The organism is Brachybacterium sp. GCM10030252, assembly GCF_042666535.1.
Taxonomy (GTDB): domain Bacteria; phylum Actinomycetota; class Actinomycetes; order Actinomycetales; family Dermabacteraceae; genus Brachybacterium.
In genome coordinates this window covers 225,293-281,477 of sequence record NZ_JBHTDM010000009.1, presented here as the reverse complement: position 1 = coordinate 281,477, position 56,185 = coordinate 225,293, and the positions used below count along the sequence as shown (strand labels likewise).

The window sequence follows — 56,185 nt, the reverse complement described above, 5'->3', positions numbered from 1 at the left end:
CCGACCCCCGACCGCCCCCGACGAAGAGGACCCTTCTCGTGATCACCGACGGCCTACTCATGCTCGGCGTCCTGCTCGGACTCTCCGGCGTGCTGATCGTGCTCGAACGCACCACCGGCTGGAAGTCCTTCCGCTTCGTGCCCGGCATGGTGCTGATGTACCTGCTGTGCGCGACCCTCAACTCCCTCGGCGTCTTCGGCCAGGACGACGCCACCCGGGGGCCCATCGCCCAGGTCAAGGACGTCCTGCTGCCGGCGATGATCTTCCTGTTCCTCTTCGGCTGCGACCTGCGCAAGATCATCCGGCTCGGCCCGAAGCTGCTGCTGACCTACTTCGTGGCCGCGGCCTCGCTGTTCCTGGCGATGGTCCTCGTCTTCCTGGTCTTCCAGGCGGCGCTGCACGAGGAGTCGTGGAAGGCGCTCGGTGCTCTGCTGGGCTCGTGGACCGGCGGCAGCGCCAACATGGTCGCGATCCAGGACATCCTGCAGGCGCCGGAGAGCATCTTCGGCTACGCCCTGATCACCGACACGATCATGTACTCGCTGTGGCTGATGATCATGTTCGCCTCGGTCGCCGCCTCGCCGCGGTTCAACCGGTGGACCAAGGCCGACACCTCCCACCTCGACTCCCACATGGGCGTGCTGGAGGAGGAGAAGCGGCCGGTCACCGTGGTCTCGCTGGCCATCACGATCTTCGGCTCGATCCTGGTCTCGACCGTCGTGACCTGGATCGGCGGCCTGCTGCCCGAATGGGGCGACGTGGTCACCGGCACCACCTGGACGATCCTCATCGTCTCCGTCCTGGGCCTGATCGTCGCCGTCACCCCACTGGGGAAGACCGCGGGCACCCAGGAGGTCGCGACGCTGATGCTGTTCGTGGTGATCGGCCAGATCGCCTCCGGCTCGGACTTCTCGGCCCTCACCCAGGCGCCGCTGTACCTGCTGATCGGCCTGCTGGTGCTCGCCATCCACGCCGTGATCATGGTGGTCTACGCGAAGCTGACCAAGACCGAGCTGTTCTCGCTGGCGGTGGCCTCGACGGCGAACATCGGCGGGATCGCCTCGGCGCCCGTGGTCGCCAGCGCCTTCAACCGGCAGCTGGTCCCCGTCGGCATCCTCTACGCACTGATCGGATCGTTCGCGGGCACCTTCATCGGTCTCGCCGCGGCCCAGGTGATGTCGGCACTGTGAGCACCGCACCCGATCCCCGAGAACGCGAGCTCCACATCCTCGCGGTGCGTCAGCATCGCCACCGGGCTCCTCTGCGCCGTCCCTTCGTCACCGCCGCCCGCCGCACCGAGGCCGTCGAGTACGTCGTCGCCGAGGTCGAGCTGTCCGAGGGCATCGTCGGCCAGGGCTCCGCGGCGGAAACCGTCGCCGTCACCGGCGAATCGGCCGAGTCCATCGCCGAGGCCCTCTCCGGCCCCCTCCGGCAGGCGCTGGAGGGGGCCCGGGGCACCGTCGCGGAGCTGTCGGCCCGGATCGCCGGAGCCCTCGAAGGCGGCACCAGTGCCCGGGCGGCGTGCGACGTGGCCCTGCACGACGCCTGGGCCCGCGCGGCCGGCTCTACCCTGGTGGAGCTGCTCGGCGGCCGCGCCGACGACGGGCTGATGAACGACATGACCGTCTCGCTCGAGGAGCCCGAGGTGATGGCCGAGCGGGCTCGCGCCGCGGTGGCCGGCGGCGAGGAGATCCTCAAGATCAAGCTCGGCCACGACATCGATGAGGACCGACGCCGGCTGGCTGCGGTCATCGCGGCGGCCCCTTCGGCCCGTCTGCGACTGGATGCCAATCAGGGCTGGAGCCCCGAGCAGGCCATCGACATCATCACCGGCTTCGAGATCGACGCTCTGCCGATCGACCTGGTCGAGCAGCCCGTGGCGGCCGCCAACGTGGAGGGCATGGCACGGGTGGCCGCGGCAGTCGAGCTGCCGATCATGGCCGATGAGTCCGTGTGGTCCGTCGAGGACGCCCACCGGCTCGTCGAGGCCGGCGCCGCGGACCTGCTGAACATCAAGCTGGCCAAGACCGGCGGCATCCCGCAGGCCCTCGCCATCGCCGACGTCGCCCAGGCGGCCGGCATCGAGTGCATGATCGGCGCGATGATGGAGCCGCGCATCTCGATCACTGCGGCGGCGCACGTCGCGATCGCGCACCCGGCGATCACGATGATCGACCTGGATCCGCCCTTCTGGTTCGCCTCCGAAGCCCCCGCCGGCGGCTTCACCCAGAGCGGCGGCTGGCTGCGCCTGACCGGCGGTCCCGGCCTCGGCCTCCAGCGGCTGCGGGCCGATGAGGACGGGGGTGATACGTGAGCACCGTGCCCATGCCGGGTGTCGCGCCCGACCGCGCCCACCCGTCGCACCCTGGACCCACCATCTGCCGTCCTCGCCCTGCCGGGGACACCTCGAAGGAGAACCTGATGTCCACGCACTCCCCCGCTGTCCGTCTCACCCGCCGCGATGGTCTGCGTCTCGCCGCGACCGGTACCGCCGGTCTCGCCGTCGCAGGGCTGGCCTCCGTCGCGCCCGCCGCCGTCGCCGCTCCCGCCGACGCCGCCCCCGCGGGGCTCCCCGCCCCTGGTGAGGGCCTCTCTCCGGGCGGCCTCGCCCATGTCGCCGTCACGGCCACCACCCTGTGGGTGGATCCGCGCACGAACCGTCCCGGGATCGACGACCCCTCGCTGACCAACCCCGTCGACCTGGATGCCTGGAACGCGAACATGCAGGACACCGAGACCCGGCGCTGGCTGACCGGCGAGCTCGAGTCCCAGGCCGTGCTCGGCAGCGAGGTGATCGTCGACGAGATCGACGGCGACTGGGCGAAGATCGTGGTGACCGCGCAGCCCACCCCGCGCGACCCGCGCGGCTACCCCGGCTGGGTGCCCACCATCCATCTGGTGGCCGACGGCGACTTCGCCGCCCGCGCCGGCTCCGCGCCGACGGCGACCGTCACGGCGCTGACCAGCACGCTGACGGGGACCCCGTCGGGCAACCATCCGAGCATCCCGGTCTCCTTCGACACGATCCTGCCGGTGCTCGGCCGTACCGGGAAGGCGGTCAAGGTCGCGGTTCCCGGCGCCCGGGCGGCGTATCTGCCGGCCGACGACGTGGTGGTCCGCGAGCACGGCGAGCAGCCGCCGCTGCCCACCGTGGAGGACATCGTCGCCACCGGTGAGCGGTTCCTGGGGCTGCGATACCTGTGGGCGGGCGTGAGCGCCTACGGGTTCGACTGCTCCGGCTACACCTACACGCTGTTCCACCACCACGGGATCACCATCAACCGCGATGCCGGTGCCCAGATGAACAACTCCGGTCTCGAGCCGGTCGAGCGCGAGGACCTCCAGCGCGGCGACCTGGTGTTCTTCGCGACCGAGCCGGGCGGCGACTCGATCCGCCACGTCGCCCTCTACCTGGGCGAGGACATGATCATGCAGGCGCCCAACGCCTCGCGCAGCGTGGAGCAGATGTCGCTGACCGAGTACGACCCGACCGGCGAGTACGCCGGAGCGCGGCGCGTGGCCCTGGCCGGCTGAGCCAGCGGCGGGTCGCCGGGCCAGCGGGCCGGCGGGGCGACGGGCCAACGGTCCGGCGGGCCCCTTGCCCCGTGCAGCCCCACACCACGTTCGTGCCCCATCGGCACCTGACGGTGCGCTCCCTGCGAGCGCATCGGCAGGTGCCGATGTGTGTCTGGGGCGGTGTGCGACTCAGTGCCGGTGACGACGCCCGGGGCGGTGCTCGTGGGCCGTCCGAGCCGGTGCTCACGGCGACCCGATGTGCCTTTCCTCCACAATGACAGGTTTTCCACACCCATACTGTTGACGCCGCTCAGATGTGGTAAATCGCGTGGACGTAAACCACCATTCCTCCACAGTGGCAATTCGTCCACATTCGACGCCGCCATCGTTCCTCCACAGTGGCCATTCGTCCACATTCGACGCCTCGCCGTTCCTCCACAGTGGTCACTCATCCACAAATCTCTCCGGATCTCGCGAATCTCTTTCGGATTGGTGTTCGAGTCGATAAACTGGGGACAGTCGCAGGGGCCGGATATTTCCGGGGGTGCGGCACTGTCAGGGAAAGGGAGGGGGTCTGGTCGTGGGCGAGGAAGAACTACAACGCGACCACGCTGGCGACCCCTCCCGGGCACGGGCGCCGCTGACTCCGCGGATGCCCGCGAGGCGACCGCTCCTCCCGGCACGGGCGAAGGCCATGGCTCGGATGACGCTCCTGGCTCCGGTGAAGCTCCCGATCCGGCCGACGATGCCTGCCCCGATGACGCGTCCGGCCCTGCGGACACTGCGCCGGAGCACGAGCCCGAGGCGGAGATGCCGACAGTGCCGCCCCTGCGAGCCCGCAAGCCCTTGACTGAGGAGAGGATCCTCGAGGCCGCCGAAGCCGAGCCCGGCAGTGAGCAGGCCGATCGAGTGCAGGCGATCCATGCCGCCCTCCGTGCCCAGGCCACCGCCTACGCCCGCCAGCTCGAGCGGATCTGTGAGTTCTTCACCGCCGACGACGAGGCGGCAGGATCCGTGGAGGACTCCGACCTGGTCGCGTTGAAACTCGCCACTGCGATGCGCTGCTCCACCAGCCGCGCCGAGACCATGATCCGCCACGCCCACCGCGCGATCGACCAGCTCCCCGCCGTGTTCGCGTTCCTCAACGCCGGGGACCTCCCTGAGGACTGGCACCGCCACCTGCTACGCAAAACCGCGGCCCTGAACGACGAGAAGATCCACATCGTCGATACCCATGTCTCCTCGTGGGATCTGGCGAACATCTCCCGCGACCAGTTCGACCGCCGCCTGAGATACCTCATCGACCTCCTCACCGCCGACGCCCTCCCTGAACTACCCGAGACCAAACGCCAGGTGGCGGTGGAGATCGATGACGAGCGGTGCGGGACGGCGACCATGCTGATCACCGGGCCCATCCCCGAGATCATCGCGCTCATGCACCGCATCGACACCTCCGCCCTCACCGTCCAACAAGCACAGCGCCAAGCCCTCCGCGACGGCCAAGAAGGCCCACTGCCGTTCGACATCGACGAAGACCTCCGCGAACGCGGCCGCGCCAAATCCCTCGCCGAGCTGCGGTACGCGGTGCTGACCCACTCGATGCTGAGCATCGACCCCGTCCAAGAACGCGGCCAGCAGTTCACCCTCAACGTCACCGTCCCCGCCCTCACCCTCCTGGGTGCTTCGAACGCGCCCGGGCTGATCGAGGGCCAGACCCCGATCCCCGCCGAACAAGCACGAGTGCTGGCAGCGAACGAGGATGCGACCTGGCATCGGATCCTCACCGACCCCGCCACCGGAGCGTTCCTGCCCACCGCCGCCACCACCTACAAACCCAGCGCGCAGATGTGTCAGCAGCTGCGGCTGCGCCACCCCGTGTGCGCCGCCCCAGGGTGCCGGAAAGCCACCGCTCTCAGCGCCGAGAACGACCACATCCAAGAATTCAACCACCACCACCCCGAAGCCGGCGGCCTCACCGCCCTCGTCAATCTCCACCGATTATGTTGGCGCCACCACCAGTTGAAAACCAGCGGCCGAATAGACCCCGAACGCGACACCGGAAACACCCGCGCGCCCAGCGGCGGCAGCATGCCCGGTAATGATGGCGGCCCGGGAAATCCGGCACCCGACCCCAGGGGCCCCGGGGGCTTCAGTGGTACCGGTCGTGCCGCTGGCTCCGAAAACGACGACAGCAATACTGCCAAGGGGCACGACCGCGCCGATCCGTTCCACGGCAGTAGCGGCGGGCCGCTGGAGACCCGGTGGAGCATCGACCTCGCCGCCCGCGCCCGCACCCGCGAAGAGACCGACCTCGCCACCCCACACCTCGTCGCCGCCCTCACCACCGCCTGGAACCACCACGAACGCATCCAGGACCAGGCCACCCGGGCCCAAGAACAAGACGCCCAACGCTCCGAGACCGAACGAATCACCGAGAAGCGCCGCGAACGCGAACGCAGATTCCTCGGCAAACGCGCCGACCCCACACCCCCGCCGCCGCCCCGGCCGGAGGACGACGAACCGCCGCCGTTCTGACGGCTCTCACGGCAGTGCCCAGGAGCAGGGTTCAGGCTGCGCGGTCCGGGAGCAGTGTGCGAACCAGGTCGGCAATCTGTGCGTCGGCGTCGTCCTGGCCGATTCCGGCCGTCAAGACCGCCAGGAAACGCGTATCAGGTCCGGCGGGGCTGCTCACGTACGCGACGTCGTGGCGATAACCCTCGACCCAGCCGGACTTCGACCCCCACTCGACTCCATGCCGCAGAGCCTTTCCGATCACGGGAATGCGCTGAGCACGCAGCGCTTCCCGTGCCAGCTGCTGAGACGCTCGCGAAAGGCCCGACCCCGCTCCAACCAGTGCGCGCATCGTCACGGCAAGATCCCTGGCGCTGGTCTCGTTGGTCGCGCCGGCATCGATGGCGCCCTTGTCACCGATGAGCCGTTCGACGCGAGTGGCCGTAAGTCCCAGATCCTTGATCGCCGCGGCCACTGCGTCGAGGCCGATGAGTTCGACGAGATGGTTCGTCGCCTCATTGCTCGAGCGGTCGATCATCCGAACCGCCAGCTCGCGCACCGCGATTCGCTCGCCCTCGCCAGGATGGGTCGGATCGAGGTGGTCCCCGCCGAGGGTGAATGCCTGCCCGTCGGCGCCCGTGAAGGTCCGCGCCGACCCGACCGTGGCGTCGAGATCCAGCTCGCCGCGGTCGGCCGCGAACAGAGCAGCGCACAGGACGTGCAGCTTGATCGTGCTGGCGGCGTAGTACGGGTGCTCAGCACCGACGGCCGAAAGCTCCCGGCCGTGCGCGTCGAGCAGGCAGTGGGACACCGAAGCCTGGTCAGGGACGGGGGCGGTCGGGATCGACATTCTTCGAACCCTACCGACATCCGTCCCTGACCAGGTCGGCTCGTGCGAGCCGTCGTCCGGGCTCAGGCGCCCTGACGACCGCCGAACTCGCCCGGGTTGCCGCCGCGGCGACCTGCGTCGCCCTTGTGCAGAGCGGTGATCGCCTCGATCTCGTCGTCGGCGAGCTCGACCTCGAGGGAGGCGAAGTTCGACACGATGCGCTCGGGGGTCTCGGACTTCGGGATCACCACGTTGCCGAGGGCCAGGTTCCAGGCGATGACGACCTGCGCGGTGGAGGCGCCGTGCTTGTCGGCGATCTCCTGGACCACGGGGTCGGTGAGCTCGCCGCCGCCCTGGCCCAGCGGCGACCAGGACTCGGTGACGATGTTCTTGGAGGCGTGGAACTCGCGCAGCTCGGGCTGGTTGAAGTAGGGGTGGAGCTCGATCTGGTTCAGCACCGGCCGCACACCGGTCTCGGCCTCGACCTTCTCCAGGTCTTCGATGCGGAAGTTCGAGACGCCGATGGAGCGGATACGGCCCTGCTCCTGCAGCTCGATGAACGTCTTCCAGGTCTCGACCGCGAGACCGTTGGCGGGGGCCGGCCAGTGGATCAGGTAGAGATCGAGCTCCTCGAGCCCGAGATCCTCCATGGTGGCGTCGAAGGATCGCAGGGTGTTCTCGCGCCCCTGGTCCTGGTTGGGAACCTTCGAGGTCACGAACACGTCATCACGCGCGAGACCCGCCGACTTCAGGCCCTGGCCGACGCCGGCCTCGTTGTTGTAGCCGCGGGCGGTGTCGATGTGGCGGTAGCCGGCCTCGAGTGCCTGGGCGACGACGTCGGTGGCCACGGAGTTCTCCACCTGCCAGACGCCGAACCCGAGCTGCGGGATCGAACGGCCGTCGTGGAAGGGGATGGAGGGCGAGCTGGGCATGATTCTCCTCGTGATGAAACAGGTGAGTCGGCGACTCCCAGGCTAGCGTTTTCCTCCCGGCCCCGGGAGCTGGTCCGCCCGGCGTCAGGCCGCGCAGACCCCGAGCGAGACGGGCCGGCTGCTGGGATCGGACTCGAGCCAGCGGGCGAGTTCGACGGGATGGAAGCGGTACTCGGCGAGGCGATCCAGGGGAAGCCAGGCGGTGCCCACCTGCCCCGGATCCGGCTCGGTGCCGATACCCGGTTCCTCGCCCTCGGCCAGACCGGCCCAGTAGGCCACGCTGACCTGGTGGAACGGCGGGATGAGGAGCTCGTAGAGGCAGGCCAGCTGGTGAACCTCGACCAGTGCCCCGATCTCCTCGCGGCACTCGCGGATCAGCGCTGACACTTGGTCCTCGCCGTGCTCCTGGCCGCCGCCCGGCGGGGCGTACACGTCGCTGCCGTCGGGATCGATGTAGTGATTCATGAGCACGTGCGCATCGCGGACGATCAGCGCCTTCACTCCCAGTCGCGGTGAGCTCACGCGCGATCCTCCTCTCTCTGGCCAGGTTCGACGTTACCCAGCTGTGCCATCGCGCGCTCGCGCAGCTGCTCGTCGTCGGCCGCGGCCAGCAGATCCGCGACGGCCGACTCGTCCCGCAGCACGCCCACCAGTCGCTGCAGCGTCGCCAGGTGCTCCGTGGCGTCGCGGAGCAGGGGCATGGCCACCAGCTGCACGTCCACGGTGCCGCCGCTGCCGCCCATCTCCCCGAACGGCACGGGCCGGGCCAGGGTCGCCAGCGCGAGGCCGGGGACAAGGACATGCTCGGGATCGGCATGCGGGATCGCGGTGGGGATCGGCGTCGGCAGGCCCGTGGGGTAGCGCAGCTCGCGCTGGTGCAGGGCGTCGGGGAAGCCGGGCGTCACCGCGCCGTCGTCCAGCAGCCGTCCGGCCAGGGTGCGCAGCACGTCCTCGGCGCTGGCCACGTCGAGGCCGGAGAGGACGACGCCGAGCTCGAGGCGCGGCGCAGCAGGGTCGCGGTGACGAGGATCTGTGGTCATGGGGCCTCCCGGGTCGGTGCCACAGATTCTGTCATCCCCTCGCCCCGTCCCTGCGTACGCTGGGCGGATCCGTTCCCGCGCGTCCCAGGAGAACCGTATGCCCGCACCTCGCGACACCGCCGTGATCGTGCGGGCGGCCCGGCTCTACTACGAGCAGGGCCGTTCGCAGACGGAGGTCGCCCACGAGCTCGGGCTCTCGCGCTCGAACGTCTCCCGGATCCTCACCCAGGCGCGGGACCGCGGAATCGTCGAGATCGCGATCCACGACCCCGAGGGACCTCCGCGGCGTGACGAGGCCATGGAGGCGGCGCTGCGGGCGGCGTTCTCCCTGCGCGAGGCCCATGTCGTCTCGGCGCCGCGCACCACCGCGATGAAGGCGGTGGCCCGCCAGGGTGCTGCGGCGCTGGCCGAACGGGCCGCGCACGTGGGCGGCATCGGCGTCTCCTGGGGGCAGACGGTCCAGAACGTGATCGCCCAGCTCGATGCCCTGCAGCTGCGGCCGACGCCCCGCGTGCTGCCCCTGGTGGGCGGGCACAGCGCGCTGGACCAGTTCGACTCCGGTGACTCTGTGCTCCGGGTGCTCGCCTCGCGGCTGGGTGCGCGACCGGAGACCCTGTACGCGCCGGCGGTGCTGGAATCGGCGACCACGGCGGCCACCCTGCGCTCCGAGTCGAGCATCGGGAAGGTGCTCGCCGCCGCCGCGCAGGTCGAGCTCGCCCTGGTGGGCATCGGATCCGTGGGCCTGCATTCCTCCCCGCACATCGTCTCGCTGATGAACCTCAGCGAGGCCGAGCGCGCCGCGTTCGAGGCGCAGGACCCCGTGGGCGACGTGTGCGGGCGGTTCGTCGATGCGCACGGGGTGCCGCTGGGGGCGCCGACGGACCAGCGGGTGCTCGCGGTGACCTTCTCCGAGCTGCTGCGGATCCCCGAGGTGGTCGGCGTCGCGGCCGGCGCCGAGAAGGCCCCCGGGGTGCGCGGCGTGCTGCGCAGCGGGGCGATCGACACCGTGATCGTCGACGCCGAGCTGGCCCGGGAGATCCTCGCCCGCGCCTGATCCCCGCACGCGCCTTGCCCTGGAGCGCGCTCCAGGAGTCACACTCGGATCATGACCGATGGGATCGCGATCGCCGATGCGGCGGGGCAGCTCGCCCTGACCTCGGACACGCTGCGCTACTACGAACGGGCCGGCCTGCTGCTGCGGCCCGTGCCCCGCTCGGCCAGCGGGCAGCGCCGCTACGAGGACCCTGACCTCGCCTGGATCGCGCTGATCACGAGGCTGCGCGCGACGGACATGCCGATCCGCGAGATCCGCCGGTACGCCGATCTGGTGCGGGCGGGGGCGGGCAACGAGCAGGAACGGCTCGAGCTGCTGCAGGCCCACCGGCAGGTCGTGCTCACCCAGCTCGCCGACGTCACCGCCCACCTCGGGGCGATCGAGCAGAAGATCGGTATCTACGAGGACGCGCTTGACGTGGAGCGCGCTCCAAGGAGTTGTCTGGACCCATGACTATCACACAGCGCACTCTCGGCACCGCCTCCCCGCTCACCGTCTCCACCCTCGGCCTCGGCTGCATGGGCATGTCGGAGTTCTACGGCACCCCCGATCACGCCGGCGGCATCGCCACCATCCACCGGGCCCTCGACCTCGGGGTCACCTTCCTCGACACCGCCGACATGTACGGCCCGTTCACCAACGAGAAGCTCGTGGGCGAGGCCATCGCCTCCGCCCCTCTGGCCCGCGATCGGATCCAGCTGGCCACGAAGTTCGGCAACGAACGACGGGCCGACGGCTCCATGGTCGGCATCAACGGCCGTCCCGAGTACGTCCGCGCCGCCTGCGACGCCTCGCTGCAGCGGCTCGGCCTGGACCACATCGACCTGTACTACCAGCACCGGGTGGATCCGCAGGTCCCGATCGAGGAGACCGTCGGAGCGATGAAGGAGCTGGTCGAGGCCGGGAAGGTCCGCCATCTCGGGCTGTCGGAGGCCTCCGCGGCGACGATCCGCCGCGCCCACGCCGTCCACCCCATCACGGCCCTGCAGACCGAATACTCCCTGTTCACCCGCGACATCGAGGACGAGATCCTGCCGACCCTCCGCGACCTCGGGATCGGACTGGTCCCCTACTCCCCGCTGGGCCGCGGCATCCTCACCGGCGCCATCGATCGCTCGACGCTCAAGGACGGCGACAGCCGCGCCGCCGGCCGGTTCCCGCGCTTCGAGGGCTCGGCGCTCGATGCCAACCTGGAGCTGGTCGCGCGAGTGCGGGCGATCGCCGAGCGCGTGGGCTGCACCCCGGGCCAGCTCGCCCTGGCCTGGGTCCTCGCCCAGGGCGAGGACGTGATGCCGATCCCGGGCACGAAGCGTGTGCGCTACCTCGAGGAGAATGTCGGCGCGGCCGACGTGACGCTGGATGCCGCCACGCTGAGGGAGCTCGTCGAGGCCGTGCCGCGGGACGCCGTGGCGGGCGAGCGCTACGGCGACATGTCGACCATCGACCGCTGAGCTCTCAGGCCTGCCCCTTCAGCACCTGCTGGAAGCGGGCGGTGAGCTCGAGATCCACGGGCAGCTGCTGGTCGTCGAGGTGGGAGATCGGCGCGGCCAGGCGGGTGGAGGACAGCAGCCACGCGCCGTCGGCCGAGGTCACGTCGGCAGGGGCCATCAGCTGCTCGCGGGTCTGCGTGCCCTCGCGTTGCAGGACGTCGAAGAGGCTGGTCACGCTGGTGCCGGGCAGCACGCCCGCGCTGACGGGAGTGGTGCTGTAGGTGTCGCCGTGGCGCACCAGCAGCGTGGACGTCGGCCCTTCGAGGACGTAGCCGTCGGTGGAGACGAACAGGACGTCGTCGGCGCCGCGGCGCCGGGCCTCGCGGGTCGCGGCCATATTCACGGCGTAGCTGAGGGTCTTCACGCCCGGCAGCAGCCAGGGACTGGTCTCGGTGACGGTGGTGGACAGGCCGCGGTCCAGCGCGGCGACGCGGATGCCGGCGCGGTACGGCGTCCAGTCGTCCGAGACGCGGGCGTGGATCCAGCAGGTGGGGGTGCCCGTGCCCTCGATGCCGCGCGTGAGCATCACGCGAACGGTCAGCTCGGGCACCGCCGGGTGCTCCGCGATCGCCGCGTCGATCGCCTGGGCGATGGTCTGCTGGTCCGGCTCCGGCAGTTCGGCCAGGGACGCGCTGCGTGCCAGTCGCTCCAGGTGGGGGCCGACGTTGACGGCCTTGCCGTCGAACACGCCGATCGTCTCGAAGACGCCGTCGCCGCGGGTGGCGACCAGGTCCGTGACCGAGAGCTGAGGGGCGTCGGGGTCGGCGAGGACGAAGAGATCGCCGCCGTCGGTCGGAGCCCCGGCGGCGCCGGGAACGAGGACGAGTACCGGGGCGGGGGTGTCCGTGCTGGACGAGGTCATGGCGCTGCTCCTGGGGTGAGGCGACCGGACCTCTCAGGATAGACCCTGCCGGCCCGTCAGCCTCGATGCTCCTGCGTGGAGTGGCCGATGCTCTCGCCGATGGCCGGGCCGCTGCCTTCGCCCGGTCCCATGACGTCGCCGATCATCTCGAGGATCCGGTCCAGGAGGGAGCCGCCCTCGTCGCCACCGGCGATCTCGATGCGTCCGCCCATGGTCGTGGCGCCGCTGGACTCCCCGCCGTCGACGAGACCCTGCATCCCGATCGGCATGCCACCACCGCCCGACGGGCCTCCGCCCTCGGTTCCTGCGGCTTCGGAGCCGAGCGCCTCCTCGGCGCCGCCTCCGGATTCGCCGCCGCCGGCGCCGCCACCGGAGCTTGAGCCGCCGCCGCTGCCTCCGGCTGAGCCGCCGCCCCCGCTGCCGTCGCCCGCGCCGCTGGAGTCGCTGCCGCTGGTGCCGGAGCTGTCGCTGCCGCCCGAAGTGCTGTCGGCAGAGGTGCCGTCGGTGAGCGGGCCGTTGCCGATCACGTTGCCCAGGCCTCCGCCGAGGCCGAGGCCGGTCAGCAGATCCTGCAGACCCATTCCGGAATCGAGAGCGCGATCCAGGATGCCGGACAGCATTCCGCCGGTCAGGCTGCCCAGCAGCCCGCCCTGGAACGCGGCCCGGCCCTCCGGGGTGCTGAGTGCTTCGCGCAGCATCCCCGCCATGCCGTCGTCGCCTCCGAACACGCCTTCTGCCAGGCCCACGCCGGCGCCACCTGGGCCGCCAGAACTGCCGCCGGTCGCGCCGCCCGGACTGCCCGCGCCCGCACCGCCGCCGCTGCCGCTGCCGCTGCCACCCGAACCTCCGGCGCCGCCGCCACCGCCGCTGGACGTCGGGCCGTCGACGGTGGAGGCTGCCTCCTGCTCGTCGGCATGACCCATCAGACGACGCGCGTGGTGGCGCAGCTCGACGGAGCAGTCCTGCAGTCCCGGCCGGACCTTGCCGGTCCAGTCGGCGCGGAACGCGTCGGCGTCCTCGCCCACCCACTCGATGGTGTCGATGGTCGAGGACAGCCTCGCCTCCAGATCGGCCAGGAGCTCCGCTCTGCGCACGTAGATGGACCCGACCGACCGCAAGGCCTCGGTGTCCGCCCCCCAGAAGTGATTCATCGGCCCCTCGTCTCCCTCATCCCCACACCACGCCCCGTGATGCTCCCCGTGTGATGGCTCCACCGTATGGCCGTCGCACGATGGCGGCCATGGGGAGGACTACCCATGCCGTGTGCTGGGCCGACCGGTGAGAGCCAGGCCATCGGCAGTTCTCGCGAATCCGCCCGCGGTCGTACAGTGAGCGATCGTGACCGGCACTTCCCCGCAGACCTCCTCCGCGTCCCACGCCCCGTGGTGGGCCGTCCCGGCCGCCGTCGTCGGCGGCGTCATGGGCGCCACCCAGGCACGCATCAACTCCGACCTCGCCGCCGAGCTCGAGGACGGCTTCGTCGCCTCCGTCATCTCCTTCGGCTCCGGTCTCGTGCTGATCCTGGTGCTGGTGGCCCTGATGCCGCGCCTGCGCCGGCTCTCCGGCACGTTCTGGCGGGACCTGCGCACCGGGGCCTTCCCCTGGTATCTCGCGATCGGCGGTCTGGGCGGGGCGACGTACGTGCTGGGACAGTCGTTCTCCGTGGCGCTGCTCGGGGTGGCGCTGTTCATCGTCTGCGTGGTCGCCGGTCAGACGGTGACCGGGCTGGTCGTGGACCGGGTGGGGCTCGGCCCCGGCGGCGTGCGCCACCTGACCCCGATGCGCCTGATCGGCGCCGGGCTGATGGTGGTCTCCGTGATCCTGGCGATGTCGCGCGGGATCAGCACCGAGGCGCCCTGGTATCTGCTCGCACTGCCGATGGTGGCCGGCGTCGCCATGGGCCTGCAGCAGGCCACCAACGGGCGCGTCACCCAGCACAGCGGCCATTTCATGGTCGCCACGCTGGGCAACTTCGTGGTCGGCACGGCGGCGCTGGGCATGGCCGCGCTGGCGCACGTGCTCGTCGCCGGGCCGCCCGAGGCGCTGCCGGCGAACCCGCTGCTCTACCTGGGCGGCCCCATCGGCGTCGTGTTCATCGCCATGGCGGCCTATCTGGCGGGCCCGCTGGGCGTGCTGACCCTGGCGATGTCGACCATCGCCGGGCAGATCGTGGCCTCGGTCGTCATCGACGCCATCGCCGCGCCCGGGCACCTCACACCGCTGACGATCACCGGCGCCGTGCTGACCCTGGTCGCCGCCGCGGTCACGGCCTCGGCCCGCCGGCCCCGGGCCTGAGGAGCGGGCGCCCGCGGGTCAGCCGGCGAGGACCACGATCCGGCCGCGTTCGCGCCAGATGACGTGGAGGTCCAGCGGGTCACCGGGGACATCGGCGTCGATGAGGTCGACGCGGGCGCCGCGGGGTGCCTCGCGCAGATCCGCCACGGCGACGGCATGTCCGGGCAGGTCGACGATGTCCGTGGTGGCCGGGGCCTGCAGGGGCACCTCGACCGGGTCGGCCGTCTCATCCGTGCCCAGGATCTCGGCGAACAGGTGGCCCTCCATGAGCTGCTCGGCGGCCTCCGTGCGGGCCTCGCCCTCGTCGTCGCGCTCGGCGAGGGCGTTCAGCGTGGCCTCGAGGGCATCGGCGAAACGCTCCAGGTAGCCGCCCAGGTTCGGTGCGGCCAGGTACAGGGCGAGGTCCTCGCCGATGCCGTAGACGGCGCCGGGCGCTCCGTCGGGATCGATCGTGAGGATCACCGCGGCATCGGGCGTCTCGTACAGCGGGTAGAACGAGGTCGCCTCGCCGAGCAGCGTGTAGGGGCCGACGTCGGTGCGGTCCTCGATCTGCAGGGTCAGGACCCTCTGGCCGCACAGCTCGATGCCGCCGAGCTCGTCGGCGACCTGCTCGAGCGCGGGCGGCGGGTCCGCGGCGACCTCCTCCTCGGTCATGGCGAGACCGGGGATCAGGGTGACGTCCTGCTCATGGGTGCGGGCGAGGGAATCGATCCGATCCAGCACCGGCCGTACCGACAGCACGGGCAGGACGGGGGCCTCGGTGGGCCAGGGCAGGGAGTTGTTCATCGGCGTGCTCACGGCCTCAGTCTGTCACCCGATGGGCCGCCGCGCCGGGGCGCGTGATGGCGACCGACGCCGTCCCGGCCCGCTCGGGGTGCCTCGCCCGGTAGGCCTCCAGCCAGCGGCCGGCGAACTGCTCCGCCTCCACGGCGTCGACCAGGGCCCAGACGCTCCCGCCGAAGCCCGCTCCGAAGGCGCTCGCGGCGTGGGCACCCAGCTCCCGGGCCAGTCTCTGCAGGGTGATCGTCTCGGGTACCTGGTTGCGCAGGCCCCTCTCGGCGCCGGCCTGGGAGTCGTCGGCCAGGCGCCCGAACTCGGCGAGGTCGCCCTCCTCGAGGGCGAGTGCTGCGGCGGGGACGATCCGCTCGGACTCGGCGAGGAACTGCTCGAGGCGCCCGGCGAGGTAGCCGTCGTCGGCCGCGAGCTCCCGCAGGCGCTGAACGCTCGCGGGCCCGCTGCCGATCGCAGCCGCAAGGGAAGCGTCGTGCCTGCCGGTGTCCTCCTGCCAGCGACGCAGGATCTCGCCCACGGCGAGGGAGACCCGGTTGTAGTCCTCGCGGGCGGCGCCGGTCTTGGCGGCCTCCACCCCGCTGACGGCGATCACCAGGGCGAGCTCGTCCCCCAGAGCCACCGTGCGTTCGTGGCGGACGGGGCAGAAGGAGTACTGGACCAGGGCGCCGGGGACCCCGCAGAGCATCGCGGTGTGGTCCTCGCTGCCGCCGAACGTCCCCACCCCGCGGTGGCCGCTCAGCTCCCCGAAGCTCTGCCCGTTCTCGACCGTGCCGAGGTACTCGCCGAGCTGCTCGGGCGTGGTGATCGCGGTGGCGAAGGCCGGCTCGGCGGCGAGGCCGGAGAGGTCGATCATCGCGAGGGCGAGGCCGACGACGAGCGCGGAGGAGCTGGACATGCCCGCGGCCAGGGGCAGTGTGGTGGTCACGGTGATGTCGGCGCCGCGCAGGCGGCCGGGGACGTTCGCCGCGAGCCGGGCGGCGACCGTGCGGACATAGCCGCCCCAGTGCCCGTCGGCCTCGCCGGTGGGCTCCTCGAGGCGATCGAGATCGAGGGTGACGGTCTCGCCGGCCTCCTCGGAGCGCACCCGCAGCAGGCGGTCCGCGCGGGCCGTGGCGGTGACGGTGTGCCCGGCGTCGACCGCGGCGAGCAGGGAGCGGCCGCCGGCGTAGTCGGTGTGCTTGCCGAGCACCTCGATGCGGCCGGGCACGAACCAGCGGGTCCGCTGCGGTGCGTCGCGGGCGGCTCGAGTCAGCGCGGTCAGCGCGTCGGTCACAGCCGCACCTCGATCCCGGCGAGGGCTTCCTGCATGGAGGCGATGTCGCCGCGGGAGGACATGTCCAGCACCCCGGCGGCCGACGGGACGACGGTGACGCTCTCGCCCTCGCTCACCAGCAGCCGCACGGCGTCGATGATCTCGTACTCCCCGCGCACGGACGGCTCGATGCGCGCGCAGGCGTCGAAGATCGCGGGGGTGAACAGCCAGGCGTTCATGGACACGGGCGCATCCTCACCGTAGGCGGCGAGGGTCTGCTCGTCGGGTTTCTCGACGATGTCGCGCAGGTGGCCGTGCTCGTCGGTGGCGACGAGGGCGAAGGCGCGCACGCGGTCGGCGGGGATGTTGGAGCGCTCGACCATGGCGGCACGATCGAAGCCCACCAGGGCGGTGCCCGGGGCGGCGGCGAGCGCGGCGAGGGCCTCGCGCGGATAGTAGTTGTCGGAGTTGACGACGATGACCCGCTCGTCGCCGGCGAAGCCGCGGGCGGCTGCGACGGCGTCGGCGGTGCCGCGCGGTTCGGCCTGGATCGCGGTGGTCACGGTGACCCGGCCACCGCTGACCGCCGCGGCGTACTCGCGCAGCGCATCGTGCTCGGGGCCGATGACCAGACACACCTCGGTGACACCGACGTCGGCGAGCGCGGAGATGACGTAGTCGAGGAAGGGGCGGCCCACATCGATCAGAGCCTTGACGCCGCTGGCGGCCACGGCGGCCTGAGCCGGGTCGAGCTGCGCGGCGTCGTCGGCCCTGCGCATGCGGGTGCCGAGGCCGCGCGCGAGGATCACGGCCCGACGGACGGGTGCGGGAACGGTGGTGTCGGTGGCGCTCACCCGGGTGAGTCTAGAGAGCCGACCCCGGAGTGTGAGCCCTATCGCGAAGGCGACCACGGAGCCTGCAGGGTTTCTAGGCTGGTCAGCGCCGCGTCCGGTCGCGGCAGGAAGCGAGACCTCATGACCACCACGGCTGCCCCGCAGTCCTCCGCCGCGCGCTCCCCGTGGCGCATCGCCTGGGCCTCCATGGTGGGCACCTCGCTCGAACAGTTCGACTTCTATCTCTACGCCTACTTCTCGGCGTTCTTCGTCGGCCCGCTGTTCTTCGAGCCCCTGGGCCCGGCCGGCTCGACGCTGGCGTCGTTCAGCACCATCGCGGTCTCCTTCGTGATCCGGCCCGTCGGGGCGCTCATCTTCGGGCACCTCGGTGACCGGATCGGGCGGCGCGCCACTCTGCTGTGGACGGTCTCGCTGATGGGCGTGGCCACCGGGCTCATCGGGCTGCTGCCCACGTACGCCCAGGCGGGCTGGTTCGGTGCGATCGGCCTGGTGCTGATGCGCCTGATCCAGGGCATCTCGCTCGGCGGCGAGTGGGGCGGCTCGGTGCTGCTGGCCACCGAGCACTCCCGGCCCCTGAAGCGCGCCTTCTACGCGGCGATCCCGCAGCTCGGCTCCCCCATCGGCTCGATCCTCTCAGCGGCGGTGTTCATCGTGCTCTCGGTGACGCTGCCCGAATCGGCGATGAGCAGCTGGGGCTGGCGCCTGCCCTTCCTGCTGGCGATCCCGCTGCTGCTGGTCTCGGTCTACCTGCGGCGCCGGGTCGAGGAGACGCCGGTGTTCATGCGGCTCGCGCGGGAGGGCGGCCGCGAACGGATCCCGCTGGCCGAGATGTTCCGCTCCCGGCCGCTGGCCCTGATCATCGCGATCGGCGCCGCCCAGCTGGGCATCGGCTCCTATGCGCTGATGAACACCTACACGATGAACTACGGCTCGGCGGTGCTGGGCTACCCGTATCTGCAGCTGCTGACCGCGGCCACCATCGGCGCTCTCCTGCAGCTGGTGACGATCCCGCTGTTCGGGGCGCTCGCGGCGCGCATCGGCTCGGCGCTGGTGGTGGGCCTCGGAGCGGCCGGGACGGCGCTGATCGCCTTCCCGATGTACCTCCTGCTGCAGTCGGCGGGGTTCGGGGTGCTGGTGGCGATGATGGTCATCGGCGGCATTCTGCCCACCATGTCCTGGGCGGCGCTCGGCGGGCTCATGAGCGACCTCTTCCCGGCCCGGTTCCGCCTCTCGGCGCTGTCGCTGAGCTACGCCGTGGCCGCGACGGTCAGCGGGCTCGTGCCGCTGGCGACCGCGGGCCTGGGCGCCTGGACGGCGCAGGCGTGGTGGCATCCCGGCGTCGTGCTGGTGGCGCTGTCCGCGGGCACGCTGGTCGCGGCGATCGCGGCGGGCCGTCACGCCGCGCGGTCGGACTGACCGGTCCCGGGGACGTATCGTGGGCGCCGCGTCAGGCAGCACCTCAGCCGCGCGGCATCACCGCTGATGCCGGCCCTCTCCCCGGAGGCTCCTCATGTCCGTTCTCGATCGCAGCGCGATCATCGCGCCCGTCCGCTTCAATCGCTGGCTGATCCCGCCGGCGGCGCTGGCCATCCACCTCTCGATCGGCCAGGTCTATGCCTTCAGCGTCTTCAAGTCGCCGCTGCAGGGCCGCTTCGACGTCGGCGAGGTCGCCGTCGGCTGGATCTTCTCCCTGGCCATCGCGATGCTCGGCATCTCCTCGGCGGTGCTGGGCACGTGGGTCGAGCGCGTCGGCCCGCGCATGGCGATGGTCGCCGCGGGCGGGTTCTGGGTCGCCGGGTTCCTGGTCTCCTCCCTCGGCATCTCCACCGGCCAGCTGTGGCTGGTCTACCTCGGGTACGGGGTGATCGGCGGGATCGGCCTGGGCATCGGGTACATCGCGCCGGTCTCGACGCTGATGAAGTGGTTCCCCGACCGGCCCGGCCTGGCCACCGGACTGGCGATCATGGGATTCGGCGGCGGCGCGCTCATCGCCAGCCCCGCCTCGAACCGGCTGATGGCGCTGTACGGCGGCGGCCCCGAGGCCGAGAACCTCGTCGCGGGGCTCACGCCGACCTTCGTGACCCTGGCCGTGTGCTACCTGATCGTCATCGCGGCCGGGGCCTACGTGGTCCGCCTGCCCCACCCGGACTGGAAGCCGACGGGCTGGAGCCCCGAGCAGGCCAGCGCCCATGCGGCGCAGACCCGCGGCGCGGTCTCGGCGAAGCAGGCCATCCGCACCCCGCAGTTCTGGTTCCTGTGGATCGTGCTGTTCACCAACGTCACCGCCGGCATCGGCATCCTCGAGAACGCCTCGCCCATGGTCCAGGACGGGTTCGGCATCGGTGCCGCGGCGGCGGCCGGGTTCGTCGGCCTGCTGTCGATCGCCAACATGGCCGGCCGGTTCATCTGGTCCACCACCTCGGACTATCTGGGCCGCAAGGTCAACTACGCCCTGTACCTCTCCGTCGGCGCCGTGCTGTACCTGGTGCTGGCGACCGTCGGCTCCACCTCACTGGCGATCTTCGTGATCTCGGCGCTGGTGATCATCTCCTTCTACGGCGGCGGCTTCGCCACGGTCCCCGCGTATCTCAAGGACCTGTTCGGGGTGTACCAGGTCGGCGCGATCCACGGCCGGCTGCTGACGGCATGGTCCGCGGCCGGCATCGCCGGGCCGCTGATCGTCAACAGCATCGTCGAATCGCAGGCCGCCGCCGGCCACGACGGCATGGACCTGTATCGCCTGTCCATGTGGGTCATGGTGGGCGTGCTGGTGGTGGGCTTCGTGGCGAACCTGCTGATCCGCGCCGTGAGCTCCACGCACTTCGAGGACGAGAGCGTGGTCGCCGAGAAGGCCCGCGCCGACCGCGCCGGAGCCACGGAGGCGAAGACCGGCAGCGGCGCCGGTGGGGCGAGCGGAGGCGCCGCACGCGAATCCAACACTCCGGCGGAGACCGCGGCGGCCGTGTTCCTCGCCGTCGCCGTCGTGATCGGCCTGGCCTACGGCCTGTTCCAGACCGCCATCCGCGCCGCGGAGCTGTTCACGGGCTGACGGGGCCGGTCAGCGGCAGCTGCCGGGGTAGCGGGCGAGGAAGTCCAGCAGTGCGCCGTTGAACGCGGCGGGGTGGCTGAGGGGGATGCCGTGGGGTCCGCCGCGGATGACGTGCATCTCGCTGTGGGCGACGGCGTCGTACGTGCGCTTCGCGGAGCCGTCGCAGGGGACCGTCCGGTCGCTGTCCCCGTGCAGGATGAGGGTGGGCACGGTGATCTGCTCGAGGTCCTTGCGGAAGTCGGTGCGGCCGAAGGCGTCCATGGTCGCCAGCGCGGCCGGTCTGGTCGCCTGATGGCACATCGCCAGCGCATCGGCCAGCTGCTGCTCGGTGACCTGGAGCCCGTCGGCCGTGGAGAAGACCTCGCGCAGGAACGAGTCGTAGAAGCCGGGCGGGTCCAGCGCGAGGTCCTTGGCCATCCCGGCGGCCTGCGCCGGGGGCAGCGGCCCGTCGGGATTGCCGGGGGTGCGCAGCATCATCGGCGTCACCGCGGAGGCCAGCACGATGCTGCGCAGGCGGTCCTCGCCGTGCCGGCGGATGTAGCGGACCACCTCTCCCCCGCCCATGGAGAACCCCACCAGGCTGACCTCGCGCAGGTCGAGCTCCTCCAGGACCGCCGCCAGGTCGTCGGCGAGCGTGTCGTACCCGTAGCCGGTGGCCGGCTTGCTGCTGCGCCCGGACCCGCGGCGGTCGTAGGCGATCACGCGGTAGCCGGCCCGCCGCAGGATGGGCACCTGACGGACCCAGGACGCCGAGGACAGCGGCCAGCCGTGCAGCAGCACCACGGGCCTGCCATGGTCCCCGGTGTCCTCCAGGTGCAGCGAGACCTCCCCGAACAGCCTCCCCGGGGTGGAGATCGTGCCGGCCATGGGAGTCCCTCCTTCAGCGCCCGCCACGGGGACTGTGACGACGACCACTATCCGGCGGCTCCGTCTCCATCGCAAGCACAGGATTCCGGCCCCCGGCGTTCGCCCAGGCCCGTCCGTCGCAACCCCGCTGACCGCTCGGTCTCGATCCGCGTCGGCGACCGCGCATCGCGCACGCGGCCATGCTTGGATGAGCCGCAGCATCCACCCCCGGCCGGGAGGTCACCATGGGACGCGAAGTCGGCTCGACCGAGTTCACGCGCAGTCAGCGCACCTTCTACCGGCGCGTCCTGCGCCGCAACCTCGACGTCTTCGAGTCCTTCCTGGACTCGGCGGAGTTCATCGACGAGGGCACCGTCGGCGTCGAGCTCGAGATGAACCTCGCCGACGCCGAGGACTTCAGCCCCGCGCTGCTCGCGGACACCGTGCTCGAGGAGCTCGGCGACGAGGACTTCGTCCACGAGGTGGGCCGGTTCAACGTCGAGACGAATCTGCCCGTCACCCACCCCGGCGGCCCGGGCCTGCGCGAGCTCGAGGAGGCGCTGTCCGCCCGCATCGAGCGCGCGGATCGCACCGCGACCGCCCACGGCGCGCGCATCGTGCCGATCGGGCACCTGCCCACGATCACCGAGGATCTGTTCGCCGACGACTCCTGGCGCGCCCCCGGGGCCCGGTACGAGGTGCTCGAGGCGAGCGTCATGGAGGCGCGCGGCGAGGAGATCCAGCTGCGCATCGAGGGCGAGGGCAAGGGGCTGGACGCCACCTTCGACTCCGTCGGCCCCGAGGCGGCGTGCACCTCCCTGCAGCTGCACCTGCAGATCCCGCCGGAGGATTTCGCCGACGCCTGGAACGCGGCCCAGGCCGTGGCCGGCCCGCAGGTGGCGCTGGCGGCGAACTCGCCGTTCCTGATGGGCAAGCGGCTGTGGCACGAGACCAGAATCCCGGTGTTCATGCAGTCGATGGACACGCGCCCGCCGGAGTACGCGGACCAGGGCGTGCGCCCGCGCGTGTGGTTCGGCGAGCGCTGGATCACCTCGATGTTCGACCTGTTCGAGGAGAACGTGCGCCTGTTCCCGGCGCTGATCCCGGAATCGCGCGACATGGCCGACGAACCGCTGCTGACCGAGGGCTCCTCGCCGCGCCTGCACGAGCTGATGCTGCACAACAGCACGGTGTGGCGCTGGAACCGCCCCATCTACGACCCCGGCACGGACGTCCCCCACCTGCGGCTGGAGAACCGCATCCTGCCGGCGGGGCCGACGGCCGCGGACATGGCCGCCAATGCCGCCTTCTTCTACGGGCTCATGCACGCTCTCGTCCACGAGCGCCGGCCGCTGTGGTCGCGGATGGGCTTCGAGCAGGCCGACGAGACCTTCCAGCAGTGCGCCCGCTGGGGTCTGGAGGCGCGCGTGCGCTGGCCCAAGGTGGGCCGGGTCCGGGTCGCCGATCTGCTGCAGGAGCACCTGATCCCCCAGGCCATGGACGGGCTGCGCGACCTCGGGGCCGACGGGGACGTGGTCGACCACTACGGCGAGCTGCTCGCCGCGCGCGCCCGCACCGGCCGCAACGGCGCCCGCTGGCAGATCGACACCGTCACCTCGCTCGAGGTGCGCGGAGCGAGCCGCCCCGAGGCGCTCTCGGAGATGACGCGCCTGTACCGAAAGGCCGTGGAGACCGGGGAGCCGGTGCACGCCTGGCCGGTGCCGGCGCGGCAGCGGACCTGAGCCGGGCCTCCGCCGGGGGCACGCGACCACCTGACGTCCACATCTCAGGATGACGTCTCACTGGGCGGTACATTGCCTCGCATGAGTACCAAGATCCCGAACTCTCCCCCCGCGGACGCCGCCCGCACCTCCGAGGACCGCTCCGCACGCCTCGCGGTCACCGTCTTCCCCGCCCTCGTCGTCCTCGCCGCGCTGTTCGCCTTCCTCGTGCCTAGCGCGGGCCAGGCGATCGCGCCTCTGATCAGCCTGTTCCTGGGCATCATCATGTTCGCGATGGGGCTGACCCTCACGATCCCCGACTTCACGCTGGTCGCCCGGCGGCCGCTGCCCATCCTGATCGGCATCCTCGCCCAGTTCGTGATCATGCCGCTGGTGGGGCTGGGGATCGCGCTGCTGCTGCAGCTGCCGCCCGAGCTCGCCGTCGGCGTCATCCTGGTCGGCTGCGCACCGGGCGGGACCAGCTCGAACGTCATCGCCTACCTCTCCAAGGCGGACACCGCCCTCTCGGTCACGATGACCTCGATCTCCACGCTGCTCGCGCCGGTCTTCACCCCACTGCTGACGCTGTGGCTGGCCGGCTCGTACCTGCCGGTCGCCGCGGGGGACATGGCGCTGTCCATCGTCCAGATCGTGCTGATCCCCGTCGTCGCCGGCGTCGTGATCCGGCTGCTGCTGAGCCGCCTGGTGGACCGTGTGCTGCCGGCGCTGCCGTGGGTGAGCGTCGCCGGCATCTCCGTCGTCGTCCTCGCCGTGGTCAGCGGCAGCACGGAGACCATCGTCTCCGCGGGCGCGCTGGTGCTGCTGGCCGTCGTGCTGCACAACGCCGTCGGCTACCTCGCCGGGTACTGGCTGGCCCGCGCCCTGAAGCAGGGAGAGCGCGCCGCCCGCACCACCTCCATCGAGGTGGGAATGCAGAACTCCGGACTGGCTGCGACGCTCGCCGCGAGCGCCTTCAGCCCGGCCGCGGCCCTGCCCGGCGCGGTGTTCTCGATCTGGCACAACCTCTCGGGCGCGCTGCTGGCGGTCTACTACCGCCGCAGCGCCGAGAGGAAGGCCCCGGCCACGGAGCGCTGACCCCTCCCCGAGCACACGTTCGCCCCCGCTCCGGTCTCGAACCAGGGCGGGGGCGAACAGCGCTTCTGGCTCAGCGACCCTCGGGCCGGCCGTGCTCGGGCAGCTCGGCCCGGCCGCTGCCGGTGCGGGCCGGCAGGGTGGCGGGGCCGTCGACCGGCTCGACGTCCTCGCCGTTGCCGTCCTCCTCGTAGGGATCGCGCATGACCGGGGCCTCGCCCATCGCCTCGGGCTCGACCACCATCTCGTCGGTGTCGTAGTCGTCGTCGTCCTCGCGACGCTCGTACTCCTCCGGCGGCAGCACCTGCTTCCATTCACGGGTGCGCATCCGCGGCAGCTCGCCGGCGTCCTCCTGCAGCGCTCGGTACAGGGCGTACATCTGGAAGTAGCCCATGACGAAGAACGGCAGGCCGACGAGGATGATCGTGGACTGCAGGGCCTCGAGGCCCCCGGTGCCGGAGAAGACCAGCAGCGTCGCGGTGACCAGGCCGATCGCCACGCCCCAGAAGATGCGCTGGCCGAGCGGGTTGTAGTCCTCGTGGCCGTTGGCCATCGAGTCCGTGATCAGTGCGGCGGAGTCCACCGAGGTCACGAAGAAGACGATCACCAGCACGATGGCGACGGCGGAGACGAAGGTCGCCAGCGGGTAGTGGCTGAGGAAGGAGAACAGCGCGCCGGGCACGTCGCCGTTGTCCACCACGGTCTCGACCAGGCCGCCGTCACCGTTGAGCTCGATGTTGAACGAGGAGAAGCCGAAGATCCCGAACCAGACGACCGAGAAGGCGGAAGGCACGGCGAGCACGCCGGAGACGAACTGGCGGATGGTGCGGCCCTTGGAGATGCGGGCGATGAAGATGCCCACGAACGGCGACCAGGTGATGGTCCACGCCCAGTAGAAGACCGTCCAGGTGTTCTGCCAGCCGGTGTTGGCGAAGGTGTCGTTCCACAGGGCCAGCTCGGGCAGGGCGACGAGGTAGTTGCCGAACGACTCGATGGTCCCCTTGAGCACGAACAGGGTCGCGCCGCCGGCGAACAGCACGAAGATCAGCAGCAGCACGGCGGTGACGATGTTGATGTTCGAGAGGATCTTGATGCCCCGGTCCAGGCCGAGGGAGACGGAGATGAGGGCCAGGCCGCTGACCACGCCGATGATGATCAGCTGCCACCCGGCGTTCTCCGGCATCCCGAACAGCTGGTGCAGGCCGCCGTTGATCTGCAGGGTGCCCAGACCGATGGAGACGGCGATGCCGAACACGGTGCCGATGATCGCGACGATGTCGATGAGCTTGCCGATGGGGCCGTGGATGCCCTCGCCCAGGACGGGCTGGAAGATCGAGCTCACGCGCGGCGGCAGGTTGCGCTTGTGGATGAAGTACGCGAAGCACAGGGCCGGCAGCGTGAAGATCGTCCAGGTGTGCAGCGTGAAGTGGTAGTACGTGAAGTTCATGGCGTCACGGGCGGCCTCGACGGTGCCGCCCTCGATGCCGAGGTCCGAGGCGCGCGGCGGGTCGCCGAAGTGGCTGATCGGCTCCGCGACGCCCCAGAACATGAGGATCGAGCCGATGCCGGCGGCGAACAGCATCGCGAACCAGGCGCCTCCGGAGTGCTCCGGCGGCTCCTCGTCCGGGCCCAGCTTGACGCGGCCGAAGCGGCCCAGGGCGATGAAGATCAGGAACGCCAGGAAGACGGTCACGCCGAGGATGTAGAACCAGCCGAGGTTCGTCATCAGCCACGTCGACGCCGCCGACGTCGCGGCACCGAGCGGATCGGTGAAGAAGATCGTCCCCAGCACGAAGGCGATGATGATCGCCGCCGAGCTGAAGAAGATCACCGGCGATGTGCGCAGGTGCAGGGCGTCGTGCAATCGATTGAGCAATGCTCTCGACTCCTCCGGTCCCGACCTGCGGATCGAGGTCGGGGACGTCTCGGTCCGCCCGTCGGGGCGTCGTCTCGATGGGTGATGCGTGGCGCACAGTCAACCACGCGTTCCGCGCACGGGTGCATATTTCCCCTCGACGACCCGCCCTGATTCGGCCTGCGGCGCCTCCCGGTGGGGACTCCTCCCCATGGCCCCGGTGGTGCCGGCCAGATAGCGTGAGCCCGAGTCGCCCGATTCCGCACGCCCGACCCGGAGGTCCCCCGTTGAGCAGCCCCTACGGCATGCCGAGCTCGCCGCCCGCCAAGAGACGCACCCCGCTGTACATCGCGCTCGGGTGCGGCTGCCTGCTGCTCGCGCTCGTGCTGATCGCCCTCGCCGGAGGTGGGTTCTGGCTGCTCCAGCGCGAGCCGGACGATCCGGCGACGGACGAGCCGACGACCAGCTCGGAGCCCACCGATGAGCCGACCGAGGAGCCCACGGAGGACCCGACGACCGAGCCGACGGAGGATCCGACCACCGAACCGACCGAGGAGCCCAGCGCCGAGCCCACCGTCTCGCTGAGCGTCTCGGGAACCGAGGAGGCGGCGACGGTCGAGACTGCCGACGGCGCCCAGGAGCCGGTGAACGGCACGTTCTTCGGGGTCACGGTGGAGGTGGTCAACGAGGCCGACGAGGACCTGTCGCTGAGTCCCTCCGCCTTCACGCTCTACGACGACGCGGGCACCCCGCATCCCGTGGCCTACGGCTTCACGGCCGACGCTGCCGAGACGGTCCCCCCGGGCGAGACGCTGTCCGTGCTCCTGTACGCCGACGTCTCGGAGGGAACGACGATCACCTCGGTCGGCTTCTCGGACTACGTCGCCACCGGCGGCGAGGAGATCGAGATCGACGTCTGAGAGGTCAGGCTGCGGTGACCTTCGGGCGCGGCGTCGGCTTCGCCGGCGCACTGCGGATCGTCAGCGCCGCGAACAGGGCGACCGCCGCGGCGACCGCGAGCACCGTCGCGGCGACCACGAGCGGTTCGCTGCGCAGCAGCTGCGGGATCAGCCGGCTGGGCACCAGGGCCGCGAAGGCGAACGCGCCGAGGGTGCCCAGGTAGGAGCCGACCATGAACCCGCGGTGGGTGGGAACGTTGTGCAGGCGGATCGCGCCGATCGCCAGCACCAGGCAGATGAGCGTCCAGATCGACAGCCCGTGCAGCCACGAGAAGCCGTCGTCCATGATGCCGAAGCTCGAGACGCACACGACCACCATCGCGACCACCCAGGACGTGCCGAGCATGCGGTGGGCCCGGTCGCGGCGCCGCCGCAGGATCTGCAGCGGGCCGAGCAGGAGCACGTACAGGGCGGCGACGGCGTGCACGGCGATGACCGGGGTGAGAGTGTCCACGACGCTCACGATAGTGTGGCTATCCAACGCGGCGCCATCAAGATAGTCGGCGCTGTTCCCACTATCCATAGGCGGGCAGAGGAATGTTCCTGCAGGAGCTCGCGGCCGTGAGCGGCTGCAGCGCGGCGTCGATCAAGTACTACCGGCGCGAGGGCCTGCTGCCCGCCGGCGAGCGCGTGACCGCCACCCGGCAGGAGTACGGCCCCCGCCACCTCGAGCGTCTGCAGCTGATCCAGGTGCTCCGCGAGGTGGCCGATGCGCCCATCGCCCGCATCCGCCGGCTGACCGCGATGCTCGATGACCCCGACCGCCCGCTGCTCGATGCCCTCGAGGAGGCCCAGGCGATCGCGCTCGGCGCCGCCCCGGAGGCGCTGGAGGCGGCGTCGCAGCGTCCCGAGCACCCGTCGGTGGCCGTCGTGCTGGAGCGTCTGGGCTGGCCGGATGTCGATTCGATCCCCCGGCGCGCCCTGGACGATCTGCTGCGCACCCTGGAGGGATGGGAGATGCCGACCGACGTGGATCTGCTGATGCGCTACGCCGAGCCGATGGCGCAGATCGCGCGGGAGGACGTGATCTCCATGCGCGGCGCGGAGGACGGCGAGGACGCCCCCTCCCACGACGTGGTGGTGCTGCGTGTGGTGGCCGGCACGATCGGCTTCGATCGGCTGGTCCGGCTGCTGCGCGCCCTCGGTCACGTCTCCCTGAGTGTGCAGGCCAGCGCCCCTCCCAGGGAATGAACAGCGCTGTTGCAGTGCATTTTCCAGGAGGGCGTGTGTACTCGTTCCCAACGCGTCACCGGAGGAACCCGCTGACTGAGGAGGAGGCGGATTCCGCTCGTCCGGGACGCGGGGGAAAGGGATGGCCCCGGCCCGTGGGGACGGGCCGGGGCACTTTCTTCTCGGGGATCCCTGCAGAGTCCTAGCGCCGCAGGTCGATCCCGAACACGCGCCGGATCTGGGCCACGGCGTGCCGCGTGAAGCGGCGGTCCGACGGGGTCGAGGCGAAGGGGACGAACAGGCCCGGATGATCCGGATGGCTCACCCGCCCGTGCCCCGCGCCGGGCGTGACCACGAATCCGGCCGCTTCCATCCGCCGCAGCAGCTCCCGCCGCGTCGTGGGGTGGCGCGTGCCCTTGCCGCCGCGCGCGCCGGGACCGGCGGCCTCCTCGGCGATGTCCAGGGCCGGCTCGTAGTCCTCGGGCCGCACTGAGAGCGCGTACCGGGCGCTGAACACGCCGATCACGGCGTTGTCGGCGCGCCGCACCTGGACCACCAGGTCCCCGCGCAGGAAGTGGTCGCTGGTGCCGGCGTCGGCCGTCCAGGCGTCCTCGGGGTCGGCGACCACGTGGACGATGCGTTCCGTGGTGATGTCCCGGATGCCGACGCTGCGGATGTCCTCCTCCGCGATCCGCAGCGGGCGCGGCAGCGGCCGCGGGTCCTCGGCCCGGAGGGTGTGGACGGCGTCCGGTGGCGGCGGAGGGGCCTGGCGGGGCGGCTCGATGGTCCGGGGCCTGCGGCGGGGCTCGGGGGCCCGGCGCGGTGCAGGGTCGCGACTAGGCTCGGGGTCGCGGCGACCGGTGGCGGTGTAGTCGACGGGCCGCACCGTGCGGGCGGGGTCCTTCAGCCCGCGCAGCGCCTTCGGGGTCGGCGGTTTCGGAGTCGGCGGTTTCGGAGTCGGCGGCGTCGGGCGCGGCGGCCTCTTCTTCTGGCCCATGTCCGCTGTCCTCCTCTCCGGTGACCGTGTCGGGCGCCTGCCCCGGTCGGCGCTTCCCACCCCCAGATGGTGGCATGCGCTGGGCGGTCCAGTAGCGTGGGCGCCGTCAGCCAGGATCGCTCCCCGGAGGTGCACGCGTGCCCACCAGCGCCACGTCGTCCCGTTCGTCCCGCGCCCGTCTCGCCGGGGCTCTGCTCGCCTTCTCGCTGTTCGCGGCGGGATGCAGCGGTGGGGAGAGCCCGGCACCCGAGGATCCTCCGGCGGCGTCCGACGACGGCGGCTCCGCCTCCGATGGCGGTTCGGCGTCCGACGGCGGCTCCGCGGCCTCCGACCGCGGCGGGCAGACGGAAGCCGCCATCCCCGTCGAGGCCTACCCCGTCACCCCGGCCCCCGACGGCTTCGAACCGCCCGCGGCCTGCAACGGCGAGGGCACCTACCTCGCAGAGGTCGGCACCGCCGCCACGCCCGAGCTGCCCGAGCGGGCCGGTGAATCCGTGACCATCGAGCTCACCGCGATCGAGGGGGACGACGCCCAGCTCACCGCGGCCGTCGGCGACGGAGAGCCGCGACCCGTCGAGGACATCACCCTCGGCGAGACCGTCACGATCGACCTGTGGACGATCGCGGTGACCAGCGTCTGCAGCGACACGGAGCAGGTCGAGTTCGACCTCATCGACTGACCGCCCACGTGACGCCCTCCCCGCACCGCTTCGACCTCCAGAGCATCGGCGCCGGCCTCCCGGTCACCGGGGCCCGGGACCAGCTCGAGGCGGCCGCACGCACCGGGGCGATGGTCGTCACCGCCCCGCCGGGCACCGGCAAGACGACGCTGGTCCCGCCGCTGGTGGCGAACCTGTCCGGCGGCCTCACCCTGGTCACCCAGCCGCGGCGGGTCGCCGTGCGCGCCGCGGCCCGGCGGATCGCGTCGCTGGACGGCAGCGCACCGGGCGGACCCGTCGGCTTCACCGTGCGCGGCCAGCGGCAGGTGGGCGAGGCGACCCGGCTGGAGCTGCTGACCCCGGGGGTGCTGCTGCGGCGCCTGCTGGCCGAGCCCGAGCTGCCCGGGGTCGCCGCCGTCGTGCTCGACGAGGTCCACGAGCGCTCCCTGGAGACCGACCTGCTGCTGGGCATGCTCTCCGAGGCCCGGCAGCTGCGGGAGGATCTGCTGGTCGGCGCGATGTCCGCGACGCTCGACGCGCAGGCGGTGGCCGGGGTGCTCGACGGCGCCGCCGTGGTCGATGTCCCCAGCGCCCTGCACCCGCTCAGCGTGGAGTACGCCCCCTCCCCTGCGCCGCGGCTGGACGCGCGCGGCGTCACCCGCGATTACCTCGATCATCTGGCCCGCACGGCTGTGAGGGCCCAGGCCGGTTCCGGGGCCGACGCGCTGGTGTTCGTCCCGGGCGCCCGCGAGGTCGACGAGCTGGTCTCGCGGCTCGAGGGGCTCATCGGCCGCGACGGCGGGGACGAGGTCGAGGTGCTGGCGCTGCACGGGCGGCTGCCGGCCGCCGCGCAGGACCGCGCCACCGGTGGCCGGCGCCCCGGCGAGCCGCCCCGGATCGTGGTCTCCACCTCGATCGCGGAGAGCTCCCTGACCGTGCCGGGGGTCCACCTGGTGGTCGATGCGGGCCTCTCGCGCGAGGTGCGCCGGGACCGGGGCCGGGACATGACGGGCCTGGTCACCGTCAGCGCCTCCCGCGCAGCCGCCGATCAGCGGGCCGGCCGCGCCGCCCGGCTCGGACCGGGACGCGCCGTGCGGGTCTTCGCCGAGTCGGACCTGGCCGGGATGCCCGCCCAGTCCCCGCCGGAGATCACCAGCACCGACCTCACCGACGCCGCCCTGTGGCTGGCCTGCTGGGGCACCCCGCGCGGCGAGGGCCTGCCGCTGCTGACTCCCCCGCCGCCCGCCGAGATCGCCGCCGCGGAGTCGACGCTGCACGCTCTCGGCCTGGTCGAGGACGACGGCCGCCCCACGGCACGGGGCCGACGGGTGGCGCGGCTGCCGATCGGGGTGCGCGAGGCGCGGGCACTGCTCGACGGGGCTCGTGCGCTGCCCGGGCGGGACGCCGCCCGGCAGGCTGCCGAGATCGTCGCCGCGGTCTCCGACGACCACCGTCCCGTCGGCGCGGACCTCCCCCGTCTGCTGCAGGAGCTGCGCTCCGGCCGCGCGCCCGGCGCCGATCGCTGGGCGCGGGAACGGGACCGGCTGGCCCGGGTCGCCCGCGAGGCGCGCACCCCTGCGGCCGACGGCGAGCCGGTGCCCTCGTTCACGGGCGTCTCCCCCGCTGAGCAGGCCGGCGCAGTGCTGGCCCTCGCCCGTCCCGAGCGCCTCGCCCGCCGGATCACGGAAGGCTCTCGCTCGTACCTGCTGGCCTCCGGCACCCGCGCCGCACTGCCCGAGGGCAGCGGCTTGCTGGGAAGCGACTGGCTGGCGGTGTGGGAGGTCCAGCGGGCCGACGGTCGCGCGGCCGACGGGACCGGGGCCGTGATCCGCACCGCCGCCCCGCTGACCGAGGAGGATGCCCTCGCCGCCGGAGCGGACCTGCTGGTCATCGAGCGCTCCGCGACCCTCGACTCCGGCAGCGTCCGGGCCCGCCGGCGCCGCCGGCTGGGCGCGATCGAGCTGGCCTCCACCCCGGTGACGGCTACGGCTGAGGACACCGTCCCCGCTGTCCTGGACCACGTGCGCTCCAGAGGCCTGGAGGCGCTGGAGGCGTCGGAGTCCGCGGGGCGGCTGCGGGCGCGGCTGGCGCTGGTGCGCCGCGAGCTGGGCGATCCGTGGCCCGCCATGGACGAGGAATCACTGCTGGCCGGCCTGGAGACGTGGCTCGCGCCGCAGGTCTCCGCGCGCACCACCAGGCTCTCCGCTATCGATGTCACCAGCGGCCTGCGGCTGCTGCTGCCGTGGCCGGAGGCCTCCGAGCTCGATGACCTGGCCCCCGAGCGCCTCGCCGTCCCGTCGGGCTCGACCGCCCGGATCGAGTACCCGCCGCCCGAGGCCGAGGACGGCCGTCCCGTGGTCGCGGTGAAGCTGCAGGAACTGTTCGGGCTGGCCGAGACCCCCCGCCTGGTGCGCGGGCGGGTGCCGGTGCTGTTCCATCTGCTCTCCCCGGCGCGCCGCCCGCTCGCGATCACCGATGACCTGCGCTCCTTCTGGGACGGCCCCTACCGGGAGGTGCGCAAGGAGATGCGCGGGCGCTACCCCAAGCATCCGTGGCCCGAGGATCCGTGGGAGGCCCCGGCCACGGCGCGCACCACGCGGCGCCGGTGAGTCCCGACCGACCGACCGATCGGCGCAGCGGACGCGCTCCTGAGCGGGTGCGTAGAGTCCCGGTGTCCGGTGGAGAACACCGGGGACCGACGACCGCCCGCCTCTCGCGAGGCGCACGAGATGAGGAGGGTGCACGCATGAACAGGACACTGGAAGCGATCGCGCTGGTCTGCACGCTGAAGCCGTCCCCGAGCGATTCCAGCAGCGACGTGATGGCCAAGCATGTGCTCGACGAGCTCGGCACCCATGGCGTCACGGGGGACGCCGTGCGCGTGGTCGACTACGACGTCCGTCCCGGCGTCCAGGCCGACATGGGTGAGGGCGATCAGTGGCCGCAGATCCTCGAGCGCATCAAGGCCGCCGACATCCTGGTGCTCTCGACCCCGACGTGGCTGGGCCACATGTCCAGCGTCGCCCAGCGGGTGCTCGAACGGCTCGACGCGGAGCTGTCCGACCTCGACGAGCAGCAGCGGCCGCGGATGTTCTCGAAGGTGGCCGTGACCGCCGTGGTGGGCAACGAGGACGGGGCCCACAAGATCATCGCCGATACGTTCCAGGCCCTGAACGACATCGGCTTCACCATCCCCGCCCAGGGCGGGACGTACTGGAACGGCGAGGCCATGACCCCGGGCGACTACAAGGACCTCGAGAAGGTCCCCGATGCGGTCGCCTCGACCAACAGCACGCTGGCCGCCAACGCGGCCCACCTCGCCCAGCTGCTCAGCGAGAGGCAGTACCCCGGCAGCCGGTCGTGACGCGAGCCCGCGTCGCGGCCCGCCCGAGGCGTCTCAGGTGATCACCGTCGTGGTCGCCGCGGTGGTCGCGATCATCACGGCGGTCATGTCGTCCATGGCGCGCTTCACCGCTCGCGCCGCCGGGTGATCGACCGCCAGGCCCTGGATCGCGCGATCGAGGTCGCGACGGGACATGCCCGCGACGTCGTCCTTCAGGATGCGGTGGGCGATGCCCAGGGCGCGCAGCAGCTCGAGCAGGCTCGCGTCCTGCAGGCTGGCCTTCGAGGGGTCGGCCACGGCGGCGCCGAGCCGGGCGCGCAGTCCGGTCTCGAGGGTCTCGTCGTGCGCGGGCCAGGTGGTGGTGAACCAGCCGTCCTTGCGTCGCAGCGCGCCGGCGGCGACGAGCCCTTCGCCGGTGACCTCGGTGAGGTCCATCCACCGGTGCGAGATGACCGATCGCAGCCGGCCGGGTGCCAGCTCGGTGAGGGCGCCGAGGGCCTGGTCGATGACCGGGATCCCCGTGGAGCTGGTGTCCGTGACCTGCACACGCGGCTGCTTCTCCTCGCTGAGCTGGACCCTCTCGCGCAGCATCAGCTCGGCGACCGCCGCGGCGGCCACAGCCTCCTTCCGCGATGAGGTCGCCTCCTGGCGGCCGGCGTCATCGGTGAGCAGGAGGAACAGTTCTCCGGGGATGGTGGTGGTCGTCATGGCCCCAGCCTCGCGGGCGTCGCCGCGGTGACGGATCCGCCGAAAGTCGACGGCCGTGCCCGCCTTCGGCGGAGGCTCAGCACCGCCTGGCACCATGTCGGCCATGACCGCCACGACCTCCGCAGCCCCGTCCGTCCTCAGCCCGTCGCGGCTGTTCCGCATCGTCGCCGTCGCCGAAGCGGTGACGTGGGCCCTGCTGCTGGCGGGGATGTTCCTGAAGTACGTCGTGCGCAGCACGGAGCTGCTGGTGAGCATCGGCGGTGGCCTGCACGGCTTCGTCTTCCTCGCCTTCCTGCTGACCCTGGTGCTGGTCGCGGTCGATCAGCGCTGGCGGGTGGGGCAGGTCGTGCTCGGTGTCGTCTCGGCCATCATCCCCTTTGCCACCGTGCCCTTCGAGCTGTGGGCGGAGCGGCGCGGGCTCCTGGGGACCACGTGGCGCCTGCGCCAGGAGCCCGGCCGGTCCGCGCCGACGAAGCTCATCTCGCTCGCCCTGCGCCGGCCGCTGCCGGCCGCCGTGATCGCGATCGCCGTGGTGGCGGTCGTGTTCGTCGTGCTGCTGATCGTGGGCCCGCCCGTCGGCTGAGCCGCCCGACGGACGACGGCCGGCGCTCTATCGCAGCGGATCGATCCGCACCTCCTCGCCGCTGCGCAGGTGGAGCCGGTCGATGAACGGGACCGGCGTCCGCAGCGCCAGGCGCGGCAGCTGGGGCTGATCCGGCTCGGGCGGCAGCGCCTCACCGAAGCAGACCCCGCACTCCTGCACGGCCAGCGCCTGGGACCGCCGCGCCTCCCAGCTCACCTGGGCGCGCTGCGCGGCCTCGATCCACGGGCCGCCGTGGGGCCGGCACGGCTCGGCGTCATCGGTGCCCCGCAGCGGGCACCGGGGAGGCCTCGCCGTGACCAGCACGTCGATCGCCTCCAGGTGCGGCACCCGCGGATCGGCCCCGGTGGGTATGACGTCCAGGCCCGCCGGCCCGAGGCGGATCACGGCGGCCTGGCCGTGCTCGCGCGCCACGTTCAGCGCGACCTCGAGCGCCTGATCGGGGTGGGCGGCCAGCAGGTCCTCGCGGGCGGCGACGGCCGGTTCGAACCATTCCCGGCCCGATCCCACGAGAGCGCCGTGCCCGGCCATGGTTCCGCGGACGCGCAGCGCCGCGGCGACTGACGGGACGCGATACCACCAGTGCTCCCGAGAGCTGCGCGCCGGCTTCTTGACCCCGGGCTCGCGACCGGGCACGCCCGGGCGGAGCTCGCCAGGCGACGTGCATCCGCTGAGATCTGCCACGATCATCCCCTCGCTCTGCTGGGTGGGCAGCACCGGGCCGAGCGCCGGGACCACGAGCCAGGTGTGCTCGAGCTCGAGCGGTGGCCGGGCTCGCAGCGTGGCGCGGACCTCCCCGGGATCCGGCGGGGTGGTCGGCTCGCGGCGGCGGAAGCCCTCGTCGGGCTCGGCCCGGGGTTCAGGGTCGGGGTCGTGGAACAGGCGCGGATCCGCGCAGGCGGTGATCGCGCCGACGCCGGGCAGGACCAGCTCGATCTGCTGGTCGCGCCAGGTCGCGGCGATGTCCGCGGGCTCATCCTGCGGGTGCGGGCGGTGGGAGCGGTGAGTGTCCATGCCGTTGCCTTCCGAGTCCGGCCCTGGCGGGCCTGCTTGCCGGAGGTGCGGGCGCACTCCGGCCGGGTCTTCCTCGACGGGCACCGGGTTCGGTTCCGGTTGCCGCGCGGCCTCTGCCGAGGAAGTCCGGCCGCGTCTCCTGACCTGCCCGTGAGGCTAGTCGCGGGGCCGGACAGTCCAGAGTCCCCGCCTCGTAGACTTCTGCGGTGCGGTGCCATCATTTCGACTCCGGCGAGTGCCGTTCGTGCACTCTGCTGGACCTCCCCCGCCCTCGGCAGATCGCCGAGGGCCGCGCGCGCGTCGAGGCCCTGCTGGCCCCGTATCTCGCATCGGGCGCCGAGTGGGGCGAGCCGATCGTCGGCCCCGAGGCCGGGTTCCGGGCGCGCGGGAAGATGGCCGTGGGCGGCACGGCCCAGGACCCGGTCCTCTCCCTGCCCCGCGCGGCCGGTGGCGCCCCGGGCGCCGACCTCTGCGACTGCCCGCTGTATCCCGACGGGGTCGAGGAGGTGCTGGAGGGGGTCAAGGCGCTGATCCGTCGGGCGCAGGTGCCGCCGTACGATGTGGCCCGACGCCGCGGCGAGATCAAGAACGTCCTGATCACCGCCTCCCCCGACGGCGAGCACCTGCTGCGCCTGGTGCTGCGCTCCGAACAGGCGCTGGGGCGGATCCGTGAGCACCTGCCGCGGCTGCTGGCGGCGCACCCGTCGATCGTCGCGGTCAGTGCGAACATCCATCCCGAGCACACCACGCGCGTCGAGGGCGAGCAGGAGATCTATCTCGCCGGGGCGTCCTCGATCGCCGTGCGCACCGGGGACGTCACGCTGCATGCGGCCCCGCAGTCCTTCCTGCAGACCAACACGGAGGTCGCCGGGCAGCTGTACCGCCAGGGCGGCGCCTGGATCACCGAGATCGCCGCCGAGCACGATGCGGCCCCGCGGATCTGGGACCTGTACTGCGGGCTCGGCGGCTTCGCGCTGCACGCCGCCCGCGCCGTGCCCCATGCCCGCGTCACCGGCGTCGAGGCCTCCGCGCAGGCCATCGACGGGGCCCGGGCGGCGGCGGAGAGCGCAGAGCTGCCGGTCACCTTCCTCGCCGACGACGCCACCGCCTGGGCCCGGCGCGAGGCCGAGGGTCCCGCCGGCCCGCCCGACGTGGTCATCGTGAACCCGCCCCGCCGCGGCATCGGCCCCGACCTCGCCGCCTGGCTGGAGGCATCCGGCGTGCGCGACGTCGTCTACTCCAGCTGCAATCCCGCCACCCTGGCCACCGACCTCTCCGCGATGAGTTCGCTGGGCATCGTCGCCGGGCGCTGGGTGGACATGTTCCCCCACACCGAGCACGCCGAGGTCATCGTGCGCCTGCGACGCACCACCTGACAGAGTGGACCTCGACGTCCCCCCGACGAAGGAGCCCCCATGGCCACCCCCACCCCCGAGAGCCAGCTGACCGAGGTCACCCGCACGGTGATCCCCGCCCCGCACGGGCACGTCATCTCCCTCGCGCAGGACCTCCCCGCGCCGCCCGCCGAGGTGTGGGCCGCCCTCACCAGCGCCGATCGCCTCGCCCTCTGGTTCGGCCGGGCCGACGGGGAGCTGCAGGACGGTGGCCGCTTCGAGCTGCCGGACATGGAGACCCAGGGCACCGTCCTCAGCGCCGAGGAGCCCCACCGGCTCAAGCTGACCTGGGAGTTCGGCGGCTCCACGAGCGAGATGGAGCTGCTGATCTCCGAGGCCGAGAGCGGCGGCTCCCGCTTCGAGCTGCGGCACACGGTCCCCGTCGATGCGCACTGGGGCACCTTCGGACCCGCCGCCACGGGCTGCGGCTGGGACGGCGCGCTCTACGCCCTCGCCCTGCACCTCGAGAACCCCTTAACCGATCTGCTCTCGGAGCTGGGCGGCTTCGCCGCCTCCGACGAGGGCGCGGACTTCACCCGAGCCACGGCCGACGCGTGGGCCGCCGCGCACGTCGCCTCCGGCGCGGACCGCAAGCCCGCCCGCAAGGCCGCCGTGCGCACCGCCGCGTTCTACCTGGGTGAGGAGCCGGACCTGTCGTGAACTCGGTGAGCCTGCTGTCGCTCGGCGGCACCATCTTCATGTCGCAGGATGCGGCCGGGCTGGGCGCCGCCCCGGACGGGACCGCGGGAGCGTCGCTGGCGCCGTCGGTCATCGACAGCGTAGCCGTCACCCATCGCGAGATCACGAACGTCGGCTCCCCGTCGGTGCGCCCCGAGCACCTGCGCGACGTGCTCCGAAACGCCCGTGAGGCCATCGAACAGGGCGCGACCGGCGTGGTGGTCAGCCACGGCACCGACACCCTCGAGGAATCCGCGTTCCTGCTGAACCTCTACTGGGACCGGGACGCGCCGCTCGTGCTGACCGGCGCCATGCGACCCAGCAACGCCCCGGGGGCCGACGGGCCGGCGAACATCCGCGACGCCGTGCGCACCGCGGTTGCCCCGTCCGCACGAGGACTCGGGGTTCTGGCCGTCTTCGATGCCTCCGTGCACCTCGCCGACCAGGTCACCAAGACGTCCTCCCGCTCGATCGACGCCTTCAGCTCGGAGCCCTCGGGCCCGGTGGCGCTCGTGGGTGAGCACGACGTGCGCCTGCTGTACCGACCGCTGGAGCGACCGGCCGCGCGGGATGGGCAGCTGCCGGCCAAGCTGCCGAACGTGCCGATCCTGATGGGCGGCGTCGGGGAGGACCTCACGCTGCTGGACGGACTGCCTGCGGGAACGCTCGACGGGCTCGTCGTCGCCGGCGTCGGGATGGGCCACGTCGCGGCCGACGCGGTGCCGCGCCTGGCGGCACTGGTCGAGGCCGGCACGCCCGTCGTGGTCGCGACCCGTATACCCAGTGGCGGCACCTCGGATCGCCACTACGACTACCCCGGCAGCGAGAAGGACCTGATCTCGCGCGGAGTGGTCATGGCCGGGGCGCTGTCACCGCAGAAGGCACGGTTGCTGCTGCAGGTTCTGATCACGACCGGAGCGATCGCGAAGCGCATTCGCGAAGCGTTCGCCGGATACGCGTACTGACTTCACGGTGGGCTCGAGGCGTGGAAACAACAGGCCGATAAGCAACCGGGCGAAGGGCGCTGGCAGGGTGAGGTAGCCGAGCCGGCTGAAGGGACGGTGGTTGGTCTCTGAATCAGGCGGGTTTGATGCCGTGCCGTTCGAGCCCGGGAACATTCTCACGGCTCGGCACGTGTTACCGCTCGACTCGATGACTACCTGGTTCACTTCCGCTGGCGCCGGACTTCAGCAGCAACGTCCCCGGCAATCACAGCGGCTCCCTCATGCTCCCAGTACCGAAGCACGGTCCATCCAAGCGCGCGCAGAGCATCTGTCGTCTCTTCGTCTCGCGTCCTGTTCCTCTCGATCTTGGGGAGCCAGTACTCGGAGTTGGACTTTGGCGGTGAGTAGTGCGTTGGGCACCCGTGCCAAAAGCAGCCGTCGATGTAGACCGCTATCCTCAACTTGGGGAACACGATGTCTGCACGTCGACGGCGCTGAGCCGGGTCCGGGGCGTAGTCGACGCGGTACCGCAGGCCGGCCTTGTGCAGATGGCGACGCACTGCTATCTCAATCGTCGTGTCACGGCGCCGATTGGCTAGCATGGTCCGGCGTGCCTGCTCGCTTGTTGGGCGCGGGTGCACGGGCGAACCAGCCATGGCATCCACCGTACGCCCAGAGCATCTTTCGAAGTTCGGCGCGCGCAGTCACCGAGTATCGCCTGCGTCACGGCGACGGTACGTTGACTTGTCTGACGTGCACGTTAAGCTGCTGTGCACACGGCGTCCGGGATCCCAGTGGCCCCGCGAGGGCATCGGGGACCTGGACCAACGGAGTAGAGGGAATGACATAGATGACTACCATCGCGGACGATCGCGCCGAGCAGCGTGAACTGAACATCGCAGCCGCGGCGGCCTTGGAGGCCGCCAACACCGAGGTGGAAGCCAACGCGTCCCCCGGCAAGCACGTTGCAGATGACGCAGGACGGACGGTGTTCCGGCTCGGTGAACTGTTCTCCGGCCCTGGAGGCATCGGCATGGGGGCAAAGCTTGCCGGCATCGGTGATACGAACTTCAAGATCGTCCACCAATGGGCCAACGACGTCGATGCGGACACTTGCCGCACCTACGGACTGAACATAGCTGGCGATATCAACTCGCCCTCTGTTATTCATGGGGACATTCGCACGCTTGACTATGAAAAGCTCGCCGAAGCGGGTGACATCGATGGACTCGCTTTCGGATTTCCCTGCAATGATTTCTCTGTCGTCGGCGAGCGGAAGGGGTTCGACGGCGAGTACGGACCTCTCTACACCTACGGCATCAAAGCACTTCAGAAATTCCGGCCAATGTGGTTCCTTGCGGAAAATGTAGGCGGCCTCACCTCAAATAAGGGCGGCGCTGCACTGAAGCAGATCCTTATCGACATGCGCAGTGCAGGGTACCGTCTTGTGCCCCACCTCTATCGCTTCGAGAAATACGGCATCCCCCAGGCGCGTCATCGGATCATCATCGTCGGCATCCGGGACGACCTCGACGTGACGTTCAAGGTGCCGAGTCCCGAGCCATACGCAAGCGTCGACGTGAGCACGCGCACGGCGCTGACGGTGCCCCCGATCCCTGAAGACGCTCCTAACCAGGAGCGCACTCACCAGTCAGCACGCGTCATCGAGCGCTTGAACCTGATCGGAGCCGGGGAATCCGCGTTCACCGCAGATCTTCCCGAGCACCTCCAGATCAAGACCGCAACCAAGATCTCCCAGATATACAAGCGGCTCCACCCGTCCAAGCCGTCCTACACGATCACCGGCTCGGGCGGCGGGGGGACGCACGTCTACCACTGGGTGGAGCCCCGTGCGCTGACCAACCGCGAGCGGGCTCGGCTACAAACGTTCCCTGACACCTTCGCGTTCCAAGGATCCAAGGAGTCGGTGCGGAAGCAGGTCGGGATGGCAGTGCCAGTTCGAGGAGCTCAAATCATCTTCGAGGCCATCCTGCGGAGCTTTGCTGGCGAGTCGTACGAGTCCGTGGACCCCTCGTTCCCAATCATCGACTAGCCCGGACGAGCAACGCGGGAATACATGGCCCCCTCTTAGCGGAACGCACCCTCGGAGATCTCCTCCAAGTCCGAAATATCGACGGGACGATTCCCGCTGAAGATTGCCCTTATCTCTTCGTGACTGTATGGCTTGTCTCGGTGCCTCCGCACCATCCGGATAATATCCCGGGCCGTGATTGCGCAGCCGTCCACCCCGTTTTCTTCCGCAACGACCCTCAGCTGCGACTCGACGCTTGATTTGTACTCGGAAACGACATACGCGAAAAAGGCGAGAGGGTTTGAATCGAGCGCATAATCATCGAAGTTTGCGATGTAGTCGCGCATCCTATTTCGTTGAGACACCCCCAGCGAGTACCCCTTTTTGTACGCCTTCGAGTCGAGTATCGCCCCGTACCCTGCTTCCCGTGAGCTGATCACGACGTCGGGCCTTTCGCTGTAGGCCCCGATATGCTTCGCTTCAAATCCGAAGACATCCCGGAAGATAGACGTAGTAGCCTTCTCGAAGTCTGTAGCCTTCTCACGCGATTCAAAGGCCATCTGCGCGTAAGAGTTCATGAAGCCGTCGACGGCACCGCTCGGATACTTCTTCGCCAGGACCCAGTCCACTCTTGCAGCAGGCGCACCTGTACCCTCCGAGATCTCTTGAACGACCTCAGGACTGACCGCCTCGATGAGCCGGGTAGCCGCCAATGCCTGGAAGGCGATTTCAATACTTCGGTGCTCCAGCGACGTTGCGGTGACCGATTGCGCGTCAGTCAAGCTCCGAGTGTCCTTAGCCTGGCCAGGCTTCAGTCCGTATCGCCGCTGAAACTTCTCTTCATTGTCCCAGTCTTTAATCAATGGGGTGCCCAAGGCTTGCTCGATGAGGCGGTCGACCTCTTCTTCGGCCCCCGAAACGACCTCCCACGTACCATCGATTCGGGTGATGAGCTGGGTGTAGCCGAGCCAATTGCCGGCAGTGTTGGCGATATCGGCGAGATTTCCGAATAGCTGATCTAGGGACGATTCGTTGGAACGGGTGGATCGGAATCTATCTAGAAAGTCGGAGTCCAAGGACTCATCCCCGGTGCGGCGGTACGAGAGGATGCGATCTGCAACGTCATCCACTGCGGCCTGTGAGTTCGACGTGCCGTAACAGACGGCGAGCTTGGCAACCTCGTCCTTTTCTACGAGTCGACCTTCGAGACGCGGATCTCGAAGCAATTGGAGCAGGAAAATGAAAGGACGAACCTTGAAGTTCTCGCTGACCGCGGAAGCACCTTTCGACGTGAATGCCGACGGAAACTGACAGGTCAGTACCTGCTTGGTGAGAATTGGCAAAGGCGCCTCGCCCTCCACCAGCCCCTGCCCAGCCCAGGTCAGATGCATGGTGTCGCCTCGCATGAAGATCAGGCCTAGAGACTTCAACCAAGCGCGGTAGGTTCGCGCTCCGCCGGCACCTTGATCTCGTCGATCGCCAACACGCTTCAAGCCGGCGCTCTCGAGCATGGCCTCCACGGCAAGGCCGGTCTCTGTTCGACCCGCCCCCCAGTTCATTCCTCCCGCGCCCTTCGTCAAGGCGGTGAGGACCAGCGGAACTGGGGCAAGTGAACGCTTCGGCCGGGTCAGCCACCATGTGTAATGCATGACACTATGTTGCCACGGTGTCGAGCCTAGTTAGCGCACCAGGCGCTCGATCTGCAGCGCGCGACGTCTCCGCGTGCGCGAGTACTGCTCTAACGGTTGATCAAGATATGCAACTTCCTCGCACCGAACGCGTTGTAGTTAGGGACATGCACCTGGGAGGTCTCCGCCTTCCACTCATCGTCCCGCTAATGGCGCTTCAGGGTGGGGGCTGCCGGCGGGCCTAGCACGTGCCCGGAGCGACCTAGACCCCTGCAACACGCTGGGTCCAGCGGATCGGCTCGATTCCGAACTCGTCCTAACTCCTTCAGCTCGAGCCCGGGCCGATTCACACCGCCGCGCAGGCCGTCGCGGGCCCTCGATGAGAGTTTTCAGCTAGGATTACACGCGAAGCGTGTGTCAATTCGATGCGGTCACGTCGATGTGGTGGACGCCCTTCTTTTGTCGGTGGGTCTGAGTAGCGTCATGCCCATGAGCGAGACAGGAAACACGCATGTGGGATGAGCAGTTGGTTCCCGGCGTCGAGTTGCTCGAGTCGATGCGATCCGTCGGGTACTCCTTCAAGGCGGCAGTCGCAGACATCGTCGACAACAGCATCGCCGCGGGAGCGCAACGCATTGATGTCTTCGCTGACACGATAGATGGTTCCTACGTCTGCTTCTTCGACGACGGCTCCGGGATGGACGCCAGGGAGGCTCGCGATGCGCTCAAGCTCGCCGGCACGAGGCACGTGGAGCGCGGAGCAACAGACCTGGGCAGGTTTGGTCTCGGCCTGAAGACGGCTTCCCTCTCTCAGGGGCGGCGGCTCACCGTGTTGACGAAGCGCGAAGGGGAGCTGACCGGACTCCAGTGGGACCTCGACTTCGTTCTCCGCACGGGAAGCTGGGCGATCCGCGTGCTCGAGGACACGGATATCGACGCGGCGCCTCGGAGCGAACTCATCCGGCTCGCGGATCACGGGACGCTGGTCATATGGGAGTCCCTGGATTACTTCCTCGCCGCGGCGCACGATGTCTCGGGATGGATGAGCTCACGCCTCGGGGAGTTGCGCGGCCACCTGGGGCTCGTGTTCCAGCGGTTCCTTGAAGGTCGCGATCCCCTCTGGCTCAGTGTGAACGGCATCAAGGTGAATCCGATCGATCCCTTTCTCGAGGACAACCGACGCACTCAGGTGTCGCCTGTCGAGAACGTGACGATCGAGGGGCACCCGGTGATCGTCGAGTCCTTCACCCTGCCGCACCCCAGCAACCTCAGCGCCAAGGAGAGGAAGCGTGAGGACCTCGGCGCGCGAATGCGCGAGCACCAGGGGTTCTACGTCTACCGAAATCGACGCCTCGTCAGCGCAGGGGGCTGGCTTGGACTCGCGAAGCAGGACGAGCTGAGCAAGCAGACCCGCGTGCGAGTCGACATTCCGCCCGAGCTCGATCACCACTGGCAACTGGACATCAAGAAGTCCCGCGTCGAGCCGCCTCAGGCATTTCGACAGCGGTTCCGGCAGATCATCGACCAGGTCAAGGTCAAGAGCGCCCGCGTGCACACCTTCCGGGGTCGATCGGCCGCGCGCGCGGACTTCACCTTCTACTGGAAGGTGATCGAGGACCGTGACGGGTTTCGCTACGCCGTGAACTCCGACCACCCATCGGTACGGGCCGTTCGTTCGGCGCTGCCGGGAGGTGGCGTCGAAAAGTTTGACAATCTCCTCGCGGACCTCGCGACGTGCTTTCCGGCCGCAGACGTCTACGCCCGCATGGCGGACAACCAGCAACGAGGAGTGCCCCACCTCGCCGACACCGCGATCGTCGCCCGGTTGCGGGCCCTTCGCGATGGAGGAGCGATCGATGCCGACCCCGCACGAATATCGGAGGCGCTCGGCAAGATAGAGCCGTTCAACACCGTAGAGAACCTGAGCGACCTCGTGACCGAGGTGTGGAAGGAAGCCCGATGAGACTCAGCCCCGATGCCGCGAGGCTCCGCGACACGCTCGCGATCCAGATCCGTCACGATCCTGGGCACGTGATCGAGCTCACTAGATTGCAGGAGCTCGCCGCGACGTTCGGGCCGTTGGTGGCATCCGACCTCACGTCGGCTGAGGTCGACGACGTGCTTGATCTGCTGATGGAGCAGTACAACGTCGTGATGGAGGACGGCTACGGCGTCGTGGACAAGACGACGTTCACGCCGTGGCTCGCGGATCGGAAGCCGGTGGTCGACCTCCCTCGATCCACGGCATACGCCGAGCTGCTGGTGCAACGCGGATGGTCAGGAGCAGTGATCGATGCGCTCGACCGCCAGACGGATCGCATCATGGACCTCACGGGGGACCCGACCAGGACGGGTGAGTGGACGCGACGTGGCATCGCCATCGGCGAGGTGCAGTCTGGAAAGACTGCAACCTACATCAGTCTGCTGGCGAAGGCGATCGACTACGGCTTCAAGGTCATCATCGTCATCGGCGGCCACACCGAGGATCTCCGACGCCAGACGCAGAGGCGAATCGACTCGGATCTGACCGGGATCGACTCCTCTTATCTCGCCGACAACATCGCGAGCAATGACGTCGCACACGTCGGGATCGGAAAGATCAACAAGCACCTTCCGCTGTCGATCAACGTGCTCACGACGACACAGTCCGACTTCAGTGCGCGGAGCAAGCGAGCCGGTCAGGTCGCACTCGGAGCTGGAACACCGACCCTCTTCGTCGTGAAGAAGAACAAGACAGTTCTCAACAATCTGGCGCAGTACCTGAGTGCCGCCATGCCGACAGGCGGAGACCAGCCCCCGTTGCTCGTCATCGACGACGAGGCAGACTGGGCGTCTATCAACACGAACGACGAGACGAACGTGACCGCCGTCAATGCGGCGATTCGGAAGCTCCTCCAACAGTCGACGCGCAACAGCTATGTGGGTATCACCGCAACCCCCTTCGCGAACATCTTCATCAACGACGAGATCGAAGAGGACCTCTTCCCCCGCGACTTCATACAGGTGCTGGAAAGCCCTTCGAACTACCAGGGGGTCAACGCGTACTTCGGGGGCGAGGCACACCCAGCCCTGGTCGAGGACGTCGACGACACCCTTGCGGTGCTGCCCTACGCTCACAAGGCGACCGCGCTGATCAAAGAGTTGCCCGAATCAGTGCGCCGGGCGGTCGCGGCGTTCTACATCGGCACGGCAATTCGCCGAGTCCGCGACGGCGACGCCAGCCCCGCGTCGATGCTCATCAATGTGAGCCGGTTCAAAGCAGTCCAAGCACAGGTCTTCCAGCGCGTGCAGGATTGGATTCGCGAGTTATCCGCAGCGATCACGTCTGAGTTCGGTATGCCCGAGGGCAGCCGGATGAGTGAGCGAACCCAGCTCCTCAAAGACGTCTACAACGAGCTCTACCCTGACATCGACGTCACATGGATGAGCGTCCGCACCGAGCTGATCGGCGTGGCCGATGAGCTACGAGCGCAACTCATCAACGGCGACACCAAGGCTGAACGCGACAGTTGGCTGACGCAGACTCCCCGCCGGGTGAAGGAAGCGGACGCCCTCATCCCGACCGTGTACGTCGGCGGCGACGTGCTCGCTCGCGGGCTGACGCTCGACGGCCTCCAGGTGAGCTACTACGCACGTCGGGCGGCGGCCGCCGACACATTGCTTCAGATGGGCCGATGGTTCGGATACCGCCGCGGCTACGAGGATCTTGTCCGCCTCTGGATCGATCCGGCAACGGCCGAACTCTTCCGGTGGACCGCCGAGCTCTCGCAGGAGCTCCGCGACTCTCTCGCCGAGATGGAGGCGAAGGAGCTCACGCCGAAACAGTTCGGGCTTCGCATGCGGCGGCACCCCGAGGGGTTCCTGATAGCGAGCGCTCGAAAGATGCAGCACGCCGAAGACTTCGAAGGGGTTGTCTCCCTCAACCGCAGATCTTGGGAATCACACAGCCTCCCGAAAAGCGAAGATGAGAGACGCAGGAACCTCGAAGCGGTCGCCGCGCTCTATAAAGCGCTGGGCGAGCCACCGCAGGGCGGTAGGTCCGAGCTCAAAGTATGGCGAGGCGTCGAAGGTGACGTGGTCGCGGACTTCCTTACGACGTTCAAGGTCCATCGATCCGATCCCACGCTCGGTTCCGTTCCGGGGCAGCTGAGCCCCCTCCTGGCCCAGTTCTCGGACATCAAGGGCAGTGAGCACTGGGATATCGCGTTCATGGAAGGCACAGGCCCCGACGCGGAGGTGCCGGGGCTGCCGTCTGTTGCGACCAGTCGTCGCAACACCATGTATCTCGAAGGCGACGCGCTCCACTTCAAGAACCGTCGTGTTGCCGCGAGCGGGGACCTCTTCAAGACGGTGCCTGCGGCGGACCGGGAGGGACTTCAGCAGCAGTATCCGGACGGGTACGCAGCCGAGTACCGAGTGCGCAGAAGGATCGCTCGGCCGGTGCTTGTCGTCTATACCGTAATCGGAGAACCCAAGGATGACGCGAAGTTCGAAGCTGGACAGACGCCGTTCACAGCGACACCAAGCGCCCCCGTTGCAGCCATCGTGATCGCTCCCCCGTCTCTCACACCCGAGGAGGAGCTCGAAGAAATCGCGAGTGGCCGTGGTGTGAGGTGGAAGATCAACCGCGTCTTCGCACGCCACGAGCTCGGGATGTTCGATCGCGAGGACCTCACTGAGGAGGAGCAATGACACCTGAGAAGCAGTTCAGGCTCGCGCTGGCTGGGATCAACCTCAAGACCGTGCCACTCCACCACCGTGTGTTGAGCGCATACGCTCTCAACGTGCACGGCCGTCCCGCATTGCTTGTCAAAGTGCCGCAAGATTTCGATCGGGATATCGAAGGAACCCGCGGCATCGAAGTCCGTATTGACCCAGCCGGCTCAGCCAACCGCTTCTTGCGCTTCCAGTCCGAGTCCGAGGGTCTCACGGTCATGTTCGAGGCCATCGTCGACTCGCTCCTCGATGCGAGCAGCGACGCCGAGCGGACGGAAGATGCTCTGGTGCACCTGATCGAGCACTTTGAAGAGCTTCGGGAGATGTTCGCTTCTCGCGGCGGGCGCCTCAAGGGGGAAGAGATCCGCGGACTGTACGCGGAGCTCGCCATGCTATTGGAGCTTCGGGACGCTGGCCTCTCGGCCGACGCCGCGGCGGCCGCGTGGCAGGGGCCATATCGCATCGCCAAGGACTTCGTGCTGTCCCAGTCCCGTTGCGTCGAGGTCAAGTCGATAAGGCGAGTGAATCACCGGGTCAAGATCGCCAGCGTGGATCAGCTCGATCCTCGCGACGACGACCTTCGGCTCGCAGTCCTTCCGGTCGAGAAGTGCGCGCCAGGGGAAGGGCGCGGACTGCTGGACCTTGTTGCGGACGTCGCAGACTGGATGGACTCGGCGCACTCCGCGCGAGAATCGTTCGCGAAGGCACTTGCGGCCCTTGGATTCGACGCAGAAGACCCGTTCTACCAGCGCTATCACTTCGAACAGGGCGACTGGAAATGGTTCTCCGTGCACGGTGACTTCCCGCGCATTCGCCCTGACGACCTGCCCGCTGCCGTGCAGGACGTCACGCACACCCTAGACATCGACGAGCTCAGCGATTTCACCTCGAGCTCGCATTGGGCACAGCCTCACTGAGCAGGAGACAGCGTTGTCCGACTTCTACGACGAGTTCGCGAACTCGATTCACATCCGCGCGGAGGGAAACTCCGCCTTTCGACTTGAGGCATTCGGCTATGAGGTGGCCGATCGCCTCGAGTCCGCCGAGGTGGTTCAGGACCTCACGATCGTGCCGCTCCAGTGCCGTGGTCGAAGTCGATCCGCGCTTCGTATTCTCGGGTACGCAGAGGACACAGCAGACAGCTCGCTCGTCGTCCTATGCTCGGCCTTCTACGATGTGCCAGACGCGACCCTGACGACGGCCGACGCGCGAGTCGCGTTCAAGGCGGGGGTCGGCTTCATCGAGCAGTCTGCCGACGGCTATCTTGGCGAGAACCTCGAGATCAGTTCGAGCGAGGCGGAGCACGCGAAGTACTTCCGCGACATCCTCCGAAGGGACCCGCGCAATTCGCTCGGTAAGGTCGTCAAGTTCAAGTTCATCCTGGTGACTGATGGCACGATGAGCGACCGGATCCGATCCATCGATTCCGACCAGGTGTGTGGGCGGCCGGCATCCTACTCGATCTGGGACCTCCGGCGGTTCGAGGACCTCGCGAAGTCCGAGAGTGGCCAGGACGATTACGACGTCGACATCACGAAGTGGTTGCCCGACGGGCTTCCCTGTCTTCCCGCGGCTTCGGACGAGTCGTCCACGCAGTCGTACCTGGCGGTCATCCCTGGACGACTTCTCGCAGACGTGTTCAATGAGTATGGGAGCCAGTTGCTCGAATCGAACGTCCGCACGTTCCTCAGCGCGCGAGGCAAGGTCAACCGGGGAATTCAGCGAACGCTCGCGAACGAGCCCGAGATGTTCCTCGCGTACAACAACGGGCTGACGACCACGGCCACGGGCGTCGTCGTCAGGGAGACGCCTGAGGGCCCGAGGATCACGTCGCTCCACAACTGGCAGATCGTCAACGGTGGTCAGACTACCGCGTCCCTCGCCCACTTCATTCGGACACAACGTGGCGCCGATGTCGACGAAGTGTCGGTGCCGATGAAGCTCGTCACCGTCGTGCCGGAAGGGGCAACTGATGTCGTCTCATCGATCTCGAGGTACGCGAACAGCCAGAACGCTGTCAGCGAAGCTGACCTGTTCTCGAACAGTCCGTTTCACGTCAGGCTCGAGCAGATCAGCCGGCGTCTGCGCGCGCCGGCCCCCGAAGGCCATCAGGTCCAGTCCAAGTGGTTCTATGAGCGGGCCCGAGGGCAATGGGAGAATCAACGCAACGCCGGACCGCCGTCGCACGCCAAGCGATTCGATCTCGAGTATCCGAAGAAGCAGCGGATTACCAAGACAGACTGGGCCAAGTTCGCGTTCAGCTGGAGCAAGCGGCCGCACGAGGTCAGTCGCGGAGCGCAGAGCAACTTCATGGCCTTCGCAAAGCTCGCGTCCGAGTTGTGGGAGAAGGACGAGAACCAGTTCGGTGACGCCTACTTCCGCGCGGGTGTGGCCAAGGCGATCATTTACAGCGAGACGCGCGCCGCAATCATGGCATCCGAGTGGTACAGCACCGGCTATCTTGCCAATATCGTGACGTACGCCGTTGCTCGGTTCGCGCATGAGCTGGAGAAACGCTATCCGCGGGCGAAGTACGACCTCGAGAAGGTGTGGCGGCAGCAAGGGATCTCGGACGCCAGCCGCGAGTCCCTCGTGTCGATTGCACGCTTGATGGTCGAAGTCCTGACTGACCCGACCCGCCCTCAATCGAACGTCACGCAATGGGCGAAGCAGGAGGAAGCCTGGAAGCGCGCGCAACGGCAGCCTGTCCCCATCGACCCTCGCATCGAGGAGGACCTCATAGGTGCGGCGGAGCACAGCGCGCGGACAGTCGACGCGAAGAGGGAGCGGGCGATCGACACTGGCCTCGAGGTCGTCGCTCGTGTCATGAAAGTCAAGAAGTCGATGTGGGCGGACGTGTTGCACGAGGCACGCGGCGCGGGAGTCCTGAGTCCCACAGATCTCGACATCATCAAGGTCGTGATGAGCGGCGCCGTTCCCTCCGATCGTCAGGCGGCCCGCGCATGGCGAACACTGGAGCGGTGCGTCGACGAAGGGTTCGTTCTCGCCGACGATCTGCCGGAGTGACGTGAACCAGGTTAGGCCTGGCCTCGCGTCGTGGGCGACTCCTGGGCGTCGAGCGAGGGTATACGCCGCACGATGCAGGGCAATTGGCGGCGGGACACCGGGTCAGAACCGGCCGTTCGTCGGCGGCCCCACGTCTTGGGCCTCAGGAACCCGACCCCACGAGCACCGGCTCACAAAGCCAAGCACACTGCCCACAGGGACACGAGACGCGATGGCCGTTGCTGCGCCGCTCTTCCGGCATTCGCTCGGGCTTAGGCTTCTCGATCCAGTGGCGGCGCTTGGTCAGGTGCCAGCCACGACAATCCGGGCACTGATAGACCCGCAACGGCAAGCCTCCGCGCCTCGACGCCAGGATCGCTTTCTTGATCGCCTGCTGCTCGGAGCGATACCGGTTCTTCCCGCATTGCTTGTACATCTCGTCCACCTCCGTGGTGAACGCTATGAGCGACCTCCGACAATTCGGGCCCGACGAGACGGGATCCGGGCTTCAGATCTCGATCGTGCTCGCGCCCTCACGAACCCACTCCGCCAAAATCCCCGACACCATCACCCCATCGGCCTCCGGGAACTCCAGCCCCAGCAGGTGCGCGAACGTCGCCGCCTCGTCGGTCACGCTGCAGCGCGCGAACTTGGTCCCCTCCGCGATGTCCGGCCCGGCCATGGCGAACACGGCCTGGATGTCCTGCTCGGGCAGGTGGCCGTGCTGGCTGATGAGGAACGCGTAGTCCTCGTCGAGGCGGTTGTACAGCGCACGCCCCTCCCACACGTTCTGGAAGTTGGTGCCGCTGGTGCCTTCGAGCACCCCGGCGAAGGGCCCGGAGTAGCCGTAGTCCTCGCCCATCTCGGCCAGCGGGTGGAAGTGCGCGATCGGCATCTCGGGGTCCTGGACCCAGTCCTCGACCAGGGCGAGCACGCGCTCGCGGGTGTCGGCGTCGGCCGCAGGGTTCAGGTGCAGCTGGCCGGTCAGCCCGCAGCCGTGCACCCAGGCGTCCCACTCGGCGACCTCGCCGTCGGCATCGAGGCGGATCAGTCCTTCCTCGACCAGCACCCGGTTGGCGCGGAAGCAGCGCCCCACCTCGACGTGCCCGTGGTCGGAGACGATCGCGACGTTGGTCTCCTCGGCCACGCCGGCCTCCTCCAGAGCGTCGAGGATCTCGCCGATCCACCCGTCGACCCGCTCGAACGCCTCGCGCACCTCGGGCGTGTAGCGCCCGGTGCTGTGGCGGGCGCCGTCGACGTCGACGATATGGGCGAACAGCACGTCGGGCGCCTCGGTGCGGATGATGTCGGCCGTCACGGAGGTGACGAAGCGGCCGAAGCGGTGCTTGGAGTCCCAGCGGATATCGCCGGCGTGGGCATCCACGTACTCCCGGCCCCGCTCGCTGGCGGCCTCCCGCACGAGCGCCTTCGTCTGCTCGAGGCCGGCGACGTCCCAGATCTCCGGCACGGCGATGTCGATCGACGGGGACCAGCCGGTGACCGGCCAGCCCACGCTCGCGCTGGTCAGGCCCGCGCCCTTCGCGAGGTCGAAGATCGTGGGGCAGGCGATGTCGCGGGCGTCCCAGAACCAGTCCGGCCGGCGCACCCCGGGCTGGACCTTCTCGTTGGCATAGATCCCGTGCCCGGCCGCGGTGCGCGCAGTGGTCTGGGCGGTGTGGTTGGGGTAGGTCACCGTCGGGTAGATCGCCTCCGCGCTCCCCCAGCCCCCGGCGAGGATCCGGGCGAAGTTCGGCAGGGTGCAGGCGAAGGGGACGTCGACCACGCTCATGGCGTCGATCGAGAGGACCACGAGGCGGTGGCGGGCGGACGGGGACACGGGCGACTCCTCGGTGCAGCGTGCGTGGTAGCGCTCCCACGCTAGGAGTGCCCGGTCACGGACCGGCGGCGAGGGGATGAACCGCACGAGAACTCATCGTGCGGATCCGTTCATGGCCGGCCCGTCAGGCGCTGCGGATGAAGCAGAACGGGTGCCCGGCCGGGTCGAGGTACACGCGGAAGCTGCCGCTCTCGGAGGGCTGGTGCTCGTGCACGGTGCCGCCGGCGGCGAGCACCTGCGGCTCGGCCTCGTCGATGTCGGGCACGGAGAGATCGAGGTGGAACTGCTGGGGGTGGGCACCGCCGGGCCAGGTGGGCGCTGGTAGTCGTCGATCCGCTGGAAGGCGAGGGTGGCCTCCCCGTCGGGGTTCTCCGGAGTGATGCCGCCGCGCGGCGGGGCGAGGGTCGCCCAGTCGCGATCGGATCCTTCCTCCAGCCGCCAGGTCAGCAGATTCGAGTAGAAGGTGGCCAGCTCCATCGCGTCGGGGCAGTCGAGAATGATCAGGTCGAGCTTCGGGACGATGCGTTCCTGCTCCAGGTTCTCCATGGGGCCACCGTATGAGCCCGGGCGGTGTGGGGGAAGCAACCGCGCCGACGCCACGCTGACGACCTCCCCATCCCACCGCGGGCAGTGACAGACTGGAGGGGTACTTTCCACCCTCGAAAGGTGATCTCATGAGCGTTGCTTCTGATCCCACTCCTGGCCTGCAGGAGTTCGCCCACCCCGAGAAGCTCGTGACCACGCAGTGGCTCGCCGACAATCTGGGCTCCGTGGGCACAGAAGATCTGGCGGTCGTCGAGTCCGACGAGGACGTGCTGCTGTACGAGACCGGCCACATCCCCGGCGCGGTGAAGATCGACTGGCACCTCGACCTCAACGACCCCGTCACCCGCGACTACGTCGACGGCGAGGGCTTCGCGAAGCTGATGGACGCCTCCGGCATCACCCGCGAGACCACCGTGGTGATCTACGGCGACAAGTCCAACTGGTGGGCCGCCTACGCCCTGTGGGTCTTCGAGCTGTTCGGCCACCCCGACGTGCGCCTGCTCGACGGCGGCCGCAACGCGTGGCAGGCCGAGGGCCGCAAGCTGACCACCGACGCCCCCGACATCACGCCGACCTCCGGCTACCCCGTCGTCGAGCGCGAGGACGCCCCCATCCGCGCCTACCGCGAGGACGTCCTGGGCTTCCTGGGCGGTCAGCTGATCGACGTGCGCTCCCCGCAGGAGTACTCCGGCGAGCGCACCCACATGCCCGACTACCCGCAGGAGGGCACCGTCCGCGGCGGGCACATCCCCTCGGCCCGGTCGGTGCCGTGGGCCCGCGCCGCCCAGGAGGACGGCCGCTTCAAGCCCCGCGCGGAGCTCGAGCAGATCTACCGCGAGGAGCTCGGCTTCGACACCTCCGCCCCGGTGATCGCCTACTGCCGGATCGGCGAGCGCTCCGCCCACACCTGGTTCGTGCTGACGTACCTGCTGGGCTTCGAGAACGTGCGCAACTACGACGGCTCCTGGACCGAATGGGGCAATGCCGTGCGTCTGCCGATCGCCGTCGGCACCGAACCCGGCGAGGTGCCCTCCCGATGACCGCCGCGACGGACGGACCCGCGCTGCCGGAGGCGTTCGCCGAGATCGCCGAGGACTTCCACGCCCTCGGCGGGAAGGATCGCCTGCAGCTGCTGCTGGAGTTCTCCCAGTCCCTGCCGGAGCTGCCCGAGCGCTATGCGGGCCATCCTGAGCTGCTCGAGCCGGTCCCGGAGTGCCAGTCCCCGATCTTCCTGGCCACCGAGGTCGACGGCACCGGCCGGGACGCCACGACGCGACTGTTCTTCTCGGCCCCGGCCGAGGCGCCCACCACGCGCGGGTTCGCCTCGATCCTCGCCGAGGCCCTGGACGGTCGCACCGTCGGTGAGGTGCTGGACACCCCGGAGGCGGTGACCGGCCAGCTGGGCCTCGCCGAGGTGGTCAGCCCGCTGCGGCTGAACGGCATGGCCGGGATGCTGGTGCGCATCAAGCGCCAGGTGGCACAGAAGGCGGAGCTGTAGGGCCCCTCACCCCCTCGGCGGGCGCTTCGTCCCCGTGGTCTTGTCGCTGGACTTGTCGCTGCTGGAGGTCTTGCCCCCGGCGGGCCGCTGACCGTACATCTCGTAGGCCCGCTCGGCGCCGCTGCGCAGCATGCTGAACGCGGCCCTGCCGGCCTCGGACTGGGCGAAGTCGTAGGCCGCCTGGGCGCGCTGGGCGAAGCTGCGGCGCTCCTCCTCGGTGGCGTCGGCGTCCCCGGGGCCGCCGGCCTGCGAGGTGAAATCCTCCGTATCGAGCACCGGATCCGGCTCGCCGCCCTCGATCCGCTCGTGCCGGTCCAGGGCCACCTTCAGCTCCAGCGGCACCCGCACCTGGCGGATGAGGGCCCCGCGCACGTCCTCGCGGATCCGGGTCGCGTGGCCGGCGAAGAACTCGTCCTGCGGCTCCAGCTCCTGCTCGTCGGCTGCCGTCAGCTCCCGGGCCAGGCCCAGCAGGTAGGAGGCGAGATCGGAGGCGACCTCCGGCGAGAGCCCGTACCCGTCCGACGAGGTGGGCGCATCGCGCAGCTCGAGAGCGTCGTCCCGCTCCAGCGAGCCGGGGGCGATGTCGATCGCCGCGAGCGTTTCCTCCACGAACGCGTGGAAGCTGGCATCGCCGGGGACGTCGGCTCTGCGCAGCTCGGTGCGTCCCCAACCTTCCGGTAGACGCACCTGCCGTACGCCCTCCCGGGCGAACTCGTCCTGGGCGGCCCGTCGGACCAGTCGGCGGGCGGCGCGGACCAGGTGGCCGGCGTCGGCGTCGCGCGGGATGTCCGGGACCAGTGCTCGCGCGTCGGCGACGATCTTCGCCCTGGTCGCAGCGGAACCGGAGCGCCGGCGCACGGCGCCGGGGACCCGGACGAGCCGTGCCGTCCGCTCCCGGATCGTGGCTATCGGTCTCACGCGCGCACCTCCTGCCTCGGGGATCTGCCCCCATCGTACGGACGCCACCGGTGATCGTCGCTGGCCGGAGGCGGCGATGGTCGCTAGCCTGCCATCACCAGCACGACGCGACATCTAAGGAGACGACATGGCTGACCTCTCGTACACCGTTCCCGGACTCGGCACCGAGGACTCCGTCCGCCTCGTGGAGGCCCTGCAGGACCGTCTCCACGCGATGAACGACCTCCACCTCACGCTCAAGCACGCGCACTGGAACGTCGTCGGCCCGCGTTTCATCGCCGTCCACGAGATGCTCGACCCGCAGGTGACCGAGGTGCGCGGCTACACCGACGACCTCGCCGAGCGCATCGCGCAGCTGGGCGCCTCCCCCGTCGGCACGCCCGGCCGCATCGTCAGCGAGCGCAGCTGGTCGGACTACACCCTCGGCAAGGCCGACACCCAGGAGCACCTCAAGGCCCTCGACGAGGTCTACACCGGCATCATCGCCTCGAACCGCAAGGCGATCACCCTGGCCGGCGAGCTCGACCCGATGTCCGAGGACATCCTCATCGAGCAGACCCGCGGCCTGGAGAAGTTCCAGTGGTTCCTGCGCGCCCACCTGGAGGGCTCTCAGGCCTGACCGGCCCCTCCCCACCGGGCGTCCGGGCCGCGGCGAGTACCGTGGCCCGGACCGACCCCGAGGAGGACCCGCATGCCCATCGCCGTTCCGACCGCCGACGAACTCGCCCTGCTGCAGGACGAGGCGGTGGCCTTCACCCGTGACCTGATCAGGATCGACACCACCAACTTCGGGGGCAACGATCCGGCGACCTGGGGCCGCGGGGAGACGGAGGCGGCGGAGTACGTCGTGGCGAAGCTGCGCGAGGTGGGGCTGGACCCGGAGGTCCACGAATCCGCCCCGGGCCGGCCCAGCGTGTTCGTCCGCGTGGACGGCCAGGACCGCGAGCGCGGCGGCCTGATCCTCCACGGCCACCTCGATGTGGTCCCCGCCCGCGCCGAGGACTGGTCCGTGGACCCCTTCGGCGCCGAGATCCACGACGGCATGATCTACGGCCGCGGCGCGGTGGACATGAAGGACATGGTCGCCATGATCCTGGCGCTGGCCCGGCACCTCGCCCGCACCGGGCAGCGCCCGCCCCGTGACCTGCTGTTCGTGTTCTTCGCCGACGAGGAGAACGGCGGCGTGTGGGGTTCGGATTGGATGAGCCGGCACCGCCCGGAGCTGTTCGCGGGGATGAGCGAGGCGATCAGCGAGGTCGGCGGGTACTCGATCACCCTGCCCGAGAAGGACACCGGCGAGGACGTGCGCGCCTACCTCGTCCAGACCGCCGAGAAGGGGCTGATCTGGGGTCGCCTGCGCGCCACCGGCCGCGCGGGCCACGGCTCCGTCCCCAACCACGAGAGCGCGATCGTGCGCCTGGCCCGGGCGATCACCGCCCTGGACGAGCACGTCTTCCCGTTCGAGTTCATCGCCGCCGTGCGCGCCCTGTTCGACGGGGTCACCGAGATCACCGGCATCGGCTGGGACGAGGAGACCATCCGCGAGA

General features: G+C 69.9%; 49 protein-coding genes, 1 pseudogene and 1 riboswitch (1 of these 51 only partly in view). Of the genes and pseudogenes, 30 read left to right on the top strand and 20 right to left on the bottom strand.

What is annotated here, in order from left to right; translation table 11 throughout:
* Positions 1 to 38 precede the first annotated feature (38 nt).
* The 4 genes from ACFQRJ_RS09910 (at position 39) to ACFQRJ_RS09895 (ending at position 6,051) form a co-directional block, all read left to right on the top strand.
* On the top strand, positions 39 to 1,190 hold the full coding sequence (locus tag ACFQRJ_RS09910) for a DUF819 domain-containing protein (RefSeq protein WP_377018870.1): 1,152 nt from the start codon (positions 39 to 41) through the stop codon (positions 1,188 to 1,190).
* Entirely contained in the window at positions 1,187 to 2,314 is a 1,128-nt protein-coding gene (locus ACFQRJ_RS09905; protein WP_377018869.1) for a dipeptide epimerase, read from the top strand. The genes ACFQRJ_RS09910 and ACFQRJ_RS09905 overlap by 4 nt, the downstream gene beginning before the upstream one ends.
* A 107-nt stretch (positions 2,315 to 2,421) precedes the next feature.
* The gene (locus ACFQRJ_RS09900) at positions 2,422 to 3,534 is read left to right on the top strand and encodes an NlpC/P60 family protein (RefSeq protein ID WP_377018868.1); all 1,113 of its coding nucleotides are present in this window, start codon (positions 2,422 to 2,424) and stop codon (positions 3,532 to 3,534) included.
* A gap of 792 nt (positions 3,535 to 4,326) precedes the next feature.
* Positions 4,327 to 6,051 (top strand): DUF222 domain-containing protein, encoded by a 1,725-nt coding sequence (locus ACFQRJ_RS09895; protein WP_377018867.1) that lies wholly within the window; start codon positions 4,327 to 4,329, stop codon positions 6,049 to 6,051.
* A gap of 31 nt (positions 6,052 to 6,082) precedes the next feature.
* Here the strand turns inward: ACFQRJ_RS09895 and ACFQRJ_RS09890 are convergent, their stop codons facing one another.
* From ACFQRJ_RS09890 to ACFQRJ_RS09875, 4 genes are all read right to left on the bottom strand, one after another.
* Complete coding sequence (locus ACFQRJ_RS09890) at positions 6,083 to 6,877, bottom strand: serine hydrolase (RefSeq protein WP_377018866.1); 795 nt, start codon at positions 6,875 to 6,877, stop codon at positions 6,083 to 6,085.
* Between the two features lie 62 nt (positions 6,878 to 6,939).
* Positions 6,940 to 7,788 (bottom strand): aldo/keto reductase, encoded by an 849-nt coding sequence (locus ACFQRJ_RS09885; RefSeq protein ID WP_377018865.1) that lies wholly within the window; start codon positions 7,786 to 7,788, stop codon positions 6,940 to 6,942.
* Positions 7,789 to 7,872: 84 nt separating this feature from the next.
* Positions 7,873 to 8,310, bottom strand: coding sequence for an NUDIX domain-containing protein (locus ACFQRJ_RS09880; RefSeq protein ID WP_377018863.1), 438 nt, complete (start codon positions 8,308 to 8,310; stop codon positions 7,873 to 7,875).
* A complete protein-coding gene (locus ACFQRJ_RS09875; protein ID WP_377018861.1) occupies positions 8,307 to 8,828 on the bottom strand; it encodes a PTS sugar transporter subunit IIA in 522 nt (173 codons plus the stop codon). The genes ACFQRJ_RS09880 and ACFQRJ_RS09875 overlap by 4 nt, the downstream gene beginning before the upstream one ends.
* Before the next feature lie 97 nt (positions 8,829 to 8,925).
* Between ACFQRJ_RS09875 and ACFQRJ_RS09870 the strand changes: the two genes are divergently transcribed.
* Genes ACFQRJ_RS09870 through ACFQRJ_RS09860 form a run of 3 tightly spaced genes read left to right on the top strand, consistent with a single transcriptional unit; the run spans position 8,926 to position 11,333 of the window.
* Entirely contained in the window at positions 8,926 to 9,882 is a 957-nt protein-coding gene (locus ACFQRJ_RS09870) for a sugar-binding transcriptional regulator (protein WP_377018860.1), read from the top strand.
* A gap of 51 nt (positions 9,883 to 9,933) precedes the next feature.
* A complete protein-coding gene (locus tag ACFQRJ_RS09865) occupies positions 9,934 to 10,335 on the top strand; it encodes a MerR family transcriptional regulator (protein WP_377018859.1) in 402 nt (133 codons plus the stop codon).
* A gap of 2 nt (positions 10,336 to 10,337) precedes the next feature.
* Positions 10,338 to 11,333, top strand: coding sequence for an aldo/keto reductase (locus ACFQRJ_RS09860; protein ID WP_377019003.1), 996 nt, complete (start codon positions 10,338 to 10,340; stop codon positions 11,331 to 11,333).
* Positions 11,334 to 11,337: 4 nt separating this feature from the next.
* Here the strand turns inward: ACFQRJ_RS09860 and ACFQRJ_RS09855 are convergent, their stop codons facing one another.
* Together ACFQRJ_RS09855 and ACFQRJ_RS09850 are read right to left on the bottom strand one after the other, a co-directional pair.
* Positions 11,338 to 12,234: an aminodeoxychorismate lyase gene (locus ACFQRJ_RS09855; protein WP_377018858.1), complete on the bottom strand. Its 897-nt coding sequence runs from the start codon at positions 12,232 to 12,234 to the stop codon at positions 11,338 to 11,340.
* A 56-nt stretch (positions 12,235 to 12,290) separates the two neighbouring features.
* Positions 12,291 to 13,385 (bottom strand): WXG100 family type VII secretion target, encoded by a 1,095-nt coding sequence (locus ACFQRJ_RS09850; protein ID WP_377018857.1) that lies wholly within the window; start codon positions 13,383 to 13,385, stop codon positions 12,291 to 12,293.
* Between the two features lie 187 nt (positions 13,386 to 13,572).
* Between ACFQRJ_RS09850 and ACFQRJ_RS09845 the strand changes: the two genes are divergently transcribed.
* On the top strand, positions 13,573 to 14,529 hold the full coding sequence (locus tag ACFQRJ_RS09845; RefSeq protein WP_377018856.1) for a DMT family transporter: 957 nt from the start codon (positions 13,573 to 13,575) through the stop codon (positions 14,527 to 14,529).
* An 18-nt stretch (positions 14,530 to 14,547) separates the two neighbouring features.
* On the opposite strand, the gene ACFQRJ_RS09840 is transcribed toward ACFQRJ_RS09845, so the two are convergent.
* From ACFQRJ_RS09840 to ACFQRJ_RS09830, 3 genes are read right to left on the bottom strand one after another with little or no spacing between them, the layout of a single operon-like run.
* Complete coding sequence (locus ACFQRJ_RS09840; protein ID WP_377018855.1) at positions 14,548 to 15,327, bottom strand: hypothetical protein; 780 nt, start codon at positions 15,325 to 15,327, stop codon at positions 14,548 to 14,550.
* 4 nt (positions 15,328 to 15,331) lie between these two features.
* Complete coding sequence (locus ACFQRJ_RS09835) at positions 15,332 to 16,594, bottom strand: galactokinase family protein (RefSeq protein WP_377018854.1); 1,263 nt, start codon at positions 16,592 to 16,594, stop codon at positions 15,332 to 15,334.
* Entirely contained in the window at positions 16,591 to 17,427 is an 837-nt protein-coding gene (locus ACFQRJ_RS09830) for a nucleotidyltransferase family protein (protein ID WP_377018853.1), read from the bottom strand. Before ACFQRJ_RS09830 ends, ACFQRJ_RS09835 begins: the two co-directional genes overlap by 4 nt.
* A gap of 120 nt (positions 17,428 to 17,547) precedes the next feature.
* Here ACFQRJ_RS09830 and ACFQRJ_RS09825 point away from each other — a divergent pair, with 120 nt between their 5' ends.
* Positions 17,548 to 18,843, top strand: a complete 1,296-nt coding sequence (locus tag ACFQRJ_RS09825) for an MFS transporter (protein ID WP_377018852.1) — start codon at positions 17,548 to 17,550, stop codon at positions 18,841 to 18,843.
* Between the two features lie 94 nt (positions 18,844 to 18,937).
* A complete protein-coding gene (locus ACFQRJ_RS09820) occupies positions 18,938 to 20,476 on the top strand; it encodes an OFA family MFS transporter (protein WP_377018851.1) in 1,539 nt (512 codons plus the stop codon).
* Positions 20,477 to 20,485: 9 nt separating this feature from the next.
* On the opposite strand, the gene ACFQRJ_RS09815 is transcribed toward ACFQRJ_RS09820, so the two are convergent.
* Positions 20,486 to 21,343, bottom strand: coding sequence for an alpha/beta fold hydrolase (locus tag ACFQRJ_RS09815; protein ID WP_377018850.1), 858 nt, complete (start codon positions 21,341 to 21,343; stop codon positions 20,486 to 20,488).
* A 224-nt stretch (positions 21,344 to 21,567) separates the two neighbouring features.
* On the opposite strand from ACFQRJ_RS09815, the gene ACFQRJ_RS09810 reads away from it, so the two are divergent.
* Together ACFQRJ_RS09810 and ACFQRJ_RS09805 are read left to right on the top strand one after the other, a co-directional pair.
* Complete coding sequence (locus ACFQRJ_RS09810) at positions 21,568 to 23,064, top strand: glutamate-cysteine ligase family protein (protein ID WP_377018849.1); 1,497 nt, start codon at positions 21,568 to 21,570, stop codon at positions 23,062 to 23,064.
* An 81-nt stretch (positions 23,065 to 23,145) separates the two neighbouring features.
* Positions 23,146 to 24,138: a bile acid:sodium symporter family protein gene (locus ACFQRJ_RS09805; RefSeq protein WP_377018848.1), complete on the top strand. Its 993-nt coding sequence runs from the start codon at positions 23,146 to 23,148 to the stop codon at positions 24,136 to 24,138.
* Between the two features lie 70 nt (positions 24,139 to 24,208).
* Here ACFQRJ_RS09805 and ACFQRJ_RS09800 read toward each other — a convergent pair whose 3' ends face one another.
* A complete protein-coding gene (locus ACFQRJ_RS09800) occupies positions 24,209 to 26,011 on the bottom strand; it encodes a BCCT family transporter (RefSeq protein ID WP_377018846.1) in 1,803 nt (600 codons plus the stop codon).
* A 266-nt stretch (positions 26,012 to 26,277) separates the two neighbouring features.
* On the opposite strand from ACFQRJ_RS09800, the gene ACFQRJ_RS09795 reads away from it, so the two are divergent.
* A complete protein-coding gene (locus ACFQRJ_RS09795; RefSeq protein WP_377018845.1) occupies positions 26,278 to 26,910 on the top strand; it encodes a DUF4352 domain-containing protein in 633 nt (210 codons plus the stop codon).
* 4 nt (positions 26,911 to 26,914) lie between these two features.
* On the opposite strand, the gene ACFQRJ_RS09790 is transcribed toward ACFQRJ_RS09795, so the two are convergent.
* Positions 26,915 to 27,403, bottom strand: a complete 489-nt coding sequence (locus tag ACFQRJ_RS09790; protein WP_377018844.1) for a DUF2306 domain-containing protein — start codon at positions 27,401 to 27,403, stop codon at positions 26,915 to 26,917.
* A 107-nt stretch (positions 27,404 to 27,510) separates the two neighbouring features.
* On the opposite strand from ACFQRJ_RS09790, the gene ACFQRJ_RS09785 reads away from it, so the two are divergent.
* A complete protein-coding gene (locus ACFQRJ_RS09785; RefSeq protein WP_377018843.1) occupies positions 27,511 to 28,140 on the top strand; it encodes a MerR family transcriptional regulator in 630 nt (209 codons plus the stop codon).
* Between the two features lie 181 nt (positions 28,141 to 28,321).
* Here ACFQRJ_RS09785 and ACFQRJ_RS09780 read toward each other — a convergent pair whose 3' ends face one another.
* Complete coding sequence (locus tag ACFQRJ_RS09780; protein WP_377018842.1) at positions 28,322 to 29,116, bottom strand: type II toxin-antitoxin system HicA family toxin; 795 nt, start codon at positions 29,114 to 29,116, stop codon at positions 28,322 to 28,324.
* A gap of 137 nt (positions 29,117 to 29,253) precedes the next feature.
* On the opposite strand from ACFQRJ_RS09780, the gene ACFQRJ_RS09775 reads away from it, so the two are divergent.
* From ACFQRJ_RS09775 to ACFQRJ_RS09765, 3 genes are all read left to right on the top strand, one after another.
* Positions 29,254 to 29,796 carry a hypothetical protein gene (locus tag ACFQRJ_RS09775; RefSeq protein ID WP_377018840.1) on the top strand — a complete coding sequence of 181 codons (543 nt, stop codon included), beginning with the start codon at positions 29,254 to 29,256 and terminating at the stop codon, positions 29,794 to 29,796.
* An 8-nt stretch (positions 29,797 to 29,804) separates the two neighbouring features.
* The gene (hrpB, locus tag ACFQRJ_RS09770) at positions 29,805 to 32,384 is read left to right on the top strand and encodes an ATP-dependent helicase HrpB (RefSeq protein ID WP_377018838.1); all 2,580 of its coding nucleotides are present in this window, start codon (positions 29,805 to 29,807) and stop codon (positions 32,382 to 32,384) included.
* A 137-nt stretch (positions 32,385 to 32,521) separates the two neighbouring features.
* The gene (locus tag ACFQRJ_RS09765; protein ID WP_377018837.1) at positions 32,522 to 33,139 is read left to right on the top strand and encodes a flavodoxin family protein; all 618 of its coding nucleotides are present in this window, start codon (positions 32,522 to 32,524) and stop codon (positions 33,137 to 33,139) included.
* A 33-nt stretch (positions 33,140 to 33,172) separates the two neighbouring features.
* Here ACFQRJ_RS09765 and ACFQRJ_RS09760 read toward each other — a convergent pair whose 3' ends face one another.
* Positions 33,173 to 33,826 carry a GPP34 family phosphoprotein gene (locus ACFQRJ_RS09760; RefSeq protein ID WP_377018836.1) on the bottom strand — a complete coding sequence of 218 codons (654 nt, stop codon included), beginning with the start codon at positions 33,824 to 33,826 and terminating at the stop codon, positions 33,173 to 33,175.
* Between the two features lie 103 nt (positions 33,827 to 33,929).
* Between ACFQRJ_RS09760 and ACFQRJ_RS09755 the strand changes: the two genes are divergently transcribed.
* Entirely contained in the window at positions 33,930 to 34,409 is a 480-nt protein-coding gene (locus tag ACFQRJ_RS09755; RefSeq protein ID WP_377018835.1) for a DUF3817 domain-containing protein, read from the top strand.
* A 27-nt stretch (positions 34,410 to 34,436) separates the two neighbouring features.
* On the opposite strand, the gene ACFQRJ_RS09750 is transcribed toward ACFQRJ_RS09755, so the two are convergent.
* Complete coding sequence (locus tag ACFQRJ_RS09750; RefSeq protein ID WP_377018834.1) at positions 34,437 to 35,441, bottom strand: hypothetical protein; 1,005 nt, start codon at positions 35,439 to 35,441, stop codon at positions 34,437 to 34,439.
* Positions 35,442 to 35,470: 29 nt separating this feature from the next.
* Positions 35,471 to 35,586: riboswitch (SAM riboswitch) on the bottom strand.
* Between the two features lie 61 nt (positions 35,587 to 35,647).
* Between ACFQRJ_RS09750 and rlmC the strand changes: the two genes are divergently transcribed.
* Genes rlmC through ACFQRJ_RS09735 form a run of 3 tightly spaced genes read left to right on the top strand, consistent with a single transcriptional unit; the run spans position 35,648 to position 38,478 of the window.
* Complete coding sequence (rlmC, locus tag ACFQRJ_RS09745; RefSeq protein ID WP_377018833.1) at positions 35,648 to 36,817, top strand: 23S rRNA (uracil(747)-C(5))-methyltransferase RlmC; 1,170 nt, start codon at positions 35,648 to 35,650, stop codon at positions 36,815 to 36,817.
* Positions 36,818 to 36,856: 39 nt separating this feature from the next.
* On the top strand, positions 36,857 to 37,495 hold the full coding sequence (locus ACFQRJ_RS09740; RefSeq protein ID WP_377018832.1) for an SRPBCC domain-containing protein: 639 nt from the start codon (positions 36,857 to 36,859) through the stop codon (positions 37,493 to 37,495).
* Positions 37,492 to 38,478, top strand: a complete 987-nt coding sequence (locus tag ACFQRJ_RS09735) for an asparaginase (RefSeq protein WP_377018831.1) — start codon at positions 37,492 to 37,494, stop codon at positions 38,476 to 38,478. Before ACFQRJ_RS09740 ends, ACFQRJ_RS09735 begins: the two co-directional genes overlap by 4 nt.
* 200 nt (positions 38,479 to 38,678) lie before the next feature.
* On the opposite strand, the gene ACFQRJ_RS09730 is transcribed toward ACFQRJ_RS09735, so the two are convergent.
* Positions 38,679 to 39,113: a very short patch repair endonuclease gene (locus ACFQRJ_RS09730; protein ID WP_377018830.1), complete on the bottom strand. Its 435-nt coding sequence runs from the start codon at positions 39,111 to 39,113 to the stop codon at positions 38,679 to 38,681.
* A gap of 194 nt (positions 39,114 to 39,307) precedes the next feature.
* On the opposite strand from ACFQRJ_RS09730, the gene ACFQRJ_RS09725 reads away from it, so the two are divergent.
* On the top strand, positions 39,308 to 40,510 hold the full coding sequence (locus tag ACFQRJ_RS09725; protein ID WP_377018829.1) for a DNA cytosine methyltransferase: 1,203 nt from the start codon (positions 39,308 to 39,310) through the stop codon (positions 40,508 to 40,510).
* 35 nt (positions 40,511 to 40,545) lie between these two features.
* On the opposite strand, the gene ACFQRJ_RS09720 is transcribed toward ACFQRJ_RS09725, so the two are convergent.
* Positions 40,546 to 42,138: a restriction endonuclease FokI C-terminal domain-containing protein gene (locus ACFQRJ_RS09720; RefSeq protein WP_377018828.1), complete on the bottom strand. Its 1,593-nt coding sequence runs from the start codon at positions 42,136 to 42,138 to the stop codon at positions 40,546 to 40,548.
* 490 nt (positions 42,139 to 42,628) lie between these two features.
* Here ACFQRJ_RS09720 and ACFQRJ_RS09715 point away from each other — a divergent pair, with 490 nt between their 5' ends.
* Genes ACFQRJ_RS09715 through ACFQRJ_RS09700 form a run of 4 tightly spaced genes read left to right on the top strand, consistent with a single transcriptional unit; the run spans position 42,629 to position 49,860 of the window.
* Positions 42,629 to 44,080: an ATP-binding protein gene (locus ACFQRJ_RS09715; protein ID WP_377018827.1), complete on the top strand. Its 1,452-nt coding sequence runs from the start codon at positions 42,629 to 42,631 to the stop codon at positions 44,078 to 44,080.
* A complete protein-coding gene (locus ACFQRJ_RS09710; RefSeq protein WP_377018826.1) occupies positions 44,077 to 46,809 on the top strand; it encodes a Z1 domain-containing protein in 2,733 nt (910 codons plus the stop codon). Before ACFQRJ_RS09715 ends, ACFQRJ_RS09710 begins: the two co-directional genes overlap by 4 nt.
* Positions 46,806 to 47,750, top strand: a complete 945-nt coding sequence (locus ACFQRJ_RS09705; protein WP_377018825.1) for a PD-(D/E)XK motif protein — start codon at positions 46,806 to 46,808, stop codon at positions 47,748 to 47,750. The genes ACFQRJ_RS09710 and ACFQRJ_RS09705 overlap by 4 nt, the downstream gene beginning before the upstream one ends.
* Before the next feature lie 13 nt (positions 47,751 to 47,763).
* On the top strand, positions 47,764 to 49,860 hold the full coding sequence (locus ACFQRJ_RS09700; RefSeq protein WP_377018824.1) for an AIPR family protein: 2,097 nt from the start codon (positions 47,764 to 47,766) through the stop codon (positions 49,858 to 49,860).
* A gap of 487 nt (positions 49,861 to 50,347) precedes the next feature.
* Here ACFQRJ_RS09700 and ACFQRJ_RS09695 read toward each other — a convergent pair whose 3' ends face one another.
* On the bottom strand, positions 50,348 to 51,676 hold the full coding sequence (locus ACFQRJ_RS09695; protein WP_377018823.1) for an alkaline phosphatase family protein: 1,329 nt from the start codon (positions 51,674 to 51,676) through the stop codon (positions 50,348 to 50,350).
* Between the two features lie 124 nt (positions 51,677 to 51,800).
* Positions 51,801 to 52,153: pseudogene (locus tag ACFQRJ_RS09690) on the bottom strand (VOC family protein).
* A gap of 197 nt (positions 52,154 to 52,350) precedes the next feature.
* On the opposite strand from ACFQRJ_RS09690, the gene ACFQRJ_RS09685 reads away from it, so the two are divergent.
* Together ACFQRJ_RS09685 and ACFQRJ_RS09680 are read left to right on the top strand one after the other, a co-directional pair.
* Positions 52,351 to 53,262 (top strand): sulfurtransferase, encoded by a 912-nt coding sequence (locus ACFQRJ_RS09685; protein WP_377018822.1) that lies wholly within the window; start codon positions 52,351 to 52,353, stop codon positions 53,260 to 53,262.
* On the top strand, positions 53,259 to 53,720 hold the full coding sequence (locus ACFQRJ_RS09680; protein WP_377018821.1) for a SufE family protein: 462 nt from the start codon (positions 53,259 to 53,261) through the stop codon (positions 53,718 to 53,720). Before ACFQRJ_RS09685 ends, ACFQRJ_RS09680 begins: the two co-directional genes overlap by 4 nt.
* A 6-nt stretch (positions 53,721 to 53,726) precedes the next feature.
* Here ACFQRJ_RS09680 and ACFQRJ_RS09675 read toward each other — a convergent pair whose 3' ends face one another.
* Entirely contained in the window at positions 53,727 to 54,638 is a 912-nt protein-coding gene (locus ACFQRJ_RS09675; RefSeq protein ID WP_377018820.1) for a hypothetical protein, read from the bottom strand.
* Positions 54,639 to 54,765: 127 nt separating this feature from the next.
* Here ACFQRJ_RS09675 and dps point away from each other — a divergent pair, with 127 nt between their 5' ends.
* Entirely contained in the window at positions 54,766 to 55,257 is a 492-nt protein-coding gene (gene dps, locus ACFQRJ_RS09670) for a DNA starvation/stationary phase protection protein Dps (protein WP_377018819.1), read from the top strand.
* 72 nt (positions 55,258 to 55,329) lie between these two features.
* Positions 55,330 to 56,185: the 5' portion of a M20/M25/M40 family metallo-hydrolase gene (locus tag ACFQRJ_RS09665; protein ID WP_377018818.1), read on the top strand. The gene runs 506 nt beyond the window's last position; the window shows 856 of its 1,362 coding nt (coding positions 1-856); it begins with the start codon at positions 55,330 to 55,332; its stop codon lies beyond the right edge, outside the window.

Excerpts from the sequence above, each read along its gene's own strand:
- ACFQRJ_RS09900 (WP_377018868.1), top strand. The coding sequence starts at position 2,422 with ATGTCCACGCACTCCCCCGCTGTCCGTCTCACCCGCCGCGATGGTCTG.
- ACFQRJ_RS09895 (WP_377018867.1), top strand. The coding sequence starts at position 4,327 with ATGCCGACAGTGCCGCCCCTGCGAGCCCGCAAGCCCTTGACTGAGGAG.
- ACFQRJ_RS09890 (WP_377018866.1), bottom strand. The coding sequence starts at position 6,877 with ATGTCGATCCCGACCGCCCCCGTCCCTGACCAGGCTTCGGTGTCCCAC.
- ACFQRJ_RS09885 (WP_377018865.1), bottom strand. The coding sequence starts at position 7,788 with ATGCCCAGCTCGCCCTCCATCCCCTTCCACGACGGCCGTTCGATCCCG.
- ACFQRJ_RS09875 (WP_377018861.1), bottom strand. The coding sequence starts at position 8,828 with ATGACCACAGATCCTCGTCACCGCGACCCTGCTGCGCCGCGCCTCGAG.
- ACFQRJ_RS09870 (WP_377018860.1), top strand. The coding sequence starts at position 8,926 with ATGCCCGCACCTCGCGACACCGCCGTGATCGTGCGGGCGGCCCGGCTC.
- ACFQRJ_RS09865 (WP_377018859.1), top strand. The coding sequence starts at position 9,934 with ATGACCGATGGGATCGCGATCGCCGATGCGGCGGGGCAGCTCGCCCTG.
- ACFQRJ_RS09855 (WP_377018858.1), bottom strand. The coding sequence starts at position 12,234 with ATGACCTCGTCCAGCACGGACACCCCCGCCCCGGTACTCGTCCTCGTT.
- ACFQRJ_RS09850 (WP_377018857.1), bottom strand. The coding sequence starts at position 13,385 with ATGAATCACTTCTGGGGGGCGGACACCGAGGCCTTGCGGTCGGTCGGG.
- ACFQRJ_RS09825 (WP_377018852.1), top strand. The coding sequence starts at position 17,548 with ATGACCACCACGGCTGCCCCGCAGTCCTCCGCCGCGCGCTCCCCGTGG.
- ACFQRJ_RS09820 (WP_377018851.1), top strand. The coding sequence starts at position 18,938 with ATGTCCGTTCTCGATCGCAGCGCGATCATCGCGCCCGTCCGCTTCAAT.
- ACFQRJ_RS09815 (WP_377018850.1), bottom strand. The coding sequence starts at position 21,343 with ATGGCCGGCACGATCTCCACCCCGGGGAGGCTGTTCGGGGAGGTCTCG.
- ACFQRJ_RS09810 (WP_377018849.1), top strand. The coding sequence starts at position 21,568 with ATGGGACGCGAAGTCGGCTCGACCGAGTTCACGCGCAGTCAGCGCACC.
- ACFQRJ_RS09805 (WP_377018848.1), top strand. The coding sequence starts at position 23,146 with ATGAGTACCAAGATCCCGAACTCTCCCCCCGCGGACGCCGCCCGCACC.
- ACFQRJ_RS09780 (WP_377018842.1), bottom strand. The coding sequence starts at position 29,116 with ATGGGCCAGAAGAAGAGGCCGCCGCGCCCGACGCCGCCGACTCCGAAA.
- ACFQRJ_RS09765 (WP_377018837.1), top strand. The coding sequence starts at position 32,522 with ATGAACAGGACACTGGAAGCGATCGCGCTGGTCTGCACGCTGAAGCCG.
- ACFQRJ_RS09760 (WP_377018836.1), bottom strand. The coding sequence starts at position 33,826 with ATGACGACCACCACCATCCCCGGAGAACTGTTCCTCCTGCTCACCGAT.
- ACFQRJ_RS09755 (WP_377018835.1), top strand. The coding sequence starts at position 33,930 with ATGACCGCCACGACCTCCGCAGCCCCGTCCGTCCTCAGCCCGTCGCGG.
- ACFQRJ_RS09750 (WP_377018834.1), bottom strand. The coding sequence starts at position 35,441 with ATGGACACTCACCGCTCCCACCGCCCGCACCCGCAGGATGAGCCCGCG.
- ACFQRJ_RS09740 (WP_377018832.1), top strand. The coding sequence starts at position 36,857 with ATGGCCACCCCCACCCCCGAGAGCCAGCTGACCGAGGTCACCCGCACG.
- ACFQRJ_RS09730 (WP_377018830.1), bottom strand. The coding sequence starts at position 39,113 with ATGGCTGGTTCGCCCGTGCACCCGCGCCCAACAAGCGAGCAGGCACGC.
- ACFQRJ_RS09725 (WP_377018829.1), top strand. The coding sequence starts at position 39,308 with ATGACTACCATCGCGGACGATCGCGCCGAGCAGCGTGAACTGAACATC.
- ACFQRJ_RS09720 (WP_377018828.1), bottom strand. The coding sequence starts at position 42,138 with ATGCATTACACATGGTGGCTGACCCGGCCGAAGCGTTCACTTGCCCCA.
- ACFQRJ_RS09715 (WP_377018827.1), top strand. The coding sequence starts at position 42,629 with ATGTGGGATGAGCAGTTGGTTCCCGGCGTCGAGTTGCTCGAGTCGATG.
- ACFQRJ_RS09710 (WP_377018826.1), top strand. The coding sequence starts at position 44,077 with ATGAGACTCAGCCCCGATGCCGCGAGGCTCCGCGACACGCTCGCGATC.
- ACFQRJ_RS09705 (WP_377018825.1), top strand. The coding sequence starts at position 46,806 with ATGACACCTGAGAAGCAGTTCAGGCTCGCGCTGGCTGGGATCAACCTC.
- ACFQRJ_RS09685 (WP_377018822.1), top strand. The coding sequence starts at position 52,351 with ATGAGCGTTGCTTCTGATCCCACTCCTGGCCTGCAGGAGTTCGCCCAC.
- ACFQRJ_RS09680 (WP_377018821.1), top strand. The coding sequence starts at position 53,259 with ATGACCGCCGCGACGGACGGACCCGCGCTGCCGGAGGCGTTCGCCGAG.
- dps (WP_377018819.1), top strand. The coding sequence starts at position 54,766 with ATGGCTGACCTCTCGTACACCGTTCCCGGACTCGGCACCGAGGACTCC.